Annotated in this window: 50 protein-coding genes and 2 tRNA genes (2 of these 52 running past the window's edge); 27 read left to right on the top strand and 25 right to left on the bottom strand. The window is 70.2% G+C overall.

The window, feature by feature from the left end:
- Positions 1-80: the beginning of an AraC family transcriptional regulator gene (locus BVIR_RS01855; RefSeq protein WP_055036180.1), read on the bottom strand. The gene continues 913 nt to the left of window position 1, outside the view; the window shows 80 of its 993 coding nt (coding positions 1-80); its start codon is at positions 78-80; its stop codon lies beyond the left edge, outside the window.
- A gap of 159 nt (positions 81-239) precedes the next feature.
- Between BVIR_RS01855 and BVIR_RS01850 the strand changes: the two genes are divergently transcribed.
- The 6 genes from BVIR_RS01850 (at position 240) to BVIR_RS01825 (ending at position 8,266) form a co-directional block, all read left to right on the top strand.
- Positions 240-1,940 carry an acyl-CoA synthetase gene (locus BVIR_RS01850; RefSeq protein ID WP_055036179.1) on the top strand — a complete coding sequence of 567 codons (1,701 nt, stop codon included), beginning with the start codon at positions 240-242 and terminating at the stop codon, positions 1,938-1,940.
- A gap of 17 nt (positions 1,941-1,957) precedes the next feature.
- Complete coding sequence (locus BVIR_RS01845) at positions 1,958-2,725, top strand: 3-hydroxyacyl-CoA dehydrogenase (RefSeq protein ID WP_055036178.1); 768 nt, start codon at positions 1,958-1,960, stop codon at positions 2,723-2,725.
- 47 nt (positions 2,726-2,772) lie between these two features.
- Positions 2,773-3,963, top strand: coding sequence for an acetyl-CoA C-acyltransferase (locus tag BVIR_RS01840; RefSeq protein WP_055036177.1), 1,191 nt, complete (start codon positions 2,773-2,775; stop codon positions 3,961-3,963).
- Between the two features lie 327 nt (positions 3,964-4,290).
- On the top strand, positions 4,291-5,226 hold the full coding sequence (locus BVIR_RS01835; protein ID WP_055036118.1) for an IS110 family RNA-guided transposase: 936 nt from the start codon (positions 4,291-4,293) through the stop codon (positions 5,224-5,226).
- A gap of 111 nt (positions 5,227-5,337) precedes the next feature.
- A complete protein-coding gene (locus BVIR_RS01830; protein WP_055036176.1) occupies positions 5,338-6,465 on the top strand; it encodes an acyl-CoA dehydrogenase family protein in 1,128 nt (375 codons plus the stop codon).
- A 466-nt stretch (positions 6,466-6,931) separates the two neighbouring features.
- Positions 6,932-8,266, top strand: coding sequence for a phenylacetate--CoA ligase family protein (locus tag BVIR_RS01825; RefSeq protein ID WP_055036175.1), 1,335 nt, complete (start codon positions 6,932-6,934; stop codon positions 8,264-8,266).
- A 245-nt stretch (positions 8,267-8,511) separates the two neighbouring features.
- Here the strand turns inward: BVIR_RS01825 and BVIR_RS01820 are convergent, their stop codons facing one another.
- From BVIR_RS01820 to BVIR_RS01805, 4 genes are all read right to left on the bottom strand, one after another.
- Positions 8,512-8,832, bottom strand: a complete 321-nt coding sequence (locus BVIR_RS01820) for a hypothetical protein (RefSeq protein WP_055036174.1) — start codon at positions 8,830-8,832, stop codon at positions 8,512-8,514.
- Positions 8,833-9,108: 276 nt separating this feature from the next.
- Entirely contained in the window at positions 9,109-9,885 is a 777-nt protein-coding gene (locus BVIR_RS01815; RefSeq protein WP_055036173.1) for a MetQ/NlpA family ABC transporter substrate-binding protein, read from the bottom strand.
- A 50-nt stretch (positions 9,886-9,935) separates the two neighbouring features.
- Positions 9,936-10,640 (bottom strand): methionine ABC transporter permease, encoded by a 705-nt coding sequence (locus tag BVIR_RS01810; protein ID WP_417852038.1) that lies wholly within the window; start codon positions 10,638-10,640, stop codon positions 9,936-9,938.
- On the bottom strand, positions 10,630-11,739 hold the full coding sequence (locus BVIR_RS01805; protein ID WP_055036172.1) for a methionine ABC transporter ATP-binding protein: 1,110 nt from the start codon (positions 11,737-11,739) through the stop codon (positions 10,630-10,632). The genes BVIR_RS01810 and BVIR_RS01805 overlap by 11 nt, the downstream gene beginning before the upstream one ends.
- 783 nt (positions 11,740-12,522) lie before the next feature.
- On the opposite strand from BVIR_RS01805, the gene BVIR_RS01800 reads away from it, so the two are divergent.
- The 3 genes from BVIR_RS01800 to BVIR_RS01790 all read left to right on the top strand — a co-directional run bounded on the left by BVIR_RS01800 (position 12,523) and on the right by BVIR_RS01790 (position 16,397).
- Positions 12,523-13,698, top strand: a complete 1,176-nt coding sequence (locus tag BVIR_RS01800) for an aminotransferase (protein WP_055036171.1) — start codon at positions 12,523-12,525, stop codon at positions 13,696-13,698.
- A 129-nt stretch (positions 13,699-13,827) separates the two neighbouring features.
- Positions 13,828-15,213 (top strand): pyridoxal-phosphate dependent enzyme, encoded by a 1,386-nt coding sequence (locus BVIR_RS01795; RefSeq protein WP_145911899.1) that lies wholly within the window; start codon positions 13,828-13,830, stop codon positions 15,211-15,213.
- Between the two features lie 5 nt (positions 15,214-15,218).
- Positions 15,219-16,397: a cystathionine gamma-synthase gene (locus tag BVIR_RS01790; RefSeq protein ID WP_055038603.1), complete on the top strand. Its 1,179-nt coding sequence runs from the start codon at positions 15,219-15,221 to the stop codon at positions 16,395-16,397.
- Between the two features lie 96 nt (positions 16,398-16,493).
- Here the strand turns inward: BVIR_RS01790 and BVIR_RS16215 are convergent, their stop codons facing one another.
- Complete coding sequence (locus BVIR_RS16215; protein ID WP_169788567.1) at positions 16,494-16,964, bottom strand: YbjN domain-containing protein; 471 nt, start codon at positions 16,962-16,964, stop codon at positions 16,494-16,496.
- 212 nt (positions 16,965-17,176) lie between these two features.
- Positions 17,177-18,832: an energy-dependent translational throttle protein EttA gene (gene ettA / locus BVIR_RS01780; RefSeq protein ID WP_055036169.1), complete on the bottom strand. Its 1,656-nt coding sequence runs from the start codon at positions 18,830-18,832 to the stop codon at positions 17,177-17,179.
- Positions 18,833-19,286: 454 nt separating this feature from the next.
- Here ettA and BVIR_RS01775 point away from each other — a divergent pair, with 454 nt between their 5' ends.
- Together BVIR_RS01775 and BVIR_RS01770 are read left to right on the top strand one after the other, a co-directional pair.
- Positions 19,287-20,948, top strand: coding sequence for a putative bifunctional diguanylate cyclase/phosphodiesterase (locus BVIR_RS01775; protein WP_055036168.1), 1,662 nt, complete (start codon positions 19,287-19,289; stop codon positions 20,946-20,948).
- Positions 20,949-21,070: 122 nt separating this feature from the next.
- Positions 21,071-21,577 (top strand): BLUF domain-containing protein, encoded by a 507-nt coding sequence (locus BVIR_RS01770; RefSeq protein ID WP_236823658.1) that lies wholly within the window; start codon positions 21,071-21,073, stop codon positions 21,575-21,577.
- Between the two features lie 22 nt (positions 21,578-21,599).
- Here the strand turns inward: BVIR_RS01770 and BVIR_RS01765 are convergent, their stop codons facing one another.
- Entirely contained in the window at positions 21,600-22,238 is a 639-nt protein-coding gene (locus BVIR_RS01765; protein WP_055038601.1) for a 2-dehydro-3-deoxy-6-phosphogalactonate aldolase, read from the bottom strand.
- A 618-nt stretch (positions 22,239-22,856) separates the two neighbouring features.
- The gene (locus tag BVIR_RS01760) at positions 22,857-23,810 is read right to left on the bottom strand and encodes a CHAD domain-containing protein (RefSeq protein ID WP_060832940.1); all 954 of its coding nucleotides are present in this window, start codon (positions 23,808-23,810) and stop codon (positions 22,857-22,859) included.
- 169 nt (positions 23,811-23,979) lie between these two features.
- Here BVIR_RS01760 and BVIR_RS01755 point away from each other — a divergent pair.
- Positions 23,980-24,056: transfer RNA gene (locus tag BVIR_RS01755), tRNA-Met, on the top strand.
- Here BVIR_RS01755 and BVIR_RS16585 read toward each other — a convergent pair.
- Positions 24,035-24,322 (bottom strand): hypothetical protein, encoded by a 288-nt coding sequence (locus tag BVIR_RS16585; protein WP_145911900.1) that lies wholly within the window; start codon positions 24,320-24,322, stop codon positions 24,035-24,037. The two genes, BVIR_RS01755 and BVIR_RS16585, sit on opposite strands and share 22 nt — an antisense overlap.
- Before the next feature lie 590 nt (positions 24,323-24,912).
- Here BVIR_RS16585 and BVIR_RS01745 point away from each other — a divergent pair.
- Together BVIR_RS01745 and BVIR_RS01740 are read left to right on the top strand one after the other, a co-directional pair.
- A complete protein-coding gene (locus tag BVIR_RS01745; RefSeq protein WP_055036165.1) occupies positions 24,913-25,497 on the top strand; it encodes a carboxymuconolactone decarboxylase family protein in 585 nt (194 codons plus the stop codon).
- A 59-nt stretch (positions 25,498-25,556) separates the two neighbouring features.
- Complete coding sequence (locus BVIR_RS01740) at positions 25,557-26,096, top strand: peroxiredoxin (RefSeq protein ID WP_055036164.1); 540 nt, start codon at positions 25,557-25,559, stop codon at positions 26,094-26,096.
- A 52-nt stretch (positions 26,097-26,148) separates the two neighbouring features.
- On the opposite strand, the gene BVIR_RS01735 is transcribed toward BVIR_RS01740, so the two are convergent.
- From BVIR_RS01735 to BVIR_RS01705, 7 genes are all read right to left on the bottom strand, one after another.
- Positions 26,149-26,448 (bottom strand): hypothetical protein, encoded by a 300-nt coding sequence (locus tag BVIR_RS01735; RefSeq protein ID WP_055036163.1) that lies wholly within the window; start codon positions 26,446-26,448, stop codon positions 26,149-26,151.
- Between the two features lie 43 nt (positions 26,449-26,491).
- Positions 26,492-28,495, bottom strand: coding sequence for a matrixin family metalloprotease (locus BVIR_RS01730; RefSeq protein ID WP_055036162.1), 2,004 nt, complete (start codon positions 28,493-28,495; stop codon positions 26,492-26,494).
- Positions 28,496-28,657: 162 nt separating this feature from the next.
- Positions 28,658-29,458, bottom strand: coding sequence for an alpha/beta fold hydrolase (locus BVIR_RS01725; RefSeq protein WP_055036161.1), 801 nt, complete (start codon positions 29,456-29,458; stop codon positions 28,658-28,660).
- Positions 29,459-29,774: 316 nt separating this feature from the next.
- Positions 29,775-30,362: a sulfotransferase family protein gene (locus BVIR_RS01720; protein ID WP_145911902.1), complete on the bottom strand. Its 588-nt coding sequence runs from the start codon at positions 30,360-30,362 to the stop codon at positions 29,775-29,777.
- Between the two features lie 38 nt (positions 30,363-30,400).
- A complete protein-coding gene (gene asnB / locus BVIR_RS01715; RefSeq protein ID WP_055036159.1) occupies positions 30,401-32,161 on the bottom strand; it encodes an asparagine synthase (glutamine-hydrolyzing) in 1,761 nt (586 codons plus the stop codon).
- Between the two features lie 2 nt (positions 32,162-32,163).
- Positions 32,164-33,456: an aspartate aminotransferase family protein gene (locus tag BVIR_RS01710; RefSeq protein ID WP_055036158.1), complete on the bottom strand. Its 1,293-nt coding sequence runs from the start codon at positions 33,454-33,456 to the stop codon at positions 32,164-32,166.
- Entirely contained in the window at positions 33,449-35,701 is a 2,253-nt protein-coding gene (locus BVIR_RS01705; protein ID WP_055036157.1) for a beta-ketoacyl synthase N-terminal-like domain-containing protein, read from the bottom strand. The genes BVIR_RS01710 and BVIR_RS01705 overlap by 8 nt, the downstream gene beginning before the upstream one ends.
- 180 nt (positions 35,702-35,881) lie before the next feature.
- On the opposite strand from BVIR_RS01705, the gene BVIR_RS01700 reads away from it, so the two are divergent.
- A complete protein-coding gene (locus BVIR_RS01700) occupies positions 35,882-36,301 on the top strand; it encodes a helix-hairpin-helix domain-containing protein (protein WP_145911903.1) in 420 nt (139 codons plus the stop codon).
- Here BVIR_RS01700 and BVIR_RS01695 read toward each other — a convergent pair.
- Positions 36,262-37,296, bottom strand: coding sequence for a Gfo/Idh/MocA family protein (locus BVIR_RS01695; RefSeq protein ID WP_055036155.1), 1,035 nt, complete (start codon positions 37,294-37,296; stop codon positions 36,262-36,264). The two genes, BVIR_RS01700 and BVIR_RS01695, sit on opposite strands and share 40 nt — an antisense overlap.
- Before the next feature lie 120 nt (positions 37,297-37,416).
- Here BVIR_RS01695 and BVIR_RS01690 point away from each other — a divergent pair, with 120 nt between their 5' ends.
- A complete protein-coding gene (locus tag BVIR_RS01690) occupies positions 37,417-38,643 on the top strand; it encodes a DegT/DnrJ/EryC1/StrS family aminotransferase (RefSeq protein WP_169788566.1) in 1,227 nt (408 codons plus the stop codon).
- 19 nt (positions 38,644-38,662) lie between these two features.
- Here the strand turns inward: BVIR_RS01690 and BVIR_RS01685 are convergent, their stop codons facing one another.
- Genes BVIR_RS01685 through BVIR_RS01670 form a run of 4 tightly spaced genes read right to left on the bottom strand, consistent with a single transcriptional unit; the run spans position 38,663 to position 41,972 of the window.
- On the bottom strand, positions 38,663-39,061 hold the full coding sequence (locus BVIR_RS01685; protein ID WP_055036153.1) for a TfoX/Sxy family protein: 399 nt from the start codon (positions 39,059-39,061) through the stop codon (positions 38,663-38,665).
- Between the two features lie 18 nt (positions 39,062-39,079).
- The gene (locus tag BVIR_RS01680; RefSeq protein ID WP_055036152.1) at positions 39,080-39,976 is read right to left on the bottom strand and encodes a Kelch repeat-containing protein; all 897 of its coding nucleotides are present in this window, start codon (positions 39,974-39,976) and stop codon (positions 39,080-39,082) included.
- Entirely contained in the window at positions 39,973-40,668 is a 696-nt protein-coding gene (locus tag BVIR_RS01675; protein WP_055036151.1) for an HAD family hydrolase, read from the bottom strand. The genes BVIR_RS01680 and BVIR_RS01675 overlap by 4 nt, the downstream gene beginning before the upstream one ends.
- A 26-nt stretch (positions 40,669-40,694) precedes the next feature.
- Positions 40,695-41,972 (bottom strand): alkaline phosphatase family protein, encoded by a 1,278-nt coding sequence (locus BVIR_RS01670; RefSeq protein WP_055036150.1) that lies wholly within the window; start codon positions 41,970-41,972, stop codon positions 40,695-40,697.
- A 91-nt stretch (positions 41,973-42,063) separates the two neighbouring features.
- Here BVIR_RS01670 and BVIR_RS01665 point away from each other — a divergent pair, with 91 nt between their 5' ends.
- Genes BVIR_RS01665 through BVIR_RS01635 form a run of 7 tightly spaced genes read left to right on the top strand, consistent with a single transcriptional unit; the run spans position 42,064 to position 50,298 of the window.
- Positions 42,064-43,587, top strand: a complete 1,524-nt coding sequence (locus BVIR_RS01665) for an alkaline phosphatase family protein (protein ID WP_055036149.1) — start codon at positions 42,064-42,066, stop codon at positions 43,585-43,587.
- A 14-nt stretch (positions 43,588-43,601) separates the two neighbouring features.
- Positions 43,602-45,353 (top strand): B12-binding domain-containing radical SAM protein, encoded by a 1,752-nt coding sequence (locus tag BVIR_RS01660; protein WP_055036148.1) that lies wholly within the window; start codon positions 43,602-43,604, stop codon positions 45,351-45,353.
- Positions 45,350-46,450, top strand: coding sequence for a radical SAM protein (locus BVIR_RS01655; RefSeq protein WP_055036147.1), 1,101 nt, complete (start codon positions 45,350-45,352; stop codon positions 46,448-46,450). The genes BVIR_RS01660 and BVIR_RS01655 overlap by 4 nt, the downstream gene beginning before the upstream one ends.
- Entirely contained in the window at positions 46,447-48,630 is a 2,184-nt protein-coding gene (locus BVIR_RS01650; RefSeq protein ID WP_169788565.1) for an AMP-binding protein, read from the top strand. The genes BVIR_RS01655 and BVIR_RS01650 overlap by 4 nt, the downstream gene beginning before the upstream one ends.
- 14 nt (positions 48,631-48,644) lie before the next feature.
- A complete protein-coding gene (locus BVIR_RS01645; protein WP_055036145.1) occupies positions 48,645-48,914 on the top strand; it encodes a phosphopantetheine-binding protein in 270 nt (89 codons plus the stop codon).
- The gene (locus tag BVIR_RS01640; protein WP_060832942.1) at positions 48,911-49,645 is read left to right on the top strand and encodes an SDR family NAD(P)-dependent oxidoreductase; all 735 of its coding nucleotides are present in this window, start codon (positions 48,911-48,913) and stop codon (positions 49,643-49,645) included. Before BVIR_RS01645 ends, BVIR_RS01640 begins: the two co-directional genes overlap by 4 nt.
- Complete coding sequence (locus BVIR_RS01635; RefSeq protein WP_055036143.1) at positions 49,645-50,298, top strand: PIG-L deacetylase family protein; 654 nt, start codon at positions 49,645-49,647, stop codon at positions 50,296-50,298. Before BVIR_RS01640 ends, BVIR_RS01635 begins: the two co-directional genes overlap by 1 nt.
- Here BVIR_RS01635 and BVIR_RS01630 read toward each other — a convergent pair.
- On the bottom strand, positions 50,279-51,139 hold the full coding sequence (locus BVIR_RS01630) for a glycosyltransferase family 2 protein (protein WP_055036142.1): 861 nt from the start codon (positions 51,137-51,139) through the stop codon (positions 50,279-50,281). The two genes, BVIR_RS01635 and BVIR_RS01630, sit on opposite strands and share 20 nt — an antisense overlap.
- Positions 51,140-51,162: 23 nt before the next feature.
- On the opposite strand from BVIR_RS01630, the gene BVIR_RS01625 reads away from it, so the two are divergent.
- The 4 genes from BVIR_RS01625 (at position 51,163) to BVIR_RS01610 (ending at position 55,970) form a co-directional block, all read left to right on the top strand.
- The gene (locus BVIR_RS01625; RefSeq protein WP_055036141.1) at positions 51,163-51,876 is read left to right on the top strand and encodes a hypothetical protein; all 714 of its coding nucleotides are present in this window, start codon (positions 51,163-51,165) and stop codon (positions 51,874-51,876) included.
- Entirely contained in the window at positions 51,873-52,844 is a 972-nt protein-coding gene (locus BVIR_RS01620) for a class I SAM-dependent methyltransferase (RefSeq protein WP_055036140.1), read from the top strand. The genes BVIR_RS01625 and BVIR_RS01620 overlap by 4 nt, the downstream gene beginning before the upstream one ends.
- A gap of 57 nt (positions 52,845-52,901) precedes the next feature.
- Complete coding sequence (locus BVIR_RS01615) at positions 52,902-53,810, top strand: ROK family protein (protein ID WP_055036139.1); 909 nt, start codon at positions 52,902-52,904, stop codon at positions 53,808-53,810.
- A 231-nt stretch (positions 53,811-54,041) separates the two neighbouring features.
- Positions 54,042-55,970, top strand: coding sequence for an ABC transporter ATP-binding protein (locus tag BVIR_RS01610; protein WP_145911904.1), 1,929 nt, complete (start codon positions 54,042-54,044; stop codon positions 55,968-55,970).
- A gap of 97 nt (positions 55,971-56,067) precedes the next feature.
- Here BVIR_RS01610 and BVIR_RS01605 read toward each other — a convergent pair.
- Positions 56,068-56,144: transfer RNA gene (locus BVIR_RS01605), tRNA-His, on the bottom strand.
- A gap of 91 nt (positions 56,145-56,235) precedes the next feature.
- A protein-coding gene (locus tag BVIR_RS01600; RefSeq protein ID WP_055036137.1) for an L-threonylcarbamoyladenylate synthase crosses the window boundary here: on the bottom strand, positions 56,236-56,469 show its 3' end. It continues 762 nt past the right edge of the window; only the last 234 of its 996 coding nucleotides appear in the window; its start codon lies beyond the right edge, outside the window; it ends in the stop codon at positions 56,236-56,238.

The raw sequence follows: 56,469 nt of genomic DNA, 5'->3' as shown, positions 1-56,469 counted from the left end.
GGCCCCGGCGAGATGTCCGAGCGCCTGAGGCAGTCCACCGCCTCGTCGACGAACATGGGCGAAATCGTCCGCCGCTCCATCGCTGGCTCGCCGCGCTGACATGGCAAAATCGACCACGAACTTAGGTCACTTTGGTCCTGGATTGCCACAGAATTCCACCGTTCAATCGGCTTCGGTGAAACCAACCCGATTGAGCCGCCCGCATAAAATCAATCAAAAAGGGCAAGGGAAGAAGCACGATGAGCACTGAGACGGGCCGTCCGGCCACCGGGATCGAAGACTACGCCGAGGCGGCGGCGGCCTTCCGCCGCGAGCACCTCGAACGCCTGTTCGACGGCAACTTCGCCACCGGCATCAACGTCTGCGTCGAATGCTGCGACCGTCATGTCGCCTCCGGCGGCGTCGCGCTCGCCTGGGAAAGCCACGACGGCCGCTCCGCCAGCTACACCTTCGCGGAGATGAAGGAGTTGTCGGCACGCGTCGCCAACCTGCTGGTCGAGCGGGGCGTCAAGCCCGGCGACGCGGTGGCCGGCATGCTGCCGCGCACGCCCGAACTGCTGGCCACCATTCTCGGCACCTGGCGCGCCGGCGCGGTCTACCAGCCGCTGTTCACCGCGTTCGGCCCCAAGGCGATCGAGCACCGCCTGAAGATGAGCGGTGCCAAGCTGGTGGTCACCGACCTCGCCAACCGCGCCAAGCTGGCCGACATCGCCGACTGCCCGCCTGTGGCGGTGGTCACCCGCCCCGGCGACAGCGTGCCGCTCGGCGACATCGATTTCCGCGCCGAAATCGCGGCGAAGTCGGCCGCGTTCGAGCCGGTGCTGCGCAAGGGCACCGACCTGTTCCTGATGATGTCGACCTCCGGCACCACCGGCTTGCCCAAGGGCGTGCCGGTGCCGCTCGACGCGCTGCCGGCGTTCTATGCCTATATGCGCGACGCGGTCGACCTGCGGCCGGACGACATCTTCTGGAACATCGCCGATCCGGGCTGGGCCTACGGCCTCTATTACGCCGTTACCGGGCCGCTGCTGCTCGGCCACGCCACCACCTTCTACGAGGGGCCGTTCAACGCCGAAAGCACCTACGGCGTGATCAAGCGCCGCGGCATCACCAACCTCGCCGGCGCCCCGACCGCCTATCGCCTGCTGATCGCGGCGGGGCCGGCCCCAGCCGCGCCGGTGAAGGGCCAGCTTCGCGCGGTGAGCAGTGCCGGCGAGCCGCTGAACCCGGAGGTGATCCGCTGGTTCCGCGAGCACCTCGACGCGCCGATCTATGACCATTACGGCCAGACCGAGCTCGGGATGGTGGTGAACAACCACCACCGCCTGCGCCACCCTGTGCACCCCGGCTCGGCCGGCCTCGCCATGCCCGGCTACCGCGTCGCGGTGCTGGACGAGCACAGCCGCGAGCTTCCGCCCAACGTCCCCGGCGTCCTGGCCGTCGACATCGCCCGCTCGCCGCTGCTGTGGTTCGGCGGCTATTGGCAGCAGGAGACCCCGGCGATCGCCGGCGGCTATTACCGCACCGGCGACACCGTGGAGCTGGAGCCCGACGGCTCGATCAGCTTCGTCGGCCGGGCCGACGACGTCATCACCTCGTCGGGCTACCGCATCGGTCCGTTCGACGTCGAAAGCGCGCTGATCGAGCACCCTACGGTGATCGAGGCGGCGGTGATCGGCAAGCCCGACCCCGAGCGCACCGAGATCGTCAAGGCCTATGTGGTGCTGACCGCCGACGTCGAGCCGACCGAGCACCTCGCCGAGGAATTGCGCCAATATGTCAAGACGCGCCTGTCCGCTCACGCTTACCCGCGCGAGATCGAGTTCGTCGAGCAACTGCCCAAGACACCGAGCGGCAAGCTTCAGCGTTTCGTGCTGAGAAAGCGCGAGGTCGAACAGGCCAAGGAGGCCGCCACTCACGCCGGCGACAGCGCGGCTTGAGCAGCGAAAACAAAGCCATGAACATTCAAGATCGTGTCTTTCTCGTCACCGGCGCCGGGTCCGGGCTCGGCGCCGCAAGCGCCCGCGCCCTGGTCGGTGCCGGTGCCAAGGTGGTCGGCCTCGACCTCAACCAGGCCGCCGGCGCCGCGCTCGAAGCGGAGTTCGGCCCGAGCTTTCGCTTTCTTGCCGCCGACGTCACCAAGCCCGAGGACGGCGCCACCGCGGTGGCGCTGGCGCTTGAGGCGTTCGGCCACCTCCACGGCCTCGTCAACTGCGCCGGGGTCGCGCCGAGCGAGCGGGTTGTCGGCCGCGAGGGTCCGCACAAGCTGGAGAGCTTCGCCCGCGCCATCAACATCAACTTGATCGGCACCTTCAACATGATCCGTCTCGCCGCAGACGCCATCGCCAAGCAGGCGCCGGACGGCGAGGGTGAGCGCGGCGTCATCGTCAACACCGCGTCGGTGGCGGCGTTCGACGGCCAGATCGGCCAGGCCGCCTACGCCGCGTCCAAGGGCGGCGTCGCGGCGCTGACGCTGCCGGTGGCGCGCGAACTTGCACGCCTCGGCATCCGCGTGGTGGCGATCGCGCCCGGCATCTTCGAAACGCCGATGATGGCCGGCATGCCGCAGGAGGTGCAGGACGCGCTGGGCAAGAGCGTGCCGTTTCCGCCCCGCATGGGCCGGCCCGCCGAGTTCGCCGCGCTGGTGCGGCACATCTGCGAGAACACCATGCTCAACGGCGAGGTGATCCGGCTCGACGGCGCGCTGCGGATGGCCGCGCGCTGACCCTCGAAACGAACCAATAGAAAAATCCGAGTCTCGGGAGGACTTTCATGACCGCTCACGATCCCGTCGTCATCGTCGGCTCTGCGCGCACGCCGATGGGCGGCTTCCAGGGCGAGCTGAAGGACGCCACCGCCCCCCAACTCGGCGCGGCCGCCATCAAGGCCGCGGTCGAGCGCGCCGGCCTCAAGCACGACGCCATCGACGAGGTGCTGTTCGGCTGCGTGCTTCCCGCCGGCCAGGGCCAGGCCCCGGCCCGGCAGGCGGCGCTCGGCGCCGGCCTGCCGCTGGCGGCAGGCTGCACCACCGTCAACAAGATGTGCGGCTCGGGCATGAAGGCGGCCATGCTGGCCAACGATCTTCTTCTCGCCGGCAGCGCGTCGGTGGCGGTGGCCGGCGGCATGGAGAGCATGACCAACGCGCCCTATCTGCTCGACCGCGCCCGGTCGGGCTATCGCATGGGCCACGGCCGGGTGCTCGACCACATGTTCCTCGACGGGCTGGAAGACGCCTACGACAAGGGCCGACTGATGGGCACCTTCGCCGAGGATTGTGCTGAGAGCTATCAGTTCAGCCGCGAGGTGCAGGACCACTTCGCCATCTCCTCGCTCACCCGCGCCCAGGCCGCGATCACCGACGGCACCTTCGCCCGCGAGGTGGCGCCGGTGACGGTGAAGGTGGGCAAGGCCGAGCGCACCGTGGCCACCGACGAGCAGCCGCTGAAGGCCAGGCTCGACAAGATCCCGACGCTGAAGCCGGCGTTTCGCGACGGCGGCACGGTGACCGCGGCCAACTCCTCCTCGATCTCCGACGGCGCCGCCGCCCTGGTGCTGATGCGCCGCTCGGAGGCCGAGAAGCGCGGCCTCGCGCCGCTGGCTGCCGTCGTCGGCCACACCACCTTCGCCCACGCGCCGAACCTGTTCCCGACCGCGCCGGTCGGCGCCATGCGCGCGCTGTCGGAGCGCACCGGCTGGGACCTCGCCGGCGTCGACCTGTTCGAGATCAACGAGGCGTTCGCGGTGGTGGTGCTGGCGGCGATGCACGATCTTGGCCTGCCGCACGACAAGGTCAACGTCCATGGCGGCGCCTGCGCGCTCGGCCACCCGATCGGCGCCTCCGGCGCACGCATCCTGGTGACGCTGCTGGCGGCGCTGGAGACGTACAACCTCAAGCGCGGCGTCGCCGCGGTGTGCATCGGCGGTGGCGAAGCCACCGCCGTGGCCATCGAGCGGCTGAGCTGAACCTGCAACCCTGTTGGGTCGATTGATCGGCTCGAAACCCGGCCGAACGGGAGCAGCGTTCTTCCCCTCTCCCCTTGCGGGAGAGGGTGGCGAGACCGAGCTAAGCGAGGTCGAGCCGGGTGAGGGGTAACTTCAAGCCGGCTCGATTTCACCCCTTGTAACTTGAATGCGCCGCGATCGGGTAAGCTACCGGGTGCGGTGACGGGTGGGAGCCCGCAAACCCCTGGGTCGTCCGAGACCGTGGGTGAGATCGGCGCCCCACCCGTCGTTCCTTCGAACCCGGACAGTCGCCAGGGCCGCACGAGCTCGCTTCGGCAAGGTCGGGTCATGTCGGAACAGATCACCGTCGGTATCGATGTCTCCAAGGATCGCCTCGATGTCCATGTCCGCCCCCTGGGCGAGGCGTTTGCCGTCCCGCGCGACGGCGAAGGCCTCGCCAATCTCTGCCACCGCCTGACGGCGCTCGCCCCCGCCCTCGTCGCCCTGGAGGCGACCGGCGGCTTTGAGGCGGTCGTCACCGCAGCGCTGGTTGCGGCCGGCCTGCCGGTGGTGGTGGTCAACCCCGCCCAGGTGCGTGCGTTTGCCCGCGCCCTCGGCAAGCGCGCCAAGACCGATCCGATCGACGCCGCGGTGATCGCCCACTTCGCCGCGGCCACCGCGCCGGAGGTGCGGCCGATGCCCGACGAGGCGACGCGCCGTCTCGCCGCGCTGATGGCCCGCCGCCGGCAGATCGTCGAGATGATGGGCGCAGAGCGCCAGCGCCTGCGCCATACCGCCGTCGCGCGCGTGCGCCAATCGATCGAGCGCCTCATCCAGGCCCTCGAAAAGGAACTCGCCGAGATCGACCGCGACATCGACACCGCCGTCCGCAGCTCGCCCGCCTGGCGCGAGGCCGAGGACCTTTTGTCCTCCGTTCCCGGCGTCGGGCCAATCGTGGCGCGCTCGCTCCTCGCCGAGCTGCCCGAGCTGGGAACGCTCGACCGCAAGAAGATCGCCGCCCTCGCCGGGCTCGCCCCCTTCACCCGCCAGTCCGGGTCCTGGAAGGGGCGCAGCTTCATCGGCGGCGGTCGCTCGACCGTCAGAACAGTGCTGTTCATGGCCGCGCTGGTCGCCAGCCGGTACAACCCCGTCCTGAAAACCTTCTACCGCCGCCTCCTCGACGCCGGAAAGCCCAAGATGCTCGCTCTCGTCGCCGTCGCCAGGCGCCTCCTCGTCATCCTCAACGCCATCCTCAGAGACAAACAGCCATGGCGAACCGCTTGACCAGAAAGACAGTCGCTCACCCGCCTCGCGATCTTTACGATCGCTCGGCACCCTCTCCCGCAAGGGGAGAGGGAAGACGGGAGCCGCGCCGTTGGGCCGGAATCGAATTCAATGATCCTCACCGACATCCAGAGCCAGATCCGCGACACCGCGCGCGACTTCGCCCGCGAGCGGCTATTGCCCACCGCCGCGGCGCGCGACGCCGCGCATGCCTTCCCCACAGCCGAGCTGAGGGAGATGGGCGAACTCGGCTTTCTCGGCATGCTGGTGCCGGAAACCTATGGCGGCTCCGACACCGGCATGGTGGCCTATACGCTGGCGCTGGAGGAGATCGCCGCCGGCGACGGCGCCTGCTCGACCATCGTCAGCGTGCATTCGTCCGTCGCCTGCATGCCGATCCTGAAGTTCGGCACCGACGACCAGAAGGCGCGTTTCCTTCCGAAGCTCGCCAGCGGCGAATGGATCGGCGGCTTCGCCTTGACCGAACCGCAGGCCGGCTCCGACGCCTCGGCACTGCGCACCCGCGCGCGCCGCGACGGCGACCACTACGTGCTGTCGGGCTCGAAGCAGTTCATCACCTCCGGCAAGAACGGCCAGCTGATCATCACCTTCGCCGTCACCGACCCTGCCGCCGGCAAGAAGGGCATCACCGCCTTCATCGTGCCGACCGACACCCCCGGCTACGAGGTGGTGCGGGTGGAGGAAAAACTCGGCCAGCACGCCTCCGACACCTGCCAGCTCGCCTTCAACGACATGCGCATTCCCGCCGAGCTTCGGCTCGGTGCCGAGGGCGAGGGGCTGAAGATCGCGCTGGCCAACCTTGAAGGCGGCCGCATCGGTATCGCGTCGCAGTCGGTCGGCATGGCGCGGGCCGCGTTCGAGGCCGCGCGCGATTATGCCAAGGAGCGCGTCACCTTCGGCAAGCCGATCATCGAGCACCAGGCGGTGGCGTTCCGCCTCGCCGACATGGCCACGCGCCTTGCCGCGGCGCGGCAGTTGGTGCTGCACGCGGCATCCTTGCGCGAAGCCGGCCTGCCCTGCCTCACCGAGGCGTCGATGGCGAAATTGTTCGCGTCGGAGACGGCGGAGGCGGTGTGCTCGGGCGCCATCCAGACCCTGGGCGGCTACGGCTACTTGAAGGACTTCCCGGTCGAGCGCATCTATCGCGACGTGCGGGTGTGCCAGATCTATGAGGGCACCAGCGACGTCCAGCGCATCGTCATCGCCCGCAATCTGTGACCGCAGCCAGCGTTGACGCCGAAACCCTGCCCGAGGCCATCCTCCGGCAGGGTTTTCTGCTCGACGCGCACCTTGCTGCCTCACACGAGGGCCGCCCGATCAGGCTTGCGGTCCGTCGTCCGACGCCAAAATGTCCTCGCCCGATCACGGCTTTTTCGGTGCTGCTGTTTCCGCGATCACGCGGCGCGCCCATCCAGCGACAGTATCAAGGAACAACAATTCCACACCAAGCCATTTCTATGTATTCATTTTCTACGGCATTTTGATTCCGAGTTATTTTATGCTTATTTATAGGCCTCCCGCGATATCGGCTTGAACTCGATGACGGCTGTGGTTGTCTCTGCCGAGAACATCCTTCCGGCACCACCGTAACAGCCGAGCCGACCCAAACTCATTGCGCCCGCCTGCCCGCATCCCCGGCGCAGCAGGGCCGCGCCGGGTTGCGCTCGCGTCAGGACTGCACGACATGAGCCACGCCGACGACCGCCCGTACTGGGACGCCAAGCTCGAAACCCAAAGCCGCCAGGACTGGGATCGCCTCAAGCTCGCGCTGCTGAAGCAGCATCTCGCTCACGCCTACGCTCGCTCGCCTTATTACCGCTCGGCGTTCGACGCTGCGAAGGCGCACCCCGACCAGATCAACACGCTCGACGACATCCGCCGCTTCCCGTTCATCGACAAGCGCGTACTGCGCGACCGCCAGTTCGCGGTACCGCCGTTCGGCGACCTCACCGCCGTGCCCGAGCGCGACATCGTCTATATCTCCGCCTCCTCCGGCTCGACCGGCGTGCCGACCGCCTCGCCGTTCACCGCGCGAGATTTCGACGACTGGATCGACTATGAGGCGCGCCAGTTCTGGTCGTCCGGCATGCGGCCGCATGACCGCTACGCCCACTCGCTCAACATGTCGCTGTTCATCGGCGGCCCCTGCGTGCTCGGCGCCCAGAAGCTCGGCGCGCTCTCCATCCACGCCGGAACGCTGCCATCGGAGCGGCTGCTGGGCATCCTCAAGCAGTTCCAGGCCACTGTGATCTGGACCACGCCATCCTACGCCTGGTACCTCGGCGAAACCGCGGTGAAGGAAGGCTACGACCTGCGCAAGGACCTCTCGGTGAAGCGCATCTTCGTTGCCGGCGAGCCGGGCGGCTCGATCCCTGAGACCCGCACCCGCATCGAGGACCTGTGGGGCGCCGCAGTCTACGACTATTATGGCCTGTCCGACATCTTCGGCTCATGCGCCGGCATGTGCGAGGAGAAGGACGGCCTGCACTGGGCGGAAGACCACATCCTGATCGAGGTGCTCGACCAGGTCACCGGCCTGCCGGTGAAGCCGGGCGAGCGCGGCGAGATGGTGCTGACCACGCTGAAGAAGTCCGCACGGCCGATGGTGCGCTTCCGCACCGGCGACATCGTCTCCTACAACCCCGCCCCCTGCAAATGCGGCCGCACCGCGCTCCGGCTCGACGGCATCCACGGCCGGCTCGACGACATGCTGATCATCAAGGGCGTCAATCTGTTCCCCAGCGACGTCGAGGCGGTGGCGCGGCAGGACCACGAACTGACCGGCGAATATCGCCTGATCGTCGACCGGGTGAACCACCTCGACCGCCTCACCGTCGAGGTCGAGAAGGTGCGCGGCTATAACGGCCACGACCACGACCTCGCCCACCGCTTCGTGCGCAAGCTGAAGTCGGTGACCGGCGTGTCGGCCGACGTCATCGTGCTGCCACCCGACACGCTGCCGCGCGCCACCCACAAGGCCAAGCGCGTCGAGGACCGCCGCACCGGCGTGTGGGGATAATCGCCGGCCGGCCACGGACATCCTCGCCGTCGGCGGCGAGGATGTCCGCCGCGCCGTCGCAGCGCCAGGGCCGCCGTCGCCGCCTCCACTGAAGCAGACACCTCTCCATTATCGTGGTCGAACGCTCCGCCGTCGTCCCCGTTGCGCTGCCGCTACTGGACGAAACGTAACCGCGGCAACGCCGCGCGATTGCGTGAGAGCCCGGCCGGCGTACGGTTGCCGTGACCTGAGGCCCTGGAGCGGCTTCAACCAAACGAACGGGAGAGAACCATGACTGCCACCGCCGCGACGATGCCAATGACGAGCAACATGATGCCGATGCCCATGATGCCGATGATGAACGGCATGATGCCGATGAACTCGATGCCGATGATGGGCGGCATGATGCCGATGATGATGGCCACCATGACCTGCAAGATGACCGACACCGGCATGGTGTGCGAGATGATGCCGATGGCCGGCATGTCGAAGGAGATGTTCATGGAATGCTGCAAGAGCATGATGAACATGATGGCCGCCGGCATGCCGATGATGTGCTGCTGCGGCATGATGACGATGTGCTGCATGCCCGCGGCCGCATGATGGCGCCGGCCGAGGCCGGGGCCGCCGCAGCAACGCGGCCCCGCAAAGCCGCCGGTCGGCAGGCGACAGCGACATCGCCCGACCGTGAAGCGAACCTCCGGCCCAAGCGGCCGGTTTTCGTTCTCGCACGCCGCGCGGGCATCTTTCGCGAACGCTGCTGCCGGTGCGGGCGAGTTTCCACAAATCGGAATTACTTGGCCGATCAGGCCGACGGCCGCGACGGCCGGGTCGCAACCTGGCCGCGCTTCATGCCGTCACGCTCACCACGCCGCGACATAGGCGCCCTTGAACGCGGTGGCGATGAACTGCTTGACCGCATCGCTGTGATAGGCGCGCACGAAGGTCGCCACCCACGGCTTGTCCTTGTCCTCATCGCGCACCGCGATGATGTTGACCCACGGCCCGTCGGCGGCTTCCTTCAGGATCGGATCGCGCACCGGATCGAGCCCGGCCTGGACGGCGTAGTTGTTGTTCACCGCAGCGGCGTCGACGTCGGGGAGCGAGCGCGGCAACTGGGCAGCGTCGAGCTCGACGAACTTGTAGGCCTTGGGATTGCCGACGATATCGGCGACGCCAGCGGTGACGCCCGCGCCCTCGCGCAGCGTGATGATGCCGTGGGCGGCGAGCAACTGCAGCGAGCGCGCACCGTTGGTCGGATCGTTCTGGATCGCGATGGTGGCGCCGCGCGGCAGATCATCGAAGCTCTTGTACGTCTTGGCGTAGAACCCCATCGGCGAGGCGATGGTGTCGGCCACCTTCACCAGCTTCCAGCTGGTCTTGGCGAGCTGGTTCCTCAGGTACGGCTCGTGCTGGAACGAGTTGATCTCGATGTCCTTCAGCGCCAGCGCCTGATTGGGAATGACGTAATCGGTGAACTCGACCACCTTGACGTCGAGCCCGAGCTTCTTGGCCTCCGGCACCACCTGCTCAAGAATCTGCGCGTGCGGCCCGGCGCTGACGCCGACGCGGATGGTTTCGGCGACGGCCGGCGCGGCGAGCGCGACCACCACGGCCGAGGCGAGGAACAGTCGTTTCATGATCGGATGTCCAGCTGTTGTGTTGGCGGGGGAAACGAACGGCGGCGCGGTCATTCGCGGCGGGTGCGGCGATCGAGCCGGCGGGCCAGGGAATCGCCCGCGCTCTGCACCAACTGCACCAGCGCCACCAGGATCACCACCACCGCCAGCATCACCTCCGGCATGAAGCGCTGGTAGCCGTAGCGGATGCCGAGGTCGCCGAGCCCGCCGCCGCCGACCGCGCCCACCATCGCCGAATGGCCGATCAGGCTAACCAGCGACAGCGTCAGGCCGAGCACGATCGCCGGCAGCGCTTCGGGCACCAGAACCTTGCGCACGATCTGCAACGGCGAGGCGCCCATGGCGCGGGCGGCTTCGATCAGGCCGGGGTCAACCTCGCGCACCGCGCCTTCGACGATGCGGGCGATGAACGGCGTCGCGGCAATGGTCAACGGCACGATTGCCGCCGCGGTGCCGATCGAGGTGCCGGCGACGAGGCGGGTGAACGGGATGATCGCCACCACCAGAATGATGAACGGCGTCGAGCGCGTCGCATTGACCACCGCGCCCAGCGCCGAATTGGTGACGGGCGCGGCGAAGATCTCGCCGCTGCGCGAGGTTGCGAGGAACACCCCGAGCGGCAGCCCGAGTACGGTGCCGATCAGACCGGCGACGCCGACCATGAACAGCGTGTCGAGCAATGCGGCAATCAGCTGATCGACGATGGCCGGCGACAGCAGCAGGCCGGATAAATCGAACGGCAGCTCAAGCGACATGGCCGAGAATCTCCGTCGAGAGGTTGAGGCGGGCGAGCGCGGCGCGAACCGCCTCGACAGTGACGGGCTCGCCCGGCACCGCAACGATCAGCGTGCCGAACGAGCGGCCGGCGATCGGATCGATCTGGCCGGCCAGGATGTTGACGTCGATGCCGAGCAGGCGGGTGACGCGGGACAGCACCGGCTCGTCAGCGTTGGGGCCGGTGAAGACGATGCGCAGCACGGTGCGACCGCCCGCCACCGGCTCGGGCTGCAGCCGGGCCCGCAGCTCGTCCGACACCAGCGAGCCGGTGACCGAGCCGACGAAGCTCTTGGTGGTGTCGTGGCGCGGATGCGCGAACACCTCGAAGGTCGAGCCCTGCTCGACCACACGGCCCTGGTCGAGCACCGCCACGCGGTCGGCGATCGACTTCACCACATTCATCTCGTGGGTGATCAGCACCACCGTGAGGTGAAGCTCGCGGCGGATGCGGGCGATGAGCGACAGGATCTGCTGGGTGGTCTCGGGGTCGAGCGCCGAGGTGGCCTCGTCGCACAGCAGCACTTTGGGCCGCACCGCCAGCGCGCGGGCGATGCCGACGCGCTGCTTCTGCCCGCCCGACAACTCGGACGGATAGCGGTCGCGCTGCGCCTCAAGGCCGACCAGATCGAGCAACTCGTCGACCCGCGGGGCGATGTCGCGGCGCGCCCAGCCGGCGATCTCCAGCGCCAGCGCGACATTGTCGGCAGCGGTGCGGCGGGCGAGCAGCGCGAAATGCTGGAACACCATGCCGATCGACCGCCGCGCCGTGCGCGCCGCCGCCTCGGGCAACTCGGACAGCACCACGCCGTCGAGCTCGACCCGGCCAGCGGTCGGCCGCTCCAGCGCGTTGACGATGCGCACCAGCGTCGACTTGCCGGCGCCGCTGCGGCCGATGATGCCGAGAATCTCGCCAGCACCGACATCGATCGAAATGTCATGGAGAGCGGTGACCGGCTCGGCATTGCCGCGCGGCCGATAGATCTTGCCGACGCGGTCGAGCCGGATCACCGGCGGTCGCGGCTCTGGCAGCGGAACAGCGTCGTCCGCGCGCAGCACCGCAGTGGTGTGTGCGTTCATGGAACACTCCGATGCGCCGCGAGGCTGGCGGCGATCAGCGAAACGGGATTGATGAAGCCGGACCAGCCGGCGGCGCGACGGAACCGTCAGCGACAACAGGTCATGGGCATCATGGCACACCTCATTCGGCGCGGTCCCACGAACGCATGTCCGGGGCGCTTTAGCGTTTGGTGTCGCGGCGCAAGCTGCTGACTCAAATCACCGCGGCCCGCGGTTTCTGCAGCCGCGGACGGAATAAGCATCGGGCGCAAGCCGCAGAGCGTCAAGCGCGATCCGCGCTGAAACAATGGACTTTTGGCGGTGGCACCACAAATAGCGATCCCGTTCTCCGATCGCGCCAGGTGAGAAAAGAACGATGTCCGACAGGGCCGCGGTGGAGAATACTTCCCCCGAACGCTGGGCCGGTGCCGGCGGGCCCGGCCCCTCCGCGGCATCGTGCCGCGTCCCGCGATTCGGCTGCGGGCTGATCCGGCCGGGACCCTCAATCCGGCCGCCGAACAATCCCCCTGATCCAGGATCCGTCACCGAGGTGATTTCGAAAAGCCGAAGGGGCCAGCCGGAAACAGCTTGATCCGGCTTCGCGGAAGAACAACCCCGAAATCGCCCGAGATTTCGAAGGACTTTTCCCATCGCCGCGACAAATTGAAGATGTGTTTCCTGGGCGGTGATTGAAACGGCAGACCGTGCTCTCTAAAATTCGGTATCAAGGCTCGCGACATCACCCCCGCATTCCGCGATCGGGTGGACGCCACGGCTGCTGCGGCAAGGTCCAGAGAACATTCCATGGCAAATTCGATCTTCGGCGCCGCCGGCACGACCATCTTCGAGGCGATGTCGCGACTGGCAGCGGAAACCGGATCGATCAATCTCGGCCAGGGCTTTCCGGAAGGGCTGGAGCCGCGGGAGGTGATCGAGGCGGCGGCGCGAGCGATGCGCGAGGGCCCGCATCAATACCCCTCGATGATGGGAACCCCCGCTTTGCGCCAGGCGGTCGCCGCCAACGCCAAACGCAACCTCGGCCTCGACGTCGACTGGGAGCGCGAGGTGATGGTCACCTCCGGCGCCACCGAGGCCTTGGCAGACGCCTTCTTCGGCCTGCTCGACACCGGCGACGAGGTGATCGTGCTGGAGCCGGCCTATGATTCCTATGCGCCCATCGTGCGCCGGGCCGGCGCGGTGCCCGTGGCGGTGCGCCTGACCCCGCCCGATTGGAGCCTGTCGCTGGACCAGCTCAACGCCGCGGTAACGCCGCGCACCAGGGCCATCGTCATCAACACTCCGATGAACCCGATCGGCAAGGTGTTCTCCGCCGCCGAGTTGCGCAGCCTCGCCGATTTCGTGCTGGCGCATGACCTCGTCGTCATCGCCGACGAGGTCTACGAGCATCTGGTCTTCGACGGCCGCCGCCACCGCACCCTGTTCGCGATCCCGGAGATGCGCGAGCGCGTCGTGCGGATCGGCTCGGCCGGCAAGACCTTCTCGGTCACCGGCTGGAAGGTCGGCTACATCACCGCGGACGCCAAGCTGCTTGGCCCGATCGCGCGCGCCCACCAGTACATCACCTTCACCACGCCGCCGGCGCTGCAGGCCGCGGTTGCGTTCGGGCTCGCCCTGCCCGACAGCTATTTCGACGGGCTGCGCGCCGACCTCGGCCGCCGCCGCGACCTGCTGCTCGCCGGCCTTCGGGGCGCCGGATTCGAGGTCGGCGACGTTGCCGGCACCTATTTCGCCGTCGCCGCGGTCGGCGACCTCGACCCCGACCGGGATGACCTCGCCTTCTGTCGACGCTTGACCCATGAGGCCGGCGTGACCGCGGTGCCGATCTCCTCGTTCTACGGCGCCCGCGACGTGAAGAGTCACATCCGCTTCTGCTTCGCCAAGACCACCGACACGCTGGAGGAGGCGGTTCGCCGTCTCACAAGCTGGCGCGGCGGCGTGGCTCTCAAGGCCGCTTCCTGACCTGACGCGCCGGCTGGTTTCGGCGCCGATTTCGTTCCTACGCCCTCAATGGGCCTGATCGGACCTTGCGCCGCGCGGGAATCGTTCGCCTGCGCGAACGGCGCTGGCTGGATATTTGTGAGGACAATCATGACGGTGCATCGCGCACAGCCGGACCGCAACGGCGTGCTCGCTCTGATCGGAAACACGCCGGTGGTCGAGATTTTGAAGCTCGACACCGGGCCTTGCCGGTTGTTTGTCAAGCTGGAGAACCAGAACCCGGGCGGCTCGATCAAGGACCGCGTCGCGACCTCGATGATCGAGGCGGCCGAACGCGACGGCCGCCTGACGCCCGGCTCCACCATCATCGAGGCCACCGCCGGCAACACCGGCCTCGGCCTCGCTTTGGTGGCGGCGCAGAAGGGCTATCGGCTGATCCTGATCGTGCCGGACAAGATGGCCCGCGAGAAGGTGCTGCACTTGAAGGCGCTCGGCGCCGAGGTGCGCATCACCCGCTCCGACGTGCCCAAGGGCCACCCCGATTATTACCAGGACATCGCCGAACGCCTCGCCGCCGAAATTCCCGGCGCGTTCTACGCCAATCAGTTCGGCAATCCCGCCAATCCGCTGGCGCACGAAACCACCACCGGGCCGGAGCTGTGGGATCAGCTCGGCCACGACGTTGACGCGGTGGTGGCCGGGGTCGGCTCGGGCGGCACCATCACCGGGGTCGGGCGGTTTCTCAAGAAGGTCTCGCCCCAGACCGAGATGGTGCTGGCCGACCCCGAGGGCTCGGTGCTGGCGCACTACCTCGCCACCGGCGAGCTGATCGAAGCCGGCTCGTGGCGGGTGGAGGGCATCGGCGAGGACTTCGTGCCGCCGGTCTCCGACCTCGGCCTCGTCGGCCGCGCCTATACCATCACCGATGCCGAGAGCTTTTCGACCGCGCGCGACCTCCTGCTCCACGAGGGCATCCTCGCCGGCTCGTCCTCCGGCACGCTGGTGGCGGCGGCACTGCGCTACTGCCGGGAGCAAACCGTGCCGAAGCGGGTCGCCACCTTCATCTGCGATAGCGGCAACAAGTACCTGTCGAAGATGTTCAACGACATCTGGCTGATCGACGAGGGCTTCTCGAAGCGCGACGCCACCGGCACCGTGCGCGATCTGGTGACGCGCGGATTCGACAGCGGCGGCACCATCGTGGTCGGCCCGAACGACACGCTGCGCACCGCATTCAACCGGATGCGGGCGGCCGACGTGTCGCAGTTGCCGGTGGTCGAGGGCGGCCGTGTGGTCGGGCTGATCGATGAGAGCGACATCCTCAACGTCATTGCCACCGGCACGCCCTCGTTCGCCCGGCCGGTCGCCGACGCCATGGTGCGCGACCTCGTCATCACGCCGGCAGCCTCGCCGATCGCCGCGCTCAACGAACTGTTCGAACAGGACCGCGTCGCCATCGTGGTCGACGGCGAACGCTTCGTCGGCCTCGTCACCCGCGTCGACCTGATCAACCACCTCCGCTTGAGGACTGCATGAACGTCATGACCAAGAGTTCCGACCGGCGGGACAATCGGCTGCACTTCGTCACCCGCACCATTCATGCCGGCCAGTCGCCCGATCCATCGACCGGGGCGGTGATGGTGCCGATCTACGCCACCTCGACCTTCGTGCAGGAGAGCCCCGGCGTTCACAAGGGCTTCGAATACGCCCGCAGCCAGAACCCGACCCGGATGGCGTTCGAGCGCTGCGTTGCCGACCTGGAGAGCGGCAGCCGCGGCTATGCGTTCGCCTCCGGCCTTGCCGCCATCTCCACCGTACTGGAGCTGTTCGACGCCGGCAGCCACGTCGTCGCCTCCGATGACCTCTATGGCGGCACCTTCCGCCTGTTCGAGCGGGTGCGGTCGCGGACGGCCGGGCTCGCCGCCTCTTACGTCGATATGGCCGACCTCGACGCCCTCGCCGCCGCCATCGGGCCACAGACGCGGCTGATCTGGATCGAGACGCCGACCAACCCGACGCTCAAGCTGGTCGACATCGAGGCGGTGGCACGCCTCGCCAAAAGCCGCGGGGTGGTGACGGTGGTCGACAACACCTTCGCCAGCCCCTACGTGCAGCGCCCGCTCGAACTCGGCGCCGACCTCGTGGTCCACTCCACCACCAAATATCTCAACGGCCATTCCGACATGGTCGGCGGCGTGGCCGTGGTCGGCGGCAATGCCGACCTCGCCGAGCGCTTGGCGTTTCTGCACAACGCGGTTGGCGCGATCTCCGGGCCGTTCGACAGCTTCCTGGCGCTGCGCGGGCTGAAGACGCTGGCGCTGCGCCTGGAGCGCCACTGCTCGAACGCGCTGGAGCTGGCGCGCTGGCTGGAGCGCCAGCCGCGGGTGCGGCGCGTCCATTATCCCGGGCTCGAAAGCCACCCCCAGCACGCGCTGGCCAAGCGCCAGATGCACGGCTTCGGCGGCATCGTCACCGTCGAGCTCGACGCCGACCTCGGCGCCACCCGCCGGGTGCTGGAGCGCACCAAGCTGTTCCAGCTCGCCGAGAGCCTCGGCGGGGTCGAGAGCCTGATCGAGCACCCTGCCATCATGACCCACGCCTCGATCCCGCCGGAGCGGCGGCGGGCACTGGGCATCGACGACGGGCTGATCCGGCTTTCGGTCGGCATCGAGCACGTCGAGGACCTGCGCGAGGACCTCGACGCCGCGCTGCGCGGGTAACCCAAACACCGCTCCGGCGCCGGGGGGCGGCGCCGGAGCGACCGCCGGACCAAACGTCACCCCCGGCCGGCCCGAACGCCGGCAGTCAGCGCGCGATCACTTGACGAAGCGTTTGGCGAATTCGCCGAGGCTGGAGTCCCACACCTCCAGGAAGCCCTTGAAATAGTCCTCCGACACCGGCTGCTGCAGCCACAGCCCGGCGCGCAAATGGGGATCGCCGTCCTTGTCGATGGCGCCCTTGCTGAGGGCCTTGTCGTAGTTCCAGTCGTTGATGTCCTGCAGCGTCGGCTTTTCCTTGGTCAGAAAGCCGGCGGCGAACACGACCTGATTGCAGTTCGCGCCGTTGTCGCAGCCGAAGAACACGACGCGGAAGCGAAAGCCGGCGGCGCGGCTCTCGATCATCGGATCGCCGGTGGCGTCCTTGGTCAGCTTGGCCTGATAGCCGGCGTTCTGCAGCGCGGCGATCAGGCTGTCCGGACGGGTGGCGGTGACGTCGGCGGCAACGGCGGACGTCAGGGTGAGCATGCTGGCGGCAAGTCCCGCAACGATCGGTGTTGGCAAAGGCATCGCGCTTTCCCTCCCACGCGTCGAGCCGCGCGGCCGCCCATGGTCGCACGACGGCGCCGAAGGTTCGAGAGGACGCGTCTGAAATGTCGATCGCATTCCACGACGTGGCCGGCCAGGTGACCTGTTGTGGCCAAGGCGCTCAAGCCGGAGTTCATGCCTGTGCTGCCATGCCGGCTCCTGTTGAGCCAGCATGGCATGGGAGCGTCCGCCGCTCAGCGCGCGAATTTCTTGTACTTCAGCCGGTGCGGCAGGATGGAGTCGGTGCCCAGCCGCCGCATCTTGTCGGCCTCATAGTCCTGGAAGTTGCCCTCGAACCATTCGACGTGGCTGTCGCCCTCGAACGCCAGGATGTGGGTGGCGATGCGATCGAGGAACCAGCGATCATGGCTGATGATCACCGCGCAGCCGGCGTAATCCTCTAAGGCCTCTTCCAGCGCGCGCAGGGTGTCGACGTCGAGGTCGTTGGTGGGCTCGTCGAGCAGCAGCACGTTGGCGCCACTCTTCAGCATCTTGGCGAGGTGGACGCGGTTCCTCTCGCCGCCCGACAGCTGTCCGACCTTCTTCTGCTGGTCGGGGCCCTTGAAGTTGAAGGCCGAGCAATAGGCGCGCGAATTGACCTCGCGCTTGCCGAGCTGCAGCATGTCGAGGCCGCCGGAGACCTCTTCCCACACGTTTTTCTTACCGTCGAGCGAATCGCGGCTCTGGTCGACATAGCCGAGCTTGACCGACTCGCCGACCGTGATCGAGCCGGCGTCGGGTTCTTCCTGGCCAGTGATCATGCGGAACAGCGTGGTCTTGCCGGCGCCGTTGGGGCCGATCACCCCGACGATGCCGCCCGGCGGCAGCTCAAACGAGAGCCCCTCGATCAGCAGCTTGTCGCCAAACGCTTTTGAGAGGCCCTTGAACGAGATGACGTTGTTGCCGAGCCGCTCGGCCACCGGAATGACGATCTGCGCGGTGGTCGGCGCCTTGTCGGACGCTTTGGCCAGCAGTTCGTCATAGCGCTGGTAGCGCGCCTTGGACTTGGCCTGGCGGGCCTTGGGCGAGGCGGCGATCCACTCCTGCTCGCGGGCCAACGTGCGCTGGCGCGCCTCGTCCTCGCGGGACTCCTGCGCCAAGCGCTTTTGCTTCTGCCCCAGCCAGGACGAATAATTGCCCTCGTAGGGGATGCCGCGGCCGCGATCGAGCTCGAGAATCCAGCTCGTGACGTTGTCGAGGAAGTAGCGATCGTGGGTGACGATCAAGATCGCGCCGGGATAGCTGCGCAGGTGGCCTTCCAGCCAGTTCACCGTCTCGGCGTCGAGATGGTTGGTCGGCTCGTCCAGCAGCAGCAGCTCAGGCTGCTCCAGCAGCAGCCGACACAGCGCGACGCGGCGCTTCTCGCCGCCCGACAGCCGGTCCACCGGCCAGTCGTCCGGCGGACAGCCGAGCGCTTCCATCGCCTGCTCGACCTGGGAGTCGAGGTCCCACAGATTCTGCGAGTCGATCTGATCCTGCAGCGCCGATGCCTCCTCCGCGGTCTCATCGGAGTAGTTCATCATCAGCTCGTTGTAGCGGTCGAGGATCGCCTTCTTGGCGGCGACGCCAAGCATGACGTTGCCGCGCACGTCGAGCGCGGGATCGAGCGGCGGCTCCTGCGGCAGGTAACCGACCCGGGCACCCTCCGCCACCCAACCCTCGCCGGTGTACTCGGTGTCGATGCCGGCCATGATGCGCAGCAGCGTCGACTTGCCGGAGCCGTTGACGCCGAGCACGCCGATCTTGGCGTCCGGGTAGAATGACAAATTGATGTTGTTGAGAACCTGCTTGCCGCCGGGATAGGTCTTCGACAGACCCCGCATGTGATAGATGAACTGCCGTCCGTTCATGTCGACCGCTACGGTCGGCCGTCGACACGGCCGCGCCGCCCTTGTTGGGTTTCGGGAAGTTGCGGTCGTTCTAGTCGAGCGGTTCCCCGGTGGCAACGGCGGCCGTCACCGGAGCCGGCCCAATTCCCCCTGCCGCGCCGGGCGCGCCACGCGCGGCCGGCGCGGAACTTCCGCGGTCAGATCACGTTGAATAGATAGAGCAGAATTAGGATCGGGATCGGAATTCCGAGCAGCCAGAGCAAGATGCCACGTCCCATTAGGATCACCTCTTCGTTTCGTTGGCCTTGATCGCAAACGCGGAAAACCCCCAAAGGTTTCATGCCAAGCCTCCGCCTGATAGCAGCGCGCAGAGTTCCACGGAAGCGGTGGGCGCGTAGGCTTAACTGTAACTATTCGGAAAGATCAAAGCTCTACCGTGCAAGGACGCGACCCCCGAATTAGGTTTTCGGCACCGATGGCTTCAGCGGCGCACCTGGGATGGAACCACGACGCCGTGCGGCCAAGGTCGAGCCTTGGGCCGGCAGACAGTGCCGCCGACCTTGCGCTCGCCGTACTGGCCAACCTCAAGCTGGCGGTCGCAGTGCTCGATCCCGAGGGTGGCATTCGGCTCGCCAATCCGCGCTTTGCCAGCCTGTTCGCCGACGCCAGCGCGGCAATGGCGCTACGCGCCGCCCTTCAGGCCACCGCCGGGGGCACCTGCGAAGTCGCGCTCGACGACGGCCGCGTGCTGCGGGTTCAGGCGGCAGCGCTGGCGCACGACCTCCTCGTCACCGCCGAGGATGTCTCTGACCGCGTCGCCGCGCACGCACGCGCGGCAGCGGACGCTCGCGTGGATGCGGTGACCGGCCTCGGCAACGGACTTCTGTTCAAGGAGCGACTGACGGCGTTGGCGTCGGTGCCCGAACGTGAGGCCGGCCCGGCCGCGGCGCTGACGATCTGCCTCGACCGCCTGCGCGAGATTTCCGAACCGCTCGGCCAGCCGTTGGGCGAGGCAGTGCTGCGGGCCGCCGCCGACCGGCTGCGCACGGCAACGGGCCCCGGCGATGTCGTCGCCCGCCTCGACGACGGCAAGTTCGCCGTGCTCCAGCTCGGCCAGCCGCAGCCGCTCGCCGCCACCGAACTGGCCCATCGCCTGGTCGACCTCCTCGGCCGCCCTTATATCCTTGACGGCCATCTGCTCACGGTGGAGCCTCACATCGGCGTGGCGCTGGTGCCGCTCGACGGCCAGGACGGCGCGCAGGTGCTGCGGGCGGCCGACATGGCGCTGTCACTGGCGCGCCGCCACGGCCGTGGCGGGTTTCGTTTTTTCGAGTCGGCGATGGAAGCGCAGATCCAGGCGCGACGACGGCTCGAACTCGATCTGCGGCGCGCCCTCACCTTGCGCGAGTTCACGCTGGTCTACCAGCCGCAGGTCAACGTCGCCACCGGTCAGATCACCGGCTTCGAATCGCTGCTGCGCTGGAACAGCGCCAACCACGGCACCGTCTCGCCTGCCACCTTCATCCCGCTGGCCGAGAGCAGCGGTCTCATCACCGCGCTCGGGGCATGGGGCCTGCGCACCGCCTGCTGCGAGGCAGCACGCTGGCCGCGGCCGCTCAGCATCGCCGTCAACGTCTCCGCAATGCAGGTGGTCGACCCCGGCTTCCTCGCCACCATCCACGGTGCACTGACGGAAAGCGGGCTCGCCCCCGAGCGGCTCGAACTCGAGATCACTGAAAGCGTGCTGCTGCACGACGACGGCGCCGCGCTTGATGTGCTGCGCGCGGTGCGCGACACCGGCGTGCGGGTGTCGATGGACGATTTCGGCACCGGCTACTCGTCGCTGTCGCGGCTGCACAGTTTTCCGTTCGACAAGATCAAGATCGATCAGTCGTTCGTCCGCGCCGGCCCCGACCATCCGAGCGGCCGGGCGATCGTCCGCGCCATCGCCGCGCTCGGCCACGCCCTCGGCATCGATACCACCGCCGAGGGCGTCGAGACCGAGGAGCAGTTCGCTCGCGTTGCCGCCGACGGCTGCACCGAGGTGCAGGGCTATTTGATCAGCCGGCCGCGGCCACCGGAGGAGATCGGCGAGCTGATGCAGGCGCCGGCATTCGGCGCGCGCCGCTCGACCTGATCGCGCCGACACGCCGTGCGGATCCGGACGCCCCCGCCGTCTGTCCGCGTAACCGGCGCGCCACCACCTTCGACCACAGCCCTCGTCCGACCTCGGGTTCGGCAAACTGTCGGGAGAACGCCATGACAATGAACACCATGACGACCAACGATATGGCAACCCAAACACCACCCGAACCGGCCGAGGCCGAGGCCGAGCTCTATCGTCTGGTCTATGTCAGCAGGAACCGGATTCCCGGCACGCCGGCCGAGGTGCTGGCCCAGGTCGAGTCGATCCTGGCGGCGTCCCGGCGCGCCAATGCTGCGATGAACATCACCGGCGCGCTGATCTTCAATTCCGGGACGTTCGCCCAGGTGCTGGAAGGCGCGCGCCGCGACATCGAGGCGCTGATCGAACGCATCTTGCGCGACGAACGCCACGGCGAGGTTCAGGTGCTGGCGTTCGAACCAGCGCCGAGCCGCGCCTTCCCCAACTGGTCGATGGGGTTCATCGGCCGCTCGCGCGAGGACGACAACCTGTTCGCGCACGTCGGCGCAGTCACCGGCTTCGAAGCCGGCCGGCTCGGCAGCGACCGCCTCCTCGAGCTGATGCGCACCATCGCCATTGAGGACGAGCGGCGCACCCCCTGATCGCGATGGCGGCAAGCCTCGCTCAGGCCGCTTCCTGCAGCGCTGCCAGCGCCGACTGGAACGCGGCGGCCCGGGCGGCGACCTCTGCCGGCGTGCGGCCGGCGGCGTAGAGCGCAGCGCCAAGGCCGAAGCCGTTGGCGCCCGCGGCGAAATAGGGCGCCATGCTCTCCGGCGTGATGCCACCGGCCGGCACCAGCTTGATCGACGGCGGCACCACCACCCGCAGCGATTTGACCACCTCCGGCCGGATCATTTCCGCCGGAAACAATTTTATCGTGGTGGCTCCGAGCGCGGTTGCGGCGAACAGTTCGCTCGGCGTCGCCACCCCGGGCATCCCCGCCAGCCCATATTTCTTGGTGAGGCGGACCACCGTCTCGTCGAAGCTCGGGCAGTCGATCAGACGGCCGCCGACGCGCGCGACGTCGGTCACCTGCCGCTCATTGACCACGGCACCGGCGCCGATGACGGTGGACTCGCCGAAAGCATCGACCAGCCGCCGGATCGAGTGAAGCGAGTCCGGGGTGGTGAGCGGCACCTGCATGATGCAGAACCCGGCCTCGACCAGCACCTTGCCGATCGGCACCACCTCTTCCGGGGTCACGCCCCGCAAAATCGCGATCAGCGGACAGGCGGCCAATGCGGCGTCGAACGTCAAAGCCATGTCATCGTCCTCCTCGTGGTCCGTTCCGGCCCCCGCGCCAAGGTCAGAAAACGGCCAACCCATTATTGAGCCTGCGGATGAAATCTTCCGACGCGTTGCGACCGGGCTGGCGGTGCTGGCCGGCGCCCGTGCCGGGTGTTGTCCCCCGCACGATAGCAGTTGCGAGGATGGGCGCAGGCACGCGTCCGGCCGGTTGGCGCGGCGGTCTGACCGAATGGCGCGATCGGACCGCATCCGGCACCTGACCTCGACAGAGTCCCATCGTGTCCGATCGGATACATCCCCGTCGACGGCATCCACCAGTCTCGATCTGCACAATTCGAACTTGCCTTCTTAAGCAGATTTGAATGACTCCGCTAGATTGTGACCGACGCGGATGCCCAGCTGCCGGCTAAGATTCGGGCATTGTTGCAGATGAAATCGATTCGACGTCCTTCGCCGCTCGCCGCGAAATCATAGCACCGCTGGCTTGATCTCACCGCCAGCGCTCGCAACCGTCGTCACCGACGATTCGCGAAGCGCCGAATGTTACGGTCGCGCGGCCGGCGCTACGGTGACGCTACAATCATCGGCAAATCCAACCACCAGGCGACACCTGGGCCGGGCGCCGTGTGCCGGTTACGGCGTCTTGGCCGGCGCGCGTCGCGGCGCAGCGCGGCGGCGCCCGGCAGGTGTCGCGCTGTGCGGCCGCGCCGCGGTCAGGGTGTGCTGGCCGGCATAGGCCATCAGCCGCTCGGCGAAAGCGCGCGGCCGTTCGGCACCGAGCCGCGCCAGTTGCTCCTCCGCGGCGGCGATGTGCTGGCCCTGCCGGGTGCGAATCGCCGCCAGCAGCCGGGCACGGCCGCGGGCGTCACACAGGTGTGGCGCGGCGGCGACGAACCGGATCAACGCCTCGAGGTCCTGGTTCTGGCCGAGACGGTCGCGCAGCTTCTGCACCTCGTCGATCCAAAGCTCGATCGGCCGCGGCCACAGCGGCTGCGCCAGTTCCATCTGGTAACGGTGAATCACCACGGCCTTGCGCAGCTCGTGCAGCGATTCGGCCGGCGCGGCCGACCAGTCCGCTGGCGCCGCATTGACCATCCGGCGGTAGCCCTTGGCGATGGCGAGAATCAGCGACCGCACCGGGATATCGGCGTCGGCGATCTTCGCCGCTTCGGCCCGCGCCCGGGCGAGGAAGGCCCGCACCTCGGCGCGGACAGCGTCGTCGAGGTGAGCGGCCTCGGCCGCCTTGCGGGTCGTTTCGAGCGCCGCCCGCACCGGCGCGGCGAGTTCGGCCCGAATCAGCTGCTTGTCGAGGATGTCCTCCAGCCCTTCGAGCGACGCGGTGAGGTCGCGCGCGCCGGACAGCCGGCGCGCCAGCGCTCCGGCCTCACGCCGTTCGGCAGCGGCCCCGCCGCGCGCCGTCTCGGTGAGTCGCAGCAAAGCGCGGTGGCGCTTGATGGCCTTTCGGAACTCGTGGATCGCGACGTCATCGCGACAGTGGCCGGGTTCGACGGCCGCGGCAGCTTCGTCCAGCCCGGCGATCAGGGCTCGCGATACCTCTCCCGCCGCCGCTTCGTCCCGTCCGAGCATGCGTTTTGGCATGTTTCCCCCGTTTCCAGCGCCCTCCCGGCCATCCGTGTCCGCTCTCGACAACAATAATATGACGATTTTCCCCCGATCCGGGCTTCCCTTCGCGGTGAGCAGTTGCTAGATAACCGCCGCGCCCGGTGCTCTGACGACGGAACAACTGGCGCCGTGACGCGGGGTGGAGCAGCCCGGTAGCTCGTCAGGCTCATAACCTGAAGGTCAGAGGTTCAAATCCTCTCCCCGCAACCAAATCGACCATAACTCAATCGCCGTCCCAGTGTGAAAGCACCGGGGCGGCGATTGCGTTTGTGCGCGGAATTGGCCCGCCTGTCAGGCATCGCTGCCTTGAGTTGGACGTCGCGGCAGAGGGCCGCCTCGAATCGCTCACCCGCCACGCTGCCGGGGAGAGCGGCGTTGAGGGCGAGCCGCAGGTGCCGCTCCCCGTCCACCGTGAACCCGCAATGATCGAACGGCACCGCGCAGATGCCGTCGGTAATAAAACGGCGCCGGCTCACGCAGCCTCCCGGCCTGGCATGGCGGTGCCAAAGATCGCAGACCACAGGTGAGGTCGCCGACCTCGCCGCGACCGCCCCGGCCATGCGCTGGTGTTCCGGCCCTCCCCGCGGAGGTTCGGCACGATCGCGCAGTCCACCATTCGCCCGCTCAAGATCTCGTCAGCGAACAGCCTCCACATCGTGTGGCGCTCGGCCCCATCCCGCTCCGAAGCGCCGAACAGGATCGTCGGCGGCTGCAATCCAGCCGACCACGTCCGCGCAGGCGACCTCATAGGCGGGAAGGCGCGTCGGGTCGCCAATCGTCCGCCGCACCCGTTGCGGCAGGATGCAAGGGTGCTGCGCCTTGACTGAGTGCGACCTGCCGGTTAGTTTTTATTCGTAATTATTTGCAGAATGAAGCGAGAGACACATCGTGCTGCCAAACGTCGATGCGCTTCAGCGCGACTGCGGGGTTTCGCTTTGCCGGCAAATTGGCAAGCGACCACCGCCCACGTGAACGCCAAAAGTCCTGACCGTCCATCGCCGCCGCGCCGCACCGTGCTGCAACACCGCGCCGGGCCGCCCCTGACCACACCGCCAAAGGACGACCGATGAGCCAGCTTGAAGGCCTTCGCCAGCAATTGCCCGACTACGCCCGCGACCTCAAACTCAACCTCGGCACGCTGCTCGGTGCCGGCGGCGTGGCGGACCTCTCCGCCGCGCAGGCCTGGGGCAGCGCGCTCGCCGCCGCCATTGCCTGCCGTCAGCCGGCTCTCACCGCCGCGGTCGAGCACGATGCCGCGGCGGTGGCCGACGGCGCGACGCTCGAGGCGGCGCGCACCGCGGCTGCCATCATGGCGATGACCAACGTCTATTACCGCGCCGTTCACATGGCGCACGACGCCGAACTGGCGCGGCTGCCCGCTGGCCTTCGCATGAACGGCCTCACCAAGCACGGCATCGCCCCAGCCGATTTCGAGCTGTTCGGGCTCGCCGCCTCGGTGGTGAAGGGCTGCGAGGGCTGCACCAAGGCCCACATCGATGGCGCCCGCAACCACGGCGTCCCGGTCCAGGCCATCGGGGCGGTGCTGCGCATCGCCGCCGTCATCCACGCCGTCGCAACCGTGCTCGACGCGCGCGGAGCCGCGCCGGCGCAGCCGGTTGCCACCGGCCATCCCGCCACCGAATTCGCCTGAGCCCGCCCAGCGTCGGTCTCGCCTGCCATCGATTTTCACCCCACCGTCAAGGAACCACCATGCTGACCATCGGCGCCAAATTCCCGGCCTTCGACCTTCAGGCCGTCGTCTCCGCCAACCCCGCCACCGCCTTCAGCCGCGTCGACAACGACAGCGCCCAAGGCAAGTGGAAGGTGTTCTTCTTCTGGCCGAAGGACTTCACCTTCGTCTGCCCGACCGAGATCGCCGCATTCGGCAAGCTCAACGGCGAATTCGCCGACCGCGACACCGTGGTCTACGGCGTGTCGACCGATTCCGAATACGTCCACCTCGCCTGGCGGCAGAACCACCCCGACCTCAAGGATCTGCCGTTTGCGATGGTGTCGGACATCAAGCGCGAGCTGAGTTCGGCGCTGGGAATTCTGCATCCGGAGGAAGGCGTCTGCCTGCGCGCGACCTTCGTGGTCGACCCCGGCAACATCATTCGCTTCGTATCGGTCAACGACCTCAGCGTCGGCCGCAATCCGCAAGAGGTGCTGCGCGTGCTCGACGCGCTGCAGACCGACGAGCTGTGCCCGTGCAACTGGCAGAAGGGCGACGCGGTGCTGAAGGCGGCGTGATTGGTTGCCGCGCGCGCGGAGCCGGCTGCCGCGCGCGCCGCACCGGCGCAGGTCACGGCCCGCGCCGATAGCGCAGCACCAAAGCCTCAGGCGTGGTGATTTCGAGCACATCGTCGGCGAGCCTGAAGGAATAGTCGACGATGGCATCGGTCGCGGTCGAAATCGCCAGCCGGTCGGAACGCACCTTGCGGACGGTGCCGTCATCCCAGATCAGGAACCGCCGCTCGCCGGCACTGCCGCCGCGATAGATCCCGGACGGCTCGATCCTGAGGACGTCCGGGTACTCCTCCGCCTGGGGCGCGGCATCGAGCTTGATCCAGCTGCCAACCAGATCGGCCGGAATCTTATCCATCGCCGTTGCCCCTGTCTGCGCTGTGTTCTCCACCCGCGCACGCTCACCGCGGCAGGCGGTCGACCGCCGCGGCCACCGCGTCCGGCACCGACATCCGCTCCAGCTTTCGGCGCAGCACCACACCGATGGCGCGGGCGGCGCCGTCGTCGGCGTCGTTGAGGGCGCCGCGCAACACCTCGTCGGCGGTGCGGCGGATCTCGGACGGCGACATCACGGTGTCGAACGCGATCAGCGCCTGCGCTCCGGCGAGATCGGCGCTGCGCTGCCGGAACGGCTCGAACCGCCGACGCGCTTCAACATAGCCGTAATGCGACCGCAGCACCGGATCGTCGACCGCAGCGGCGATGGCCGCAAGGCCCGCCGGCAGAAAGTCGCCGCCGAGGATCAAGGTCAGATGCAGGTCGGGCGTGGCGATGAGCCTGCGGGCGAGCTTGGCGTGGCGGTCGCCGGCCGCCGGCAGCACCTCGACCGCGGTTTCGCCGACGACGCGGCTGACACCACCGCGGTGCTCCCACGTCACCGAAACCCTGACGTCGTACCGGCCCGGAATCGGAAACAGCGCGCCCTCGGCGCCACGCAGCAAGGTCAGCGCATGGCTCACCGCCCCACCGGGCGGCAGCAGTTGCAGCGGCGCGTGCTCAAGGCAGACGATCAGCGGCCGAAAGCTGCGTACCGTGCCGGCTGGGTCGACCACCGCGCCGGACACCCCGCCCGATTTCATGCTCAGCGTCGCCGGCGCCAGCGCCGGCTCGGCGCCGTCATTGCGGAGCGTGATAAGAACGCGCACCGGCGCGCCGATCGGCACCGCCTCGAGCAGCGGCGACACCTCGAGCCGCAGAGGCCCCCGCGCGGCGCCGGCATCGGCGGTGGCGAGTGGAATGCTCGATCCCGCCGCATCGCCGAACGGCGCCCCGCCCGGCCGTACATAGGGGTCGGGCAGGTGGCCAAGCCGGTGCTGGTCGTCGGGCGCGAACGCCCACGACACGTTGGTCGGAAACGGCAGCGCGGCGGTGCCGCGGTCGGCGATCCGATCGGTGGTCGCCATGAAGCCGTTGTCGACCGAATTGTGGAACAGGCCGAGGGCGTGGCCGATCTCATGCACGGCGGTGCGAAAATAGACGTCGGCAATGGTGCCGACCCGGCGGCCCTTGGCCAACCCCCAGGGGTCCTGGTCGGGCACCACCCAGTGCGAGGCGATGGCGACGCCTTTGCGCGGGCCATTGTTGGAGTCGGTCGCACCGACGTCGTACATGATGCCGCGGTCGGTGGATTTGAGCCGCGGCACCGCGAGAATGTGGAACTGCCAGTCGTTGTCGAGATCGACGTCGCCGCGCAGCGTCATCATCGCCGCATGCAACTCGGCATCCGACCACGCCTCGCTTAGCGGCGGCTCGACCGGCGCGTCGCTGACGGTGGCGGCGACATCCCACCCGACCGCGCCGAAGATATCCGGCCATGACGCGCCCGCGTCGTTGGCGGTCGGCGCTTCCGAGCCCGCCGCGTGGTTGATCGCGATCGAGGCGCGGCGCAACTGCGGCGCCACCCACGCCATCGTCAGCGTGCCGGCCGGCGCGCCGGCGGCGGTCGAGACCGCACCGGCAAAGCCATCAGCGGGCAGAGCGGGGTTTGGCGCCCGCATCATCCGCGCCGACAGCACCTCCTGCCTCGCCCACAGGTTCATCGGCTTGAGCCGCCAGGTCTCGAAGCCGAGCGTGAAACCGTCCCGCCCGGCATCGGCGAACTCGGTGACCTTGAGGTAGTAGCGATACTGCACCCGCGCGAACACCGGAATGCCGGCGGCTGGCATTGGCGCAGCGCCGCCCGACGGCCGTTGATAGAGGTCGCCGCTGGCGAACACGCCGGCGTCGGTGCGCGTGATCCGCAAGCTCCCGTCATAGCTCGCGCCGTCGCCGCTCAACGCGATGACATAGCAGCCGGCTCGGAGTGCCGCCGCAAGCAGCGCCGACGCCACGGAGTCCGTGCGCGAGGTCGGGTCGGCCAAGGCCGCCGGCGCCAGCATCGGCAGCTCGTCGCACACCCGATGCATGAGCCGGCCCCGTGATGAGATGCTGTCCGCAAAGGGCGCCCCGTGGCCGCAGGTGGCCGGGCTTCAAGCCCGGCCACGAGGTTGGCTGGAGCGTCCGGTTCGTAACCGCGGACCAAGGCGCAAACGGCCGCCACCACGGCCGAGGCGGTGGTCCCGCGTCGCTCAAAGCGTGGCGACGAAGGCGTTGACCGCGCCGGCGATCTGATCGGCGAACTTCTTGTCGCCATCGAACAGCAGATCGAGGTGGCCGGCACCGCGGACCCAGAACACGTTGGCGTAGGGAATGATCTGCGCGGCCTTCACTACCATGTCGGCCACCCGGCTTTTGGTGCCGCCGATCAGCAACACCGGGATCTTCAGCTCCGCCAGTTCGCGCTCGGAGATCGGGTTCTCGGCACGAATGCGGAATTCATTGGCGATGGTGGCCGCGTTCTGCGCCGCGCCGGTGATCTGCTTCGCCACCTTGGCCGACTTGTCCTCGTCGAGCCCGGTGCCGCGATCGACGTAGCTGAGCATCACCTGGATCGCCTCGGTCTCCTTGCCGCCTTCCGCCAGCTTGGCGCGGCGTTCCAGATCGTCGCGGTCGGTGAACAGCGCCGGCTCGACCAGGATCAGGCCCTTGACCTTGTCCGGGTTGCGCAGGGCATAGACGGTGGTGAAATAGCCGCCGTGGGAATAGCCCAGCAGCACCGCCTTTTCCATGTCGGTGCGTTGCAGCGCGACGTCGAAGTCGGCGACGTAATGGGACAGATTGAAGGCGCCGACATTGGCGGCGTCGGCATTGACCCGGCTCTGGCCGAAGCCGCGCAGCTGCATTTCGGCGATGGGTTGGCTGACCTTGCTCAGCAGTGAAGCGACGTCGCCGCACGCCACCGCCAGAATACGCGGCGCAGCGTCGGCCTGATCGGGCAGGCTGAGTTCGATCTTGGCGCCACGAGACTCGACAACCGCCGTCCTTGCCATTGCATCCTCCTGTCTGAAGTCGGCAAATTTGGGCTGGCCTGGGCAACACCGCGTGCGCCCCGGTTCCCGGACTCGCCGAAACCCCGATGAGGCGGGGGCGTCCGGCGATTGGTCTGCGAATCCGGCCGAGGTGGCCGGGCATCGATTCGGACATTGCGGCACCAGCCTTTGCGTCGGCGATCCCGTTGCGCGCGCGATCGCGCATCGCATCAAGGGGGCGCCACGCTTGGCTGATCGCTCCGCCGCCGGCCGGCACCACCCAGGCGCGGACGGCGCCGACACTACAATCAGGCGTCGAGCGCGGATTATACCGCTATTATGGGTTGTGTAAAGCGTCGCCAGCAACCGGTCGCGGCGGCGCCACCGCGTCGGCCATGGCGGCGACCGCGAGATCGCGCCCGAGAAAGTCGCAGATGGCGGCGGACGCCAGCTTCGGCGCCGCCACCGTGTCCTCGTAGCGAAGGCGCAAGGTGCGGCCGGCCGGCATCGCCGCGCACCACGCCTCGGTTTCCGCTTCGATCGCGGCGAGTCGCGACCGCCAATCGGCCTCGCCCGGCTCCCCGCCGCGCCGGCGCACCATGCGGTCCTGCGAGCGGATCACCGCACCAAGGTCGCGGCGGATGAACAGCACCCGATAGGGACGATCGGGCGGCAGGCGGAGCACAAGCGGCGTGACGATCTTGACCGCCCGCCCGGCCGCAGCGTCGAGCCAAGCCACCGAGTGGGCAATATCCTTCGCCGGCTCATATTCGAAATAGCCGTAGACATTGTCGTCGTCAGCGCCACGCAGGCCATCGGTCAGGATCGGAAAGCCGCCCTCGGCCAGCATCCGCATCACCATCGACGTGCCCGACCTCGGCAACCCGGTGACGACCGTCACCTGCCGTCCCGCGTCCGTTTCCATCGCATCCTCCGGCTTCGCCGCGGCCGCCGCGGCATCGATCAACCCCGCAGGTGGCGCGCGACCCAGCGGTCGAGCACGAACAGCCGCCACCACACGTCGAACGAGGGCGTGCCGGCGAGGAGCCGCGCCAGCGCGCCGGCGTCGATGCCAATGTCGGCGAGCACCGCCGGCCGCCAAGCGAGCTGGCTGCGACAACGCTCGAGCCACATCGCCACCGGCCGGCTGAGCGGCAGCTTCGGCCGCGCACACGCTTCGGCCGCCAGCCAGCGCCGGGCGGTGCGGCGCAGCGCCATCTTCTCCTGGCCGGGCACCGCACCTGGCGCGCTCGGCACCCGTATCGCCACCGTGGCCACCGCCGTGTGCAGGAACGGCACCCGCGCCTCGAGCGAACGGTCCATGCACATGGTGTCGGCAATGCTGAGTTCCCAACCCGGCAGGTGGGCGACCAGATAGAACAGGTCGAGCACCCGTCCCGGATCGTGCGCGCCGAGCGAGGGCAGCATCGCGCACGCCCGCGCGATGAGGTCATCCACGATGGCGCCCTCGTCGATGGCCGGCACCAACGCCCGCAGCGCCGGCCGCTCCTCCGCCGCCAGCGCCGAATAGAGCGTGAGATAGCGCGCCATCTGCATCGGCAGCGGGCCGGGCTCCGGGCCGAAATAGGCGCCGCGATAGCCCCCGAACAGCTCGTCGGCGCCGGTACCAGTCAGCACCACCTTGGCGGCGGGCGCGGCATTGCGCAGCGCCCCCGCCAGCACATGCGCCGCCACCGCGTCGCGCGCACCGCATGGCACGTCGAGGGCGGCGACGGCGGCGTCCACCGCTCCGGTGCCGTCGCCCATCTCGGCCACGGCCGAAACGTGGGCGTAACCGAGCCGTGCCGCGAGGTCGGCAGCGGCAGCCGCCTCATCGTCGGCGCCGCCGAAGCTGATGGTGCTGGCGACCGGGCGCAGCGGCAAGGCCGGTCGCGCCAGGCTGGCGACGATGCCGGAATCGATGCCGCCGCTGAGGAAGACGCCGACGCCGGCGTCGGCGCTGCAATTGTCGGCGACCGCGCGCTCGAGCGCGGCGGCGAGCTCGGGCACCGCGCCGTCCGCCGCCACCTCCGGCGCGGGTCCCTCGCCGAAGCGCCAATAGCGCTCGTGCCGCGTCGTGCCGCCGTCGATCACCGCGACCTCGCCCGGCCCGATCTGACGGATGCCATCGACCAGCGTGCGCGGCGACAGCACGTAGCGCAGCAGCAGGAACTGCTGGAGCGCAGCGGGATCGACCCGGCCGAAGCGGCCGGCAAACGCCGCGAGGATGGCGCGCACGCTGGAGGCCACCACCACCAGCCGCCCGACCTCGGCGACATAGAGCGGGCAGATGCCGAAGCGGTCGCGGGCGAGCACCATGATGCCGCGCGCCTCGTCGAAAATCGCCAATGCGAACTGGCCTTCCAGCGCTTCGACGATGCCGGCGCCGTGCCGCTCATAGCCGGCGATCACGGTCTCGGTGTCGCCATGGGTCCGCCAGCCGCCGGGCGGCGGGCCGAGGTCGCGGCGCAGGGTGCGGTGGTTGAAGATTTCACCGTTGAAGGCGATGTGGGCGCGGCCCGCGGCGCCGCTCATCGGCTGGTCGGCCGCCGCGCTCAAATCCTGGATGCGGAGCCGCACGCTACCGAGTGCCGCCCGCTGCCAGCCGCGCCAGCCGGCATTGTCCGGGCCGCGCTGCCACATTCGCGCCAGCATGGTCGCCATCGCGGCCTCGACCGGCCCGATTTCGCCGTCGCGCGCGTAGAGGGCGGCGATTCCGCACATGGTCAGTTCAGGTAGCGACGAAGGGCGTCGTCGAAGCCGGCGACGAAGCGGTCGATGTCGGCCGCGGTGGTGCGGGTCGACACGCAGCCGAGCCCGGCCGGAGTCAGCAGCACGCCGGCATTGATGAGGCCGAGATGCAAGGTGTCGAACAGCACCCGGTCCTGACGCTGCAGTTCGGCGTGGCTGCGCGCCGGTGCCGGCAAGGCATGCAGGCAGAAGAATGCGCCGGCCTGGGCGATCGAGGCCGGGATGCGGCGCTGCCGCAGCAGTGCGCCGGCCCGCGCGACCAGGTCGGCGGCGAGGTCGTCCATCCGGACGAAATCGTCCGGTTGCAGCGCAGCGAGGCACGCCACCCCCGCCGCCATCGACATCGGATTGCCGTTGTAGGTGCCGGCCAGCCGCACCCAGTCGGCGCGATAGGGGTTGAACACGTCCATGACGTCGGCGCGGCCGCCGACCGCGCCGACCGGCAGGCCGCCGCCGATCAGCTTGCCTAGCACCGTGAGGTCGGGCTCGATGCCAAGTCGCGACTGGACGCCGCCAAAGGCGACGCGGAACAGCATCACCTCGTCGAAGATGAGGAGGATGCCGTGGCGCGCGGTGAGATCGCGCAGCCGGCGCAGCAGGTCACGGTCGACCGCAATCAGGCCCGCGGCGCCCTGGATCGGCTCGACGACCACCGCGGCAAGCTCGCCAGCCTGGGCTGCGACCGCCGCGAGCACGGCATCAGGCTCGGCGGCCGGCAGCACCACCACCGCGCCGCCGCCCGAAGCCGCGCCGGGCGCGGTGCCCGGCCCGCCGACCGCGCCGAATTCGCTCGAGCCGTGATAGCCGCCGTGCAGCTTGGCGAGCCGCCGCCGGCCGGTGAAGGCGCGCGCCGCCGTTATCGCCACCATCATCGCCTCGGTGCCGCTGCTGGCGAACCGGATCGCACGCAGCGACGGCACCCGGCGCTGCAGCAGTTCGGCCAGTTCCGCCTCGCCGGGCGATGGCGCGGCGAAGCACAGCGCGGTCTCTGCCTGACGACGAATGGCATCAACGATCGGACGGAAGCCATGGCCATGCACGGTGACGCCGAAATTGGCGTTGAAGTCGAGCCGGCGATGGCCGTCGAGGTCGGTGACGACATCGCCCTCCCCGGCGGCGAGCACCAGCGGGAACGGGCTGAAATGGTAGGACGAGCGGGTGCCGCCACCCGGCAGGAACGCCGCGGCGCGGTCGCGATAGGCGCGCGAGTTGGGGTTGGCCGCGACATAATCGGCGCGCGCGCGCGCAAGTGGCAACGGTTCAGCCATGGTGCGCCTCCCCGACCGCCGCCCGCAGCACGGCGCAGGCGGCGGCACCGCCGACGCCCAGCGCGGTGACGGCGACCTCGCCGACCGCGTCGTCGCCCGCCGCACACGCCATGCCCGCCGCGACCGCGGCGAGCGCCTCGGCCGAGCCGCAGTCGCCGAACGCCGGCGCAAGGCTGGCATCGGCCGAGGCCAGCGCATCGCCTCCGGTGCAGCGGTGAAAATTGGCGGTGCCATCGATGCGCAGCGCGCAGCCGGCGCCGCCCAGCGCCGCGGCCACCGCCTCATCGACCAGGCCTGGCGCGGTCCTGCCCGCCCCGACCGGCGCGAAGCGCTCCTCCACCGCCGCCAGCGCGACGCCCCGCCGGCCGCCGCGGGCGTGCCGCGCCGCCTCGGTCTCCACCAGCACCGCCGCCGCGCCGTCGCGCGGGCCAAAGCCAGTGTCGCGGCCGGCAACGGCCGGCGCCCGCAGCAGCGCCATCGCCCGCACCATCGGCGCGTCGGCGATGTCCATCGCGCACACGACGGCGCGGTCGATCTGCCCGAGCCGCATCAGGTCGGCGGCATAGCCGAGCGCCGACAGCCCGGAGGTGATGCCGCCGGTGAGCGTGACGGTCGAGCCGATCAGACCGAACCGCCGCGAGATCAAGGTGGCGCCGAGATGGGCGCCGTGGCACAGCGCCATCGACGGCGTGATGTGGCGGGGATTGTCGGCATAGGTGCGCGCCAGCACCTCGCTCCAGGTCGAGGTGCCACCGACCATGGTGCCGACGATCAGCGCGAACCGCTCGGAGACGAGCTCGGCCTCGCCAAGCCCGGCCGCCTCGATCAGCCGGGTGGCCACCGCCAGTGCGAGGCGGGCGGCACGATTGTAGTGGGCGTTGGCGTCGCCGCCGGACAGCCGCGGCAGATCGTCGAGCGCCGTCCAGTGGAGGGTGGTGGGCCGATCCGCCGCGCCGGCGCCCTGCAGCGTCGGCGGCGATTGCGACACCACCGCCGCCGCGCTCAGCCACACCGTGGCCGCTGCCGGCTGCACCGGCGAGGACATCGCCGGCCATGTCGGCAACGTGGCGGCGGACGACAGCACCACCGCGGTGTTGACCCCGCCCGCCCCCATCGCCAGCGACAGCGCCCGCGCGATGGCGCGGCGCTGGCCGCCGGGCGGCACGAAGGCGAGCGCCAGCGCCGGATCGGGCGCGTCGAGCCCGGCGGTCTCGTGCAGGAATCCGCTCTCGAGCGCGTCGACCGCAGCGGCGACCTCGATCACCGCCGAGGCCGACGACAGGTGCGCGGTGAACGACTTGGTGGCGTTGACCGCGATGCGGTCGGCGGCGTCCCCGAACGCGGCGCGGATGCCGGCGCACTCGCTGATCTCGATATTGACCGTACCGGTGGCGTGGGCGTTGATGTAATCGATCGTTGTCGCCGCCACCCCGGCGTCCGCCAGCGCGGCGCGGATGCAGCGCGCCACGCCGCGGCCGTCGAGCTGCGGGACGATTTCGTGTGGATCTTCCGAGCAGCTGATGCCGAAGCCATCGACCACGGCGCGGATACGGGCGTTGCGCGCCTGCGCCGATGCCAGCGTCTCGACCACCAGCGCCCCGGCGCCATCGCCGAGCGCGGTGCCGTCGCGGTCGCGGTGGAACGGCCGAACGGTCGAGCCGAGGATGTTGGAGCGCTCGGCGCCATAATAGGTGATCGGCTTCATCTGGTCGGCGCCGCACACCACCGCGAGGTCGATGCGGCCGGCGCGGATGGCGTGGACGGCACGGGCGAGCGCGATGTTGCCGGAGGCGCAGGCGTTGGTGTTGACGTCGCGCGGCCCACCGAGGCCGAAGTCGCGGGCCAGCCGGTCGGCCAGCGCGCCGGACGGAAACGTCGCCAGTGCCGCGCGCTGCGACCGGGTGGCGACGGCGGCGGTCGCGATGGTGCCGCACATCCGCTCCGCGGTGAGCCCATCGCCCGACACCGTCGCCAGATAGAGCCCGGCCCGCGCCGCCTCCGCCGCCGTCACGCCGGCATCGGCCAGCGCCTCCGCCACCGCCCGGCGGGCGATGCGGCGCAACCGGCCGGGGACGGTGAGCGGAACGTCCTTGAGCTGGGCAGCGATCGCGGCCTGGCGCGACACCGGGATCCAGGCGATCGGCGAGGTGCCGGGCACCCCGGCACGAAGCGCGGCGCGAAACGCCTGGAAGGTTCGTCCGGCGGCGCAATTGACGCCCACCCCGGTCACCACGATCGTCGGCAAGGCACCCTCCCGGCTGACAGCGCCTGCAATTTATACGGGAGCTATACTAGCTATGCAATCTGAGATACCGTTCGCCGACCGCAGCAATCGAAGGGTGCAGGCGTGAAGTCCCCGCGCACCAAACCGTTACGTCCGGCACCGCCTGCGACGACAACCGAACGGCAGCGCCGCAAGCGCGTGGTGCTGCCGCTGACCGCGGCCGAGCGCGCCGCGCTGCGGCGGGCCAGGCTGGTCACGGCAGACCTCGCCGGCATGGCCGCCGAGGAGGTTGCGGCGCTGGCGCAACTCCCGCTTCCCCGCTGCCGCGCGCTGTGCGCCTTGGCGCAGTTCCAGCGCCTCGATTCGGTCGGCCCCTCGATCGCCGCCGATCTGGTCGGCCTCGGCCTGACCTCGCTCGACCAGCTGGCCAAGGCCGACCCGCTGCGGCTCTACCGCGAGCTGGAGCAAGCAGTCGGCCGCCGCGTCGACCCCTGCGTCGAGGACGTGTTCCGCTGCGCGGTGGCCCAGGCGCGCGACCCGGCGCTGCCGGAGGCGGCCCGCAATTGGTGGTATTGGATGCGTTATCGCGGCACCGCCGTGGTCGCGCCGCCGGCACGGTAGGCCGCGGCGATCACCGCCATCACCTGAAGGCCCTGGTGCCCGGTTGCCGCCTCGCCGCGCTCCACCGCCGCGATGAGCCGGGCGAAATCGGTTGCGGGGTCGCGGTCGAGCGCGATCTCGGCGGTCACCGCCCCGGCAAGCCGGCCGACCGTGCGGCCTGGCGCGAAGCCGAACAGGGTGACGAGTTCAAGCCGGCCGTGGCTGCCGACCACCTCGATCGTGGTGACGTCCTCCTCGACATCGGATGCCCACGCCACCTCGACCTCGTACCGGCGCCCGGCGGCGTCGGACAATTCCAGCCGTGCCGCCACCTCGACATCGCACGGCAGCTCGTCCCGGCCACCGTCCGGCATCCAGCCGCTGGCACTGATCCGCCAGTCGGCGGCGGTGGCGAAGCTCGACGCCGTCACCGCAACCTCCGGCCAATCGGTGAGCGCCAACGCGACGTCGAGCAGGTGCGGCCCGAGGTCGACCAGCACCCCGCCGCCGGCCCAGCGCCGGCTGGTGTACCACGAGCCCGGCCGCGGGATGCCGGCGCGCCGCCGCCACGCCGCGCGCACCTCGCGCACCGCGCCGATGCGGCCCGCGGCGACCGCCGCCATCAACCTCACCACGTCGGGGCGGAAGCGGTAGGGCGCGCTCACCCACAGCCGGCTCAATGCGTCGCTATCCAGCCCCGGCGCGGCGCGGTCGACCTCGCCCGGCAGGCTGAGCGGCTTTTCGACCAGCACGCGGGCGCCGGCCTCCAGAAACGCAGCGGCGAGCGGCCAATGGCTGGCGTTGGGGGTGGCGACGATGGCGAGGAGATCGCGACGGCCGCGCGCCATCGCCAGCGCCCGCTGGACCGCCGCCGCGCCGCCGTGCTCGGGCGCGCTGTCGATCACCACCGGCTCCGCCGCGCCCAGCCGGCGCAGCGCCGGCAGGTAGCAGGTACGGGCGACCCAGCCGTCGCCGACGATCACGAATTTGGCGGCAAGCCCGGTGGGGTGGTCCATCGTTCGGCCTCTCGTCTCGCCCGGTTGGTGCGCGCCAGCGCTCTGCACCAATAGCGTGTAAGCGGAATTGATTGCCACTTATAAATGTGTATCCTCCGCCACGGCAATCAGGAGGCGCAGATGCTGGACGGTCGCCCGCATACCCCCGCTTTGCTGGGCGGCCCTCCGGCTGTGACCGGCGAGGTGCCGCCGTGGCCGCCAATCGACCCCGACCAGGACGGCGCCCTGCTCGCGGTGGCGCGGACCCAGCAATGGTGGTCGAAGGGCGGCCGGGCGGTGATGTCGTTCGAGCGCGGCTTTGCCGCCGCCCACGGTGCCCGCCACGGCATCGCCTGCACCAACGGCACCCACGCGCTCGAGCTTGCGTTGCGCGCGCTCGGCGTCGGGCCGGGTGACGAGGTGATCGTGCCGGCGATGACCTTCGTCGCCACCAGCATGGCGGTGATGCTGGTGGGGGCGCGGCCGGTGCCGGTCGACGTCGCGCCCGACACATGGTGCCTCGACGTCGCGGCCTGCCGGCGCGCCATCGGCCCGCATACCCGCGCCATCGTCCCGGTCCATTTCGCCGGACACATCGCCGACATGGCGGCACTGACGGCGATGGCCGAGGCCGCCGGGCTGCACGTGATCGAGGACGCCGCCCACGCCCACGGCGCGCGGCGCGGCGGCATCTCCGCCGGGGCCGCCGCGCCATTGGCCGCCTTCAGCTTCCAGAACTTCAAGCTGATGACGGCGGGCGAGGGCGGCCTGCTGCTGGCGAACGACGATGCGCTCGCCGAGCGCGCCCGGCTGATCACGAATTGCGGTCGGCCCGACGGCGACCGCCGCTATGCCCACCTCGTGCTGGGCAGCAACATGCGCATGACCGAGTTCCAGGGCGCGGTGCTGGCCGTGCAGCTCGCCCGCCTCGACGCCCGCGCCGAGTTGCGCGCCCGCCGCGCCCGCCAACTCCGCGACGTGCTGGCGCGGTTGGGCGGCCTGCGGCTGCAGGCCGTGGCGGCCGACGTCGACCGCCACGCCTGGTACATGGTGGTGATGGAGATCGAGCCGCAGGCGTTCGGCGGGCTCCCGCGCCAGAGCATCGTCGACGCCCTCAACGCCGAGGGCGTGCCAGCCTACCGCATCTATCCCGCGGTGCAGGACGTGCCGCATTTCGCCGCCGACTTTGCGCGGCGCGGCGGCGATCCGGCAGCGCTGGCGCCAACGCCGGTGGCGCGCCGCCTCGCCGAGCGCGGCATCTGGCTGCACCACCGCATCCTGCTCGGCGGCGACGCGCTGATCGATCAGGTCGGCGAGGCGTTCCACAAGATCGCCGTCCACGCCGACGCGATCCGCACGCGGATTTGAAAGCGCGGCGTTGCGAGACCTACGGCTCGCGCCGCGGCGGTTGCTTGGCCGGTCGGGCGCGCGGCCGCCGCGGCGTTGCCGGCGCGGCGCGGCAAAATGCGATGCTCCTGCGCAGCCATTCGCCGAGCCGCGCATCGTCGCCGAGAACGTCGTCCGGCACCACCACCGAACTCTTGCTGACCGGCCCGCCCGGGTCGTATTGCAGCGGCCGCCCGCCCAGCGCCAGCAGCGCGGCGCGATCGTCCGCGCCGAGCTTGAGGGCGAGCCCGACATCGGACAGCGACACGAAATTGCGGCCGAACGCATAGCCGGTGATGCCGCCGAACATCGGGCGGAAAGCGATCTCCAGCGCGTGCGCCTCCGGACCGAGCACGGCCTCGATTCGCCCCCGCAGCACCTTGGCATCGAACGGTCCCATCACGGTCCCACCGCCTGCTCAATCGATCGCCACCGCCTCGATGGCGTCGGTCATCGCGAACACCCCTTCGGTGACGCCACCGGCGATCAGCAGCCGGCCGCCGACGATACCGCAACCGGCCGCCGCCCGCCCCTCCTGCATCCGCGCGAACGGCGTCACCGTCATCGTCGCGGTGTCGACCGCCTCGATCAGGTCGGAGGCGTGGGCGGGCGGGTTGAGCATGCCGCCGATCAGGAAGAGCCGGCCGTCCTCGGCCACCACCACCAGGCTCTCGCGCGGCTCGATCGCCGCCGGCAGCCGGCTCCATTGCGCCGTCGCCGGGTCGAACCGCGCGCAGACGGCCAGCGCGTTGGCGCGCATGCCGTCGGTGTCGAAGGTATCGGCCCCGCCGAACGACAGGATGTGGCCGCCCACCGCGGCGATGGCATTGCTGCCGAGCGCGCCCTTGGGAAAGATGTGGGCGGGAAAGCCATTGCCGAGGCTCCAGCGATCCTGTGCCGGATCATAGGTCGCGACCTCATCCCAATAGCCATCGGGAATGGAAAAGCCGCCGACGACGAAAATCCTGCCGTCGAGCTCGGTGGCACTGAACCAGGCGCTTTCGCGCGGCATCGGCGCGATCGGCCAGCTTTCGAGCGTGCCGAGGTCGATTCGGTAGGCCTCGCGCAAGGTGCCCTCGGCGAAGCCGCCGAGCAGATAGACGCTGTTGCCGATCTTGACCGCCTGATGGCCGCGGCACGGGCTGGGCAGCCGGCCGACCGGACGGACGTTGCCGAGCCCGTCCACGTGGAGAATTTCGTCGCGATTCTCCGCACCGGACGCGCCGCCGAAAATTAACAGCGCATCGTCGTGGCCGACCGCCGGCATGTCGCCGAGCACCCAGGGCAGCCTGCCGATCACCGCGGTGGTCCTCATATCCAATCTCCCCGACTGTTCATTGAAGGCGCGAGCGTCGCAGCGGCGACGCCAGTGTCGAGTACCTTGTCCGCGCCGAGAACATGGCGCACCAGCGCGCACGGCGTCTCAAACCGCAGATCCCACGGCTCTACCGCAGCGGCGCGACCCGGCCCCCACGCTGCGAGCGCGGCCGGCACGGCGGCGGCGCGCGCGGTCTGGCGGTCCACCGCGGTGTCGCCGACGAAGAACAGCGCCTCGTCGGCACCAAGCGCGACGAGGCAGTGGCGCAGCGCCGCCGGGTCCGGCTTGCCGGGCGCATCGTCCGGCGTCACCAGCGCGTCGATCGCACCGGCAAGCCGGGTGTGCTCCAGCACCGCGAGCGAGCGCGTCCGCGCCTTGCCGGTGACGACGCCGACCGCGACCTCCGCCCGCCGCAGCCGCAACAGCAGCGCGGCGACACCGGGAAACGCCGTTACCGCCTCGGTCATCGCCAGGGCGTGGCGGTCGAACGCCGCCGCGGCCGACCCCGGCAGCCCGAGTTCGCCCAAGATCACCGGCAGCGGCTTGCCGAGCCGGACGCGAAAGCCGGCGAGCGGAACCTCGCCGGTAAAGCCGACCTCCGCCAGGGCGGCGGCGAGCGCGCGACGCGCCACCCCCCAGCTATCGACCAGGACGCCGTCAAGATCGAAGATCACCGCCGGTCTCGCCATGGTTCGCTCTCCCCCCTTGTGCCGGCTCATCGGTGGGCCAGCACCGGCGCGCACCACGACGGGGCGTCGCGTCCGGCCAGTGCGGCGATCGTCGGCGCGATGCTCTCCAGCGAGGCCGGCCGCGCCGTGTCGGCCACGGCGCGACCGCCCCGCACCAGCACGAAGCCGTCGTCGCGATGCCAACCGGTCTGCAGATGGCGATTGACGTGGCGGGCCCAGCGCGGGTCACCGCCCGGCGGCCGGGCAGGGTCGGCCGGAATCACCACGATGTCGGGCGCCTCGGCCAGCGCCGGTCCGTCATAGACCTCCTCGCGCGGCAGCGCGGCGGCGACCAGCCGCGCGCCGTCCTCGGCCCGCGCCTCGAGCAGGCACCCGATCACCTCCTGGCGCAGCGTCGGGTCCGATCCGGGCGCTGCCAGCACGATGCCGTGGCTGCCCTGCACCGCCTCCCGCGCGCGGGTGCGTGGCGATACCGCCTCGCCGTTCGGATCGTCGTGGCAGAAGCCGGCGGCGGCCAGCGCGCGGTTGAGCGACTCGAAGCGGACCAGCGGACCGAACCCGATCTCCGACAGCACCAGCAGCGGATCGGTGCCGGCAAGATCGTCGAGCGCCGCCAGCGCCCGGTCGACGAAGGCGTAGCCCGCCAGCACCGCCGGCTCAGCCGCGCCCGGCGCCGCCAGTTCGTGCCAGAGGAAATGGGACAGCCGGTCGGCCACCGTGAGATTGACGATGAGAAGGTCGTGGCCGCGGCCGACCGCGAGCGCGGTTTCCAACTGATAGCGCGCCACCGCCAGCACCCGGTCGCGGAACGAGGCCGCCGGCTCGCCACGATAGAACACCGAGACGTCGTGGCCGTAGCGAAGCCCCCGCCGCCTCATCTCGTGCTCGAATCCCGGCGGGTAGGCATAGCGCAGCGTCTGCTGCATCAGATAGGCGAGCAGCACACCGTCGAGCGGCGTGGGCGGATAGGTGAGCTGGACATTGAGCACCGCGATCCGCAGCCCGGCCAGCTCCCGCCACACCCACAGCCAGGGTTGGCGCACGTCGCCGCTGGTCAGCACAGCGGGCGGGCCGCCGTCATCGCCGCGAATCCGCCAGTAGGAATAGCAGCCGTGGTGGCCGCGGCCGCGGCCGGTGAAGGCGGTGGCGAGGTTCGACGGCTCATAGGGCGCCGGCCCGCACGGCAGCCGCCACCACGGCGCCGCCGCCAGATGCCGGGTCAGCCACGGGCAGGCCGCCCGGCCGCGGGGCGTGGCCAGCAACCCCAGATCGAGGCCCTCGGTGACGGCGACGACAGCGACCATTGCGCGCTCGCTAAAGTTGCGTAATGATATCGCAAAACCTAGACGTGTCCACCGCCGTCCAGCCGGTGCGCATGAGGAAGGCCCAGCCGCCATGACCGGACACCGCACCCGACCCCGCCCGCGGCTGGTGATCGTCGGCATCGACGGTGCGTCCGACCGGCTGGTCGGCCGCTGGTGCGCCGAAGGCAGGCTGCCGACGCTGGCGCGCCTTGCGGCAGCGCAGCCGCGGGCGCCGCTGATGACGCCGTTCCCCCCGCACACCGCGCCGGGCTGGGCCAGCATGTTCACCGGCGTCGGGCCGGGCGAGCACGGCATCTACCAGTTCTGGCAGCTGCAGGCGCCGAATTATCGCCCCGCCCTCGTCACCGTCGGCGATTTCGGCCGCGAGCCGCTGTGGCGCACGCTGGAGCGCCACGGCCTCGCGGTCGGCCTCTACCACGTGCCGATGACCCATCCGCCGGCGCCGCTCGAGCGCGGCTTCATGGTGACATGGCCGCTGACGCCGACGCTCGGCTACGCCCACCCCAAGGACCTCATCCACGACCTGGCGCGGCAGGGCCTGCACTACCAGTCCGACCTCGTCACCATGTACCGCGACGACGTCGACTACCTCACCGCCGCCTGCGAGCAGATCGAGCGCAAGACCGACACCATTCTCTATCTGCTCGAGGCGCGCCCGGTCGACGTCCTGATCGCGGTGTTCACCGAGGTCGACCGCGTCTCGCACTATTATTGGGGACAGGGCGATGAGCCCGGCCCCGAGGTCGAGACCGCCTACCGTGCCATCGACCGCGCGCTGGAGCGGCTGCTCGACGCCATCGACGATGACGTGCCGGTGGTGGTGGCCTCCGACCACGGCTTCGGCCTCTGCCGCGCCACCTTCAACGTCAATGCGCTGCTGGAGCAAGCCGGCCTGCTCGCCTGCCGCGCCAGCGCGGCCGACGCCGCCGCCCCGCGCTGCTGCAAGCGCTTCTTCACCGACGTCGACGCCGCGCTCGCCGCCGGCTGGTTCACCGCCGCCGACAGCGGCCGCACCGTCGATTGGAGCGCAACGCGCGCCTTCATGCCCGCGCCCGGCTGCTTCGGCGTCAACCTCAACCGGCGCGGCCGCCAGCGCGACGGCATCGTCGGCGACGATGCCGAGGCGGTCGCCCGCGACGTCATCGACGCCATCGCCGCCGTCCGGCTCGACGACCAGCCGGTGTTCGACGTGGTGCCGCGCGAAAGCGTCTATTGCGGTCACCGTGTCGCGGATGCCCCGGACCTGATCCTGCTGCCGCGCCGCTGGGACGTGATGGCGGCACCCGCCGTCGCTGACGGGCTGTGGGGGCCGCCGGCCCAGGCCGGCATCCACCGCCCCGACGGCATCCTGTTCGCCCGCGGGCTGTCGCTCGCCGCGCCGGCACGCGACTACGCCGTCGAGGACGTTGCGCCGACCTGCCTCGCCCGGCTCGGCCTGCCGGTCCCCGACCACCTCGACGGCACCGTTCGCGACGCCGACGCCGTGGCACCGGCGCGCGAGCGGGCCCGCCGTTTCGGCGCCTCGCCCGCCGCCCGCAATCTCGCCGATCAGGTCGAGATCGAGCGGCGCCTCGCCCAGCTCGGCTATCTGTGAGGGAACGCGCCGTGATGGAGTGGTCCGACCTCACGCCACGGATCGAGCTGTCGAGGCCGCGACCGCTGCGGGTGGCGCTGCCGGTCCTGCTGTGCGGCGATCTGGTCGACAGCCCCGAGCACCTTGGGCCGGCCTACATCGCCGCGGTGCTGCGCGCCGCCGGGGCCGAGGTCGCCATCATCGAGGCCGAACTCGACCGCGACGACGACGCCCTCGCCGAGATCATCGCGCTGCGGCCGGACATCGTCGGCATCGGCCTCACCACGGTCGCGGTCGAGCCGGCCCGCCGGTTCGGCGCCCGCCTGCGCGCGGCGCTGGGTCCGGCGCCGCTGATCGTCGGCGGCGGCGCGGTGGCGACCCATCTCGGCGCCACGCTGCTGACGAACTCGGGCTGGCAGTTCCTCGACGCCGTGGTGCGCGGCGAGGGCGAAATCCCGATGCTGCGCCTTGCCGAGACGGTGCATGGCGGCGGCGACCTCGGCGCGGTGCCGAGCCTGTGCTGGCGCCGCGCCGACGGCACCATCGCCGAGACGGCGATCCAGCGCGGCGCCTCCGACCTCGACCGCCTGCCATTTCCCGCCCGCGACCAGCTCGCCCGCCACGGCGGCCGGCTGCCCTATGTGCGCCTTTCCACCAGCCGCGGCTGCACCGGCCGCTGCGCCTTCTGCAACGCGCCGCATAGCCGCAATGGCGTCGGGCCGGCGGCGAAGCCCTGGCGCGGCGCCTCGCCCCGCCGCATCGTCGACGAGATCGCGGCGCTGGTCGGCCGCTTCGGCTGCAACACCTTCGATTTCATCGACTCCACCTTCGAGGACCCCGGCGGCGGCGAGATCGGCAAGGCGCGGGTCCGCGCCATCGCCGAGGAGATCATCGCCCGCAACCTCCGCATCTATTTCAACGTGTTCATGCAGGCCCAAAATTGGAGCGCGGCCGACCAGCCGCTGCTCGAGCTGCTGTGGCGGGCGGGACTGGAAAAGGTCTGCGTCGGCATCGAGTCCGGCAACGACGCCGACCTTGAGCGCTGGCACAAGCGCTCCCGGCTTGCCGACAACACCCGCATCATCGCGCTGCTGCGCCGGCTCGGGGTGCATGTCGCGTTCGGCTTCATCGCCTTCCATCCGTGGTCGAGCTTCGACACCGTGCGGGCCAACCACGCTTTCCTGCGCGACCATGTCGGCCACAATCTGCGGCGCTTTACCGTTCGGCTCGAACTCTATCCGGGGGCAGAGGTGGTCGAGACCCTGGCGTCCGCGGGCATGCTGTCGCCCGACTTCCATCAGACGCTCAACCCCTACGCCTACCGTTACCGCGACGAGCGCATTCAGCGCCTGGCGAGCTGCCTCAGCGCCATCTTCGACGAGGAGTATTCGCACAACAGCACGCTGCGCGAGGTCCCCGCCGTGTTCCGGTTCGAGACCTACGACATCGTGCTCCACAATTTCATCAGCCGGATCGCACGGGCGTACCCCGGCGACGGCGTCGCCGGTGACATTCTCGCCGGGTTCCGCACCGAGCTCGCCGCGATCAAGCACGAGATGGCCCGGCACAATTTCGCGCTGGTGTGCGAACTGACCGACCGCGCTGAGACCGGCCGGCTCGAGGTCGCCGACGCCCGGCGCTGGGCGGCACCGACCCAGCGCCTGTTCCTCGACCGCATCGAGCAGATCGAACGCCTCAAGATGCGCTACGGGCTGCGGCTGCGCCGGCACGGCATCGACGTCGCCGCCATCGCCGCCGCCAGCCAGCCCGCGAGGATTTCGGCATGAGCGGCACGCTGCTTGGCAACGACCTCGTCATCAACGAGACCGACTGCAACCTGTCATGCGCCTACTGCCTGACCGGCCAGAGCAACCTCAAGCGTTCGCACCGCGAACAGCTGATTTTCGCGCCACCGCAGCGCGGCTGCTACAGCGCGAGCACGCCGCTCGGCCAACGCATCGACACGGTGATCGAGCGCATCGCCACCGAGTTCGGCACGCCGCTGCTCAAGATCACCGGCGGCGAGGTGTTCCTGGTGCAGAACGTGCTAGACTTGGTCGAGGCCGCGGCGCAGCGGTTCGCTTCGGTGGTGGTGCAGACCAACGCCGCCCTGCTCCGGCCCGAGCACCTTCGACGGCTCGCGCAGCATTCCAACGTCACGCTGCAAATCTCGCTCGATTCGCACCTGTTCGAGGGCAACAGCTTCCGGGTGCCGCGCGGCGACCTCCACGACAAGATCATCGCCCGCATCGCCGCAGCGATCGAAGCCGGGCTGCCGCTCGAGGTGTACGCCGTCGTCCATTCGCGCAGCGCCCAACACCTCGTGGCGTTCGCCGCCTGGCTGGACCGGTTCGGCACCGAACTTCGGTTCCTGCCGTTCCCGGTCCGCGGGCCGGACAGCGCGCACTTCGCCTGCCGGCCCGACCAGATCGGCCATGTCGAGGCACTGGCGGCGGCGTTCGAGCGCTTCGCCCGCATCCTGCCGCCCAAAGCCTATCTCGACCGGCTGGTGCGGTTTCTCCACGACGGCGGCCGCAGCGCCCGCTGCCACCTGCCGCGACTGGTGGTGTCGAGCTTCAGCGACGGCACCATCACCGCCTGTCCCAACATCTGGTTCAGCGAACTCGGCAACGCCGCCGGCGACGGCTGGCAGGCGGCGCTGGCGCGGGTCGGCCGCGCCCCGCTCTATCGCGCCCTGCTGGCGCCGCGGCCACGGCTCGCCGCCTGCCGCGGCTGCTTCACGCCATGGGACCTGCTGTCGCTCTATTTCGACGACGACATCTCGCTGGACGAATTGTGCGCCAGCCCGCCCTACCGCCCCGCCGCGGTGCGCGAGCGGATCGCCGGCATCAAGGCCGAGCACGTTGCGGAGCACGCGGCATGATGGACGCGGTGCTCGCCCAAGGCTCGCTGCTCGCGCCGCTGCGGCTGCGGCCGAATGACGGCGCGCTGCTTCCGGGCTGGCCGCGGACGCGCGTGCTCGACTGGGTTGACGGCGAGTCGGCGCAGATCGGCGAGCTCGACGGCGAGATCATCGCCATGCCGCTCGCCAACGACGGGCCGAGCCTATTGGCGCTGCTGCTGATCGGGGCGTGCGGCGGCGCGGCGCTGCCGCTGGCGCCGGAGGCGACCGAGCGCGAACAGGCATCGGCGATGGCGCGCGCCGGCGCCGGGCGTCGCTTGGTGCCGGGCGAGCGGCCGCGGCTGATCGGCCCGCCCGGCCAGGCCCGGCTGAGGCCGGGGGACGTCGTGCTGGCGACATCGGCCTCGACCGGCGCGGCGAAGCTGGTCCCACGCAGCGCGGCGTCGCTGATCGCGGAAGGACAGCGCTATGCCGACCTGCTGCGGCTCGGCGGCGGAGCGCACATCCTGGTGCCGGCGCCGCTGGTGCATGCCTACGCGCTCGGCTGGTTCGCCGCCTGCGTGGTGGGCGGCTGGTGTGCCGACCCGCTGCCGCCGGCTGCGCTCGGCGCCATCGCCGCGGCAATGGCGCAGGGTGCCGACTGGACGGTGATGACGCCGGCGCTGGCGCGCCTGCTGGCGGCGCGGCCGGGCCGCGGCACCGCGGCGCGCTGCCGGGTGATGGTTGGCGCCGGCCCGGTGACGGCCGAGCTCGACCGCGCCTTTCGCGACCGCTTTGCAGTCGGCCTCGCCCGCAATTACGGCTCGACCGAGACCGGCGCGGTGCTGTCCGGCTTCGAGGAGCTGCCGCCCGGCTGCGTCGGCACGCCGATGCCGGGCGCCACCATTCGCATCATCGACCACCAAGGCGTCGCCGCTGCCACCGGCACCCCCGGCCTGATCGAGGTTCTCACCCCGGCCGGCTGGCACGCCATGGCCGACGTCGCGGTGGCGGACGGCGAGGGCCGGGTGACCATTCTCGGCCGCCACAGCGCCGCGCTGCGCCGCGGCGACCGCTGGATCGCGCCGCTCGAGGTCGAGCAACACCTGGCGGCGTTCCCCGGCCTGCGGGCGCTGCGGGTCGCCAAATCGACCCCGGCCGCCGGCGGGCGCGACCGCCTGGTCGCCGAGCTGTGGCCCACCGACCCGGCGTCGTTCGACCGCGCGGCGTTTTCCGCCTTTGCCGAGGCCACGCTGCAGCCGGCGATGCGGCCGGACGACGTCCGTGTCCGCACCGTGCTGACGCGGACCGACGGCGGCAAGATCGCCGCGCCGGCGGTGTGGCGGCGCGGCCCGCCTGACCGGGTGGCGGCGGCGGCGCGAGCCTACAAGCGCAGCGAGCTGGCGTTCGCGCTGGATGCCGCCGGCGTGCTCGGCGCCCTCGACGGCAACAACACCACCGACGCCATCGCCGCCGACCTCGGCCTCGATCCGGGGCTGCTCGAACTGCTGCTGCGCCTTGCCGGGCAGTTCGGTTTGGTCGAGCCGGCCGGCGCCGGACCGGCGCCGCCGCACCGCCCGACCGCGCTCGAGGCGCAACTGTCGGCCGTCGTCGTCACCCGCCAGCACCTGCTCGAGCTGATGAGGTCAGGCTTCGCCGGCCGGCGCGACGCCTTCGCCGATCCCGCTCTCACCGCGAGCTATCTGGACGCCATGAACGGCGCCGCGGTGGCATTCCGGGTCCGCTTCGGTTTGCGCCAGCTTGGCCTGCCGCCGGGCGCTCGCCTGCTGGAGGTGAGCGCCGGGCCAGGGCGCTACGGCAAGGCGGCCGGCGACCGCGTGGTCTCCGCGCTGTGGGCGGTCGGCCCGGCGGCCTGCCCCACCGGCCCCGCGGCAGCGCCGCCCGCCGGCGGTCCGTTCGACGCCATCGTGCTGTTCAACGGCCTGCGCTGGGTGCCAGACCGGCTCGCCGAGCTCGCCGCCACCCTCAGCGCCGGCGGCACCCTGCTGATCGACGAGCTGTTCCTGGAGGATGACGACGCCTCGGCGGAGTTCGCCCTCGACTGGATCACGCACGGCGGCCCCGCCTTCCTGACCCTGGCCGAGCTGACTGCGGCGCTCGCCGACCTCGGCCTTGAGGTCGAGGTCAAGGCAGTGCCGCGTTCCACGGCTGCGGACACAATCCAGGCGCGGCTGGTCCTGGCCCGCCATCCACCGGCCTGAATGAGGGCAACACCATGCAACCGATCCGAGAGCGCATTGCCGACACCATTCTCAAATCGCTGCGGCTGACCCAGCCGCCGGCATCGCTGGAGGGCTTGAACCTCTTGCGCGAGGTCGGCATCTCCTCGGTCGACGCGCTCGAGATCCTGATCGGCATCGAGGTCGAGTTCGGCGTCGAGATTCCCGACGAGGATCTGCGCAGCGACCTGCTCGAATCGCTCGACGTGCTGGAGGCCTACGTCCGCCGCCGGCTGGCGGCCGAGCCGCCGTCGGCAACGCAATGACCGCGCCGCCAATGGTCGCGGTGACAGGTGCGACCGGGCCGATCGGGGCCGAGATCTGCCGCGCGCTGGCGCGCACCATTCCGGTGGTGGTCGGGCTCTACCGCAGCCGCCACGACCGCGCCGACGCGCTCGGCGCCGAGATCGCCGCGGCGGGCGGCGACTTCCGGCCGCTGCGCTGCGACCTCCTCGAACCCGATGGGCCGCAGCGCGCCGTCCGCGACCTCAAGGCCACCGCCGGGGCGCCGACGGTGGTGGTGCTCGCGGCCGGCGCCAAGGTGCGCGGGCCGGCGCTCACGGCACGACCGGACGCGGTCGGGCCGCTGCTGCACCTCAACGTCGCGGCCCAGATCGAGTTCGCCCGCCTCACCCTGAAGGACATGATCAAGGCGCGGCACGGCCGCATCGTCGTCATCGGCTCGCGCGCCGGGCAGGCCGGCCTGCCCGGCCAGGCCGCCTATGCCGCCTCGAAGGCGGCGCTGGCGGCGTGGGCGGCCTCGCTGGCCGGCGAGGTCGGCGGCTTCGGCATCACCGTCAACGTGGTGTCGCCGGGGGCGATGGAGGACCGCGACAGCTACAGCGCCGAGGAGCAGCACCGGGTGGTCGAGCGCATCGGCTGCGCCCGACTCGGCACGCCGCGCGACGTCGCCGCCGCGGTGGCGTTTCTCGCCTCGGCCGAAGCCGCCTACATCAACGGCACCACCCTGGCGGTCGATGGCGGAGCGCGGTTCTGATGTCCGGGCGCGAGGTGTTCCTATCGCCGCACCCGGACGACGCGGTGTGGTCGTGCGGGATCGAGCTGCTCGGCGTCGCCGCAGCCGGAGCCCGCCCGCTGGTGGTGACGGTGTTCGACGGTGACGCCGCGTTGCCCGGCGAGGGCTGGCGCCGCGTCGCCACGCCGGCGCTGCGCCGGGCCGAGAACGCCGCGGCGCTGGCGCAGATCGGCGCCGACGCCCTCTCGCTCGGCTTGGTCGACGCGGCGCTGCGCACCGTCGGCGGCGCGCCGATCTATGCCGACGCACAGGCGTTGCGCGGCCCGCTTGCGACGGCCGACCGGGCGTTGCCGGTGGTGATCGCGGCCCGCCTCGCAGCAGTGGTGCATGCCGGCGACCGCCTCCACGTCCCGGCCGGCGGCGCGGGCGCGCACGTCGACCACCGCGTCGTCCGCCTCGCTGCAGCCGGCATCGCCGCACCGCAGCGGCACTACCCGGATTTTCCATACGCGCCGCGCCGCCATCCGGCCGCCGCCGATGCGGTGGAGCCGTGGATCGCGGCGGCGGCGCTCTACCGCAGCCAGGCCGTCGGCCTGTTCGGAAACCGGGCTGCCCTCGCGGCGGCGCTGCGGGCCTGGAATGGAGACAGCGATGTCACCGCCCCACGCCGCTGACCCCGTCCGCCGCCAGCGCGGCGCGATAGCGCTGGAGCGAGCCATCCGGCGCCAGCAGGCACGGCAGCGCGGCGACCGCGGGGCCGGGATGGAGGTCAAGAAACAGCTCGTGGGTGCGGGCGTGGGCGCCCCACCGTCCGGGCTGGACATGGGCGAGATGGTAGCCCACCGCGTCGGCGGCAAAGGCGATCGGCCCGACCTTTGCGGCGCGGTAGGCGAATTCGAGGTCCTCGCAGCCCCAGTCGCGGCCGAACCGCTCGTCCTGGCCGCCGAGGTCGGCCCAGGTCGATCGCCGCACCATGAAATTGGCGCCCGCCGCCGCCAGCCACGGCGGCAGCGCCGCCTCGCCGGCGACGAACCGCGCCTCGACCGCCTGCTCCAGCAGGCTGATGCCGAGCCGGTAGCCGACCGGGGCGAAGCCGGCCTGCGCCAGCGCCTGCGGCGCAAGCGGCGGGAACCCCGGCCCGCCGGCGGCGAAGTCGCGGCACGGCGCCGCCCCGAGCAGATCGCGAATACGGCCACGGCCGAGGATGCCGGCCGTCAGCGCCGCCTTGAGCCGCTGCAGCCAGTCCGGCGCGGTGAGCACATCGCCGTCGAGAAAGGCGAGCACGTCGCCGGTTGCCGCGCCCGCGCCGGCGTTGCGCGCCGCCGCCCGGCCACGGCCGCCGCCGCACACCAGCCGCCAGCCGGACGCGAGCGCGTCCAGGGCGGCCGGCACCTGCTCGGCGTCGACCACCAGGATGCGCTCGTCGGCGGCAGGACGGTGGGCGGCGGTCGCGGCCAGGCAGCACGCCAGTCGCGCGCCGGTCTCCCGTGTGATGACGATCAGGCTGACGGACATCGGGCCTCACGGCGGGGGACGGCATGACCGCGCACATTCCACACGTAAACCGCGCGCCGATTCAAGATGAAACCCTGCGGTTGCTGCCGCTCGCCATCACGACCGAGGACGAGGCGCGCGGCTGTGTCGCCGGCATCACCGCGCACGGCGCCTGGATCCGGCCATCGCCCATCCCCGCCACCTGGGCGGATGATCCCGGCGGGCCGTTTCGCTATCGCCGGTGGACGCGGGTGGCGGTGGCGGCGCACCCCGGCGCCGCGCGTCCCGAGGACCGCCTCCTCGCCGGCGCGCCGGCACCCGACGGCGCCGTGGCGGCGGCCGACTTTCGCGCCCTGCTCACTGCCGTCTGCGCCGACGACGTGACGACCGCACTGGCGGCGCCGCGCTCGGCCGGGCTGGTGCGGGCGCGCCTGCTCGACCTCTACGCCCGTCGCCACACCCGCGGCCGCACCTTCCTGCGGCTGGTGTTCGACGATGACGTTGGCGAACGGTTCGACTGGATCGTGCCGGAGACGGCGACCCGCCAGGCCTGCGCCCCGCACATCGGCGATGGCACGCTCGACCGTGGCTTCGCCGCGGCCTGGCTCGGCGAACGCGCCGAGGGCGAGGTGTTCCTCGCGCTCGGGCTCACCCTTCCCACCTCGCGCGAGGGCCGGTTCGCCGGCTGCCAGCCGCTGGTGGTCGGCATCCACCATCTGGTGCGGCCGGCGTCGCCGCGGCCCGGAGCTGGACCATGACCACCGATGCAGCGCCCGAACGGCTGCTGTTCTGGGCGATGGCCTACAAGCTGTCCGAACTGTTGATGCTCGCCGAGCGCGATGGCGCCCTCGCCGCGCTGGAACGCGGCGTCGGCGTCGAGGAGCTGGCCGGCGCCACCGGATGGCGCCCGGATTCGGCCGCCATCGTGCTGACGCTGCTCGGACGGGCCGGGCTGGTCGAGCACGACGCCGGGCGCTACCGGCTCTCGCCGGAGTTGACGCGCTACCGTGTGCTGCTTGCCTTGGAGCAGCGTCTGCACGACTGGCACCGAAGCCGCGACAGCCTCCGCCGCGCGCTGGTGTCGGACGAGACCAACGACCCGCTCGACGACCTCGATGACCCCGCCTTCGTCGCGGCCTTTGCGCAGGCGATGGCGGCGACCGCGCGCGAGACCGCGCTGCGGGTTCGCAAGATCATTGGTTCGGCCGGCGCGGCGCGGGTGGTCGACCTCGGCGGCGGCGACGGCAGCGTCGCGGCCGAACTCGCCGGCTTGCTGCCGGCCGCCCGCTTCCGCGTGGTCGACCGGCCCGCGCTACACCCCGCCTTCCAGGCTCGCGCCGATGGCGCCAACCATCGGATCGAATTCATCGCCGGCGATCTGCGCGATGCTGTGGTGGTGGCCGGCGCCGTCCGCAGCGCCGACCTGATCTTGCTGCTCAACGTCGCCCACCTGCTGGCGGACCACGCCCTCGACCGGCTGCTGCACGCCGCGCGCGGCGCAGCAAAGCCGGGCGCCACCTTGGTGGTACGCGACATGTTCCGCCAAGACGACGGCCCGCTTGCCCTCACCGACCTCATGCTGGTCGACTGGCTGAGATGCGGCGCCAGGTTCTGCGACGACATCGCCGACTTCACCGCACGGCTTAAGCGCGCCGGCTTCAGCGACGTCGCGGTGCGGGCGATGCCGGGCAGCGTCGACAAGTTCGTGACCGCCACGGTCGGGTGACACGAGCGCATGCCAATCAGGCCGAGGCAGCGTGGTCCGAGCACCGCGAAGGCAGACATGCCGCATTTCGTCCGCAAACCGGTTCCCGCGTCGGCGAAAGGTGCTGGGCCGGCCAAGCCCCGCGCCGCTGCGTCGGACGCGCTGCTGCCCCTGGCGCTGGACATCGGCGCAACCCACACCCGCGGCGTGGGGATGGTGCGCAGCGGCGAGGTCCGTTTCGTCCGGATCGCGACCCCACCGCCGCAGCAAGCCGGCACAACGCTGCGCGCGGTGGTCGAGCGGATCTGCGGCGATGCCGCCCCCGTTGGCGTCGGGCTGGCGCGCGCAGCCGGGCTCGATGCCGATGGCCGGATCGACGGCTGGCCAAGCCGGCCAGACTGGATCGGCCTCGGCCTCTCGGCGCTGGTGCGGCAGGCGACCGGCGGCGCGACGCTGTTCGACCTCGACGACGGCATGGCGGCGGCGGTGTGGGAATTCCATGCCGGCGGGTTCGGCGGCGCCGACACCGTTGCCGTGCTCAGCCTCGGCACCGGGCTCGGCGTCGGCCTCGTCCGCGGCGGCGCGCTGGTCGCGACCGGCGATGGCGCCGCGACGCTCGGCCACCTCCCGCTCGGCGATCCCGACCGGATCTGCCGCTGCGGCCGGCGCGGCTGCCTGCAGGCAACCCTGGCCGACCCGGCGCTGCCCGACGCCGCGTTCGCGCGGTGGCTGGCGCGAGCGAAAGACGGGCTGGCCGACCGCTTCGGCGTCTCCCGCCTCGTCGTCACCGGCGGCGCCGCCCGCTTCCGCGCCGACGCCTGCCGCAGCGTGGCCGGGGTGCACGTCTCGCACGAGCCCGACGCCGCCGCCGCGCTGGGCGCCGCGCAATTCGCCCGCGCAGGCGGCAAACTCGGCGCGGTCGCGCTCGACGCCGCCACCTTGGCCGCCATACGAACGGCGTTGGCGCCAAGCCTCACCGACCGATAGCAACCGCGCCGGATGCTGACGCATGGAGCCGTCGAACGCCCAAGATTTTCATTATTACAATCAATATCTTGCTGAAACTGCGCTCGGAACCGACGGCCGGCCGCCGGCGCCGTTGGTATAATTCCGCCAAGGCCGGGCGGAGGTGGTAAAACCAGAACGTTGCTGGTAGATGGGGCCGGGGACCCTGCTGTCTCCGCCGTCGCATCGTCGTGATCGAGCGGGAATTTTGGTGTGAGTACCGCCGGCATCGATGGGCCTTCCGCACGGCCTTTGCAGCAGCAGGACCGTCAGGTTTCCAGCTCAATCAACGGCTTGGCTGACAACGGACGACCGCGCCTTGACCGGCAACGGCCGGCCGGCCGCGGCGGCGTGACGCCGGTCGACCGAGATGAACCGACCACGGACGGGAGAAAGAACGACGTTATGGCGAACTCGGTATTGAACCGGTTTCTGAAACGAATACTCGGAAACGTCGGCGATGTTCTCGGCGAACTGAACCGCAAGGGATCGCTGGTTCTGATCGTCGTCATCATGTTCGCCGCCAGCATCGCCGAGATCGTTGGCGTTGCCAGCATTGCGCCGTTCGTGAACTACGTCGCTACCGGAAATATCGGCAATCCCCTGCTGAAGGAGGTTGTCGGCGCCATGCCGTTCTCCAGTCCGATTGTCGGGCTGGGGCTATTGTCGTTTACCGCACTTCTTATCGGCAACGCACTGCAGGTCGCCACGACTTACAGCATCTTCCAGTTCACCTGGCGTGCCGGCGAAATCCTCTCGACCCGAATTTTCGAGAACCTGCTGGCGCGGCCCTACGCCAGCTTTCTGAGCGGCAATTCCAGCGAGGCGCTGACGACGCTGTCTGTCAACGTGACCAGCACGGTCGCCAACGTTCTGGTCCCGCTGCTGTCCAACGTCGCGCGCTTCGTCTCGATCTTCGCCATCGTCACCTTGCTCGTTGGCGTCGAGCCGATGATCGCCGCGATCGCCTTTCTGGTGGCGGGCGGAAGTTATTTCGTCGTTTTCAAGATGCTGGCGCCGCTGATCGCCAAGCACGGCCGGAAAACCTATTCCTACCGCATCCAGATGCATAAGATTGCTGCGGAGATGTGCAGCGGCATCGCCGAGGTTAAGGTTTTCTCCTGCGAGGCCTATTTCGCCAAACGGTTCGCGGCCATGGCCCACGCCTCGGGCGCCGCAGACGCCCGCAGCCAGATCATGCGGCAGGTGCCGCGCTACGCCATCGAAGCGGTCGCGTTCGGCGGCATGATCATCATCGTCATCGTGCTGGTCTCGACCCGCTCGGGCAGCGGCGACGTATGGCCGCTGCTTGCCATCTACGCGGTCGCGGCTTGGCGCCTGCTGCCGTCGGCACAGCAGATTTTCCACAACGTCACCTCGATCCGGCACCATTGGGCGGCGCTGGAGGCGGTGAATCGCGAACTCGGGCAGTGTCGCCCCGCAATAACCGCGAGGGAAGCGCCGCCTTCGGCTGCGACCGCGGGCACGGCCAGAGGCGTGGAGTTCCGAGACGTCCGCTTCAGCTATTCCGAGGGCATGCCGCCGGTACTCGACGGCCTGTCGTTTCGGGTCGAAGCGGGCGAAATCCTCGGCATCGTCGGTCCCAGCGGAACCGGCAAGACCACCATCCTGGCCCTGGCGCTCGGCCTGCTCGAGCCACGGGCCGGGACGGTTCACATCAACGGGCTGCCACCACAGCAACTCGCCGCCGGCGGGCGGGTGGCCTACGTGCCCCAGCACCCGGCGTTTCAGGATGACAGCATCCGCCGCAACGTCGCGTTCGGCATCGACGATGACGCCATCGACGACGGCCGCGTCCGCGCCGCGCTGGCCGCGACCGGCCTGCTGCCGACCCTTGAGGCGCTGCCGCAGGGGCTCGCCACCCGGGTCGGCGAACACGGCAGCAACCTGTCGGGCGGCCAGCGCCAGCGGCTGGCGCTGGCACGGGCGCTCTACCGCGACCCGGTGCTCATCGTGCTCGACGAATTCACCAGCGCCCTCGACGACGAGACCGAGCGCCAACTGCTGGATGTTCTTGAGGACATGTTGGCCGGGCGGACCGTTCTAACCGTGACTCATCGCTCGGACGTGTTGAGGATTTGCCATCGTGTCTTGAACCTCGCACAGCGACGGCTGTCATGACGCGGCGGCGAGCCTGGGCGTTGCGAACCGGCGCCATGGTCCCGGCATTTCGGGGATCGGCTTTTTCGTTCGCGCAGGGCGCAGCCCTCCGCGGCGATGGTACAGCTGGGTGGACTCGAACCACCGACCTCCTGATCCACAGTCAGGCGCTCTAACCAACTGAGCTACAGCTGCATAACGCGAGGGCCGTTCTGTAAGCTGGGGGTGCGATGATTTCAAGCGCTGCCATGGGGTTCGGCACAAAATTCCCCGAATAGGCCGCCCGTCAACGCGGCGCGGCGGCGCGGCGCAGCCGGTCGTGGATCGCCTCGCCAAGCCCCGCCGCCGGAATCGGCGCCACCGCGATGGACGCGGCGCCGGAGCGGTCGAGCGCGCGCAAATGGGCATAGAGGTTGGCGGCAGCCTCCACGAGGTCGCCCGACGGCGACAGGTCGAGCCGCGACGCTTCCGGATGGCCCGCCCCGATGCCGCTGGCACCGAAATCGAGCAGCGCTTCGCC

Source organism: Blastochloris viridis (assembly GCF_001402875.1).
In the GTDB taxonomy this organism is placed as follows: domain Bacteria; phylum Pseudomonadota; class Alphaproteobacteria; order Rhizobiales; family Xanthobacteraceae; genus Blastochloris; species Blastochloris viridis.
Note: the sequence above shows the minus strand (reverse complement) of the source record. Positions and strands in the feature narration are given on the sequence as shown.

Excerpts from the sequence above, each read along its gene's own strand:
- BVIR_RS01850 (WP_055036179.1), top strand. The coding sequence starts at position 240 with ATGAGCACTGAGACGGGCCGTCCGGCCACCGGGATCGAAGACTACGCC.
- BVIR_RS01845 (WP_055036178.1), top strand. The coding sequence starts at position 1,958 with ATGAACATTCAAGATCGTGTCTTTCTCGTCACCGGCGCCGGGTCCGGG.
- BVIR_RS01840 (WP_055036177.1), top strand. The coding sequence starts at position 2,773 with ATGACCGCTCACGATCCCGTCGTCATCGTCGGCTCTGCGCGCACGCCG.
- BVIR_RS01835 (WP_055036118.1), top strand. The coding sequence starts at position 4,291 with ATGTCGGAACAGATCACCGTCGGTATCGATGTCTCCAAGGATCGCCTC.
- BVIR_RS01830 (WP_055036176.1), top strand. The coding sequence starts at position 5,338 with ATGATCCTCACCGACATCCAGAGCCAGATCCGCGACACCGCGCGCGAC.
- BVIR_RS01825 (WP_055036175.1), top strand. The coding sequence starts at position 6,932 with ATGAGCCACGCCGACGACCGCCCGTACTGGGACGCCAAGCTCGAAACC.
- BVIR_RS01820 (WP_055036174.1), bottom strand. The coding sequence starts at position 8,832 with ATGCAGCACATCGTCATCATGCCGCAGCAGCACATCATCGGCATGCCG.
- BVIR_RS01815 (WP_055036173.1), bottom strand. The coding sequence starts at position 9,885 with ATGAAACGACTGTTCCTCGCCTCGGCCGTGGTGGTCGCGCTCGCCGCG.
- BVIR_RS01810 (WP_417852038.1), bottom strand. The coding sequence starts at position 10,640 with ATGTCGCTTGAGCTGCCGTTCGATTTATCCGGCCTGCTGCTGTCGCCG.
- BVIR_RS01805 (WP_055036172.1), bottom strand. The coding sequence starts at position 11,739 with ATGAACGCACACACCACTGCGGTGCTGCGCGCGGACGACGCTGTTCCG.
- BVIR_RS01800 (WP_055036171.1), top strand. The coding sequence starts at position 12,523 with ATGGCAAATTCGATCTTCGGCGCCGCCGGCACGACCATCTTCGAGGCG.
- BVIR_RS01795 (WP_145911899.1), top strand. The coding sequence starts at position 13,828 with ATGACGGTGCATCGCGCACAGCCGGACCGCAACGGCGTGCTCGCTCTG.
- BVIR_RS01790 (WP_055038603.1), top strand. The coding sequence starts at position 15,219 with ATGACCAAGAGTTCCGACCGGCGGGACAATCGGCTGCACTTCGTCACC.
- BVIR_RS16215 (WP_169788567.1), bottom strand. The coding sequence starts at position 16,964 with ATGCCTTTGCCAACACCGATCGTTGCGGGACTTGCCGCCAGCATGCTC.
- ettA (WP_055036169.1), bottom strand. The coding sequence starts at position 18,832 with ATGAACGGACGGCAGTTCATCTATCACATGCGGGGTCTGTCGAAGACC.
- BVIR_RS01775 (WP_055036168.1), top strand. The coding sequence starts at position 19,287 with ATGGCTTCAGCGGCGCACCTGGGATGGAACCACGACGCCGTGCGGCCA.
- BVIR_RS01770 (WP_236823658.1), top strand. The coding sequence starts at position 21,071 with ATGACAATGAACACCATGACGACCAACGATATGGCAACCCAAACACCA.
- BVIR_RS01765 (WP_055038601.1), bottom strand. The coding sequence starts at position 22,238 with ATGGCTTTGACGTTCGACGCCGCATTGGCCGCCTGTCCGCTGATCGCG.
- BVIR_RS01760 (WP_060832940.1), bottom strand. The coding sequence starts at position 23,810 with ATGCTCGGACGGGACGAAGCGGCGGCGGGAGAGGTATCGCGAGCCCTG.
- BVIR_RS01745 (WP_055036165.1), top strand. The coding sequence starts at position 24,913 with ATGAGCCAGCTTGAAGGCCTTCGCCAGCAATTGCCCGACTACGCCCGC.
- BVIR_RS01740 (WP_055036164.1), top strand. The coding sequence starts at position 25,557 with ATGCTGACCATCGGCGCCAAATTCCCGGCCTTCGACCTTCAGGCCGTC.
- BVIR_RS01735 (WP_055036163.1), bottom strand. The coding sequence starts at position 26,448 with ATGGATAAGATTCCGGCCGATCTGGTTGGCAGCTGGATCAAGCTCGAT.
- BVIR_RS01730 (WP_055036162.1), bottom strand. The coding sequence starts at position 28,495 with ATGCATCGGGTGTGCGACGAGCTGCCGATGCTGGCGCCGGCGGCCTTG.
- BVIR_RS01725 (WP_055036161.1), bottom strand. The coding sequence starts at position 29,458 with ATGGCAAGGACGGCGGTTGTCGAGTCTCGTGGCGCCAAGATCGAACTC.
- BVIR_RS01720 (WP_145911902.1), bottom strand. The coding sequence starts at position 30,362 with ATGGAAACGGACGCGGGACGGCAGGTGACGGTCGTCACCGGGTTGCCG.
- asnB (WP_055036159.1), bottom strand. The coding sequence starts at position 32,161 with ATGTGCGGAATCGCCGCCCTCTACGCGCGCGACGGCGAAATCGGGCCG.
- BVIR_RS01710 (WP_055036158.1), bottom strand. The coding sequence starts at position 33,456 with ATGGCTGAACCGTTGCCACTTGCGCGCGCGCGCGCCGATTATGTCGCG.
- BVIR_RS01695 (WP_055036155.1), bottom strand. The coding sequence starts at position 37,296 with ATGGACCACCCCACCGGGCTTGCCGCCAAATTCGTGATCGTCGGCGAC.
- BVIR_RS01690 (WP_169788566.1), top strand. The coding sequence starts at position 37,417 with ATGCTGGACGGTCGCCCGCATACCCCCGCTTTGCTGGGCGGCCCTCCG.
- BVIR_RS01685 (WP_055036153.1), bottom strand. The coding sequence starts at position 39,061 with ATGGGACCGTTCGATGCCAAGGTGCTGCGGGGGCGAATCGAGGCCGTG.
- BVIR_RS01680 (WP_055036152.1), bottom strand. The coding sequence starts at position 39,976 with ATGAGGACCACCGCGGTGATCGGCAGGCTGCCCTGGGTGCTCGGCGAC.
- BVIR_RS01675 (WP_055036151.1), bottom strand. The coding sequence starts at position 40,668 with ATGGCGAGACCGGCGGTGATCTTCGATCTTGACGGCGTCCTGGTCGAT.
- BVIR_RS01670 (WP_055036150.1), bottom strand. The coding sequence starts at position 41,972 with ATGGTCGCTGTCGTCGCCGTCACCGAGGGCCTCGATCTGGGGTTGCTG.
- BVIR_RS01665 (WP_055036149.1), top strand. The coding sequence starts at position 42,064 with ATGACCGGACACCGCACCCGACCCCGCCCGCGGCTGGTGATCGTCGGC.
- BVIR_RS01660 (WP_055036148.1), top strand. The coding sequence starts at position 43,602 with ATGGAGTGGTCCGACCTCACGCCACGGATCGAGCTGTCGAGGCCGCGA.
- BVIR_RS01655 (WP_055036147.1), top strand. The coding sequence starts at position 45,350 with ATGAGCGGCACGCTGCTTGGCAACGACCTCGTCATCAACGAGACCGAC.
- BVIR_RS01650 (WP_169788565.1), top strand. The coding sequence starts at position 46,447 with ATGATGGACGCGGTGCTCGCCCAAGGCTCGCTGCTCGCGCCGCTGCGG.
- BVIR_RS01645 (WP_055036145.1), top strand. The coding sequence starts at position 48,645 with ATGCAACCGATCCGAGAGCGCATTGCCGACACCATTCTCAAATCGCTG.
- BVIR_RS01640 (WP_060832942.1), top strand. The coding sequence starts at position 48,911 with ATGACCGCGCCGCCAATGGTCGCGGTGACAGGTGCGACCGGGCCGATC.
- BVIR_RS01635 (WP_055036143.1), top strand. The coding sequence starts at position 49,645 with ATGTCCGGGCGCGAGGTGTTCCTATCGCCGCACCCGGACGACGCGGTG.
- BVIR_RS01630 (WP_055036142.1), bottom strand. The coding sequence starts at position 51,139 with ATGTCCGTCAGCCTGATCGTCATCACACGGGAGACCGGCGCGCGACTG.
- BVIR_RS01625 (WP_055036141.1), top strand. The coding sequence starts at position 51,163 with ATGACCGCGCACATTCCACACGTAAACCGCGCGCCGATTCAAGATGAA.
- BVIR_RS01620 (WP_055036140.1), top strand. The coding sequence starts at position 51,873 with ATGACCACCGATGCAGCGCCCGAACGGCTGCTGTTCTGGGCGATGGCC.
- BVIR_RS01615 (WP_055036139.1), top strand. The coding sequence starts at position 52,902 with ATGCCGCATTTCGTCCGCAAACCGGTTCCCGCGTCGGCGAAAGGTGCT.